The organism is Maribacter arcticus (genome assembly GCF_900167935.1).
In the GTDB taxonomy this organism is placed as follows: Bacteria; Bacteroidota; Bacteroidia; order Flavobacteriales; family Flavobacteriaceae; genus Maribacter; species Maribacter arcticus.
Genome location: NZ_FUYL01000008.1, coordinates 1 through 57,671 on the forward strand (window position 1 = coordinate 1; position 57,671 = coordinate 57,671).

Sequence of the window (57,671 nt, forward strand, 5' to 3'; positions counted from 1 at the left end):
ATACACCGACAGAGACAAGAAGAAATTCATTCTTTTCAAGTTTTAAAAATAGTAAGCGAGTACAATGGGCATCCTCTAGAAACCATACCCATTAATATGGGAATTAAAAAAGGATAAGATTGATGAAATCTTACCCTTTTTTATTTATGCTTTAATCTAAAAAATTATTATTATTTAATCTCTAAGGCTTATTTCTTCTACTTTTCCATTAGGATAAATTACTGTAGCTATATCATCACAAGTGCCATCTCCAAAATCAACAATTATAGATAGGCCATTTTTTGCGACGGTCATAGAACCAACATTTAAATAGCTACAAGCGAAATTACCTTCCAATACTGAGTTCACTGCTACAGTATAAGTACTTCCATCAATATCTACTACCCAATCACCATCAATACTAAAAGTAGTAGTCTCAAGAGAATCGCCGAAGGTTAGCGTAAAGCTTTTTGTTCCATTCTCAGATATAGTTGACCCCTCTTCCATAGTTAGTGTCAAATTACTTGTTGTTTCGAATGAAATTGAGCTATTATTAGAATTGGCTGTTACCACATAAGATTTGGTACCATTAATTTTTATACTACCAACATAAAAATCAGTATACATTGCTGTAAAGGAACTTGCCTCGCTTTCAAGATTATAGCTAACAGTTAAGGTGCCATTTACATTTTCTGTTCCATTCAAAACACAATTATTAAACGTTGCTGTATAACCTGAATCGGAATATATGGCACTATAACACTCATTACTAGAATTAAATTTACCAGTAGCACCGCTATTCATAAATAATTCATAAAGTGCTGTATCTACTACACCTGATACATCCTCAGTTTCTAAAATAGCGTGTAGCTCAGTTTGTGTTAATTCAACATCTTCATCTTTTTCTGCATCATTACTACAACTATATACTAAAAAAAGTCCTGTTGCCAGAAAACAAAGTTTTTTAAATGTGTGTGTTACAATTTTCATGGTGTTTTGTATTTGGGTTTAAAACGTACAAACGTTAAATAACCCCCTTTTAGTATTAAAAATATAAAGAATGGGGTGTATTTTTCGAGAACAAATGAGCTGGACAAATAATATTCTGATATTATTTGGGTTATATCGTATACGATATACTATATTAAAGTATGATTATAAAAATAAATCTTAGGGACCAAGTACGGGATTATCTATTATCTGAAATGATTACCGGGAAATTAAATACCGGTAAAACGATTAATTTGGCAGCTCTTTCAAGGGATTTAAATGTAAGTGTCACCCCTATTCGAGAAGCATTGACACAATTACAACAAGCACACATAATTAAGGCTGTACCCAATAGAGGTTTTATCATTGCTGAATTAGACGTGAAAGAAGCGGAGGATTTATATGGTTTGGTCGCTAATCTTGAAGTCATGGCCATTGAGAACTCTGAATTTAATGATGAAGACATCGTAAAACTTCGAAATCAACAGGAGGTCTTCGAAAATGCCCAAGATGCGATTTCAAGAATTCAGGCTGATTTAGAATTTCATAGATTACTAACCAAAGGCTATGAGAATGATTTGGCATTACAAATATTGAATGATTTAAAAACCCGTATTTTCTTTTACGAAAAAGCCTTTACAAATGATGATTCATTCTATAACAAATCAGACAATCAGCATGATTCAATAATTGCAGCTATTGCAGATGATAATGTACCTACAGCTTCCCTCCTATTAAAAATGAATTGGATGTTAATATTGAACTATATTCAAAAGAAACTGACCGAATAGCACTATCATTATACCAAATCCTTTAATAATTCTTCTGCCGACAGTGTCAATCTTTGATACCCTTTATATGCCCAAACGCAGAAAACAATGGTTATCAATATTGTAAGGGCTAAAAGAACTACTTGTTCTGTTTTTAAGCCTATCTCAAAAATATTTTTATTTGAACTAATTTTTGAAAATACAGGTACAATAAAGAACATACCTAATATACCAACCCCCATACCAATTTGTTGAAGTCTTAAAAGCCTATTTTTTGCTTTTACGTAATGGCTCAGATTGGCTTTATAAGAATTTTTCGATATATCTAATGTCTTTATTTCTTTCAATGCTTTTAAAACTAAAATGGGCAATACAATAAGGTAGCTTAAGGAAAAGATACCGCAAGCTTTTAAATACCACGTGTCTAATTTCCCAAACTTTACTATTAAAAGTAGGGCAATACAAAAACAAATAAATGCACCAACAGTTTCGTAAGTAGTTACATTCCTAAATTTGTTTTGATATTTTTCTTGGGTCATATTCAATATTATATCATTCGTTAATTTCTTTTGCTGGTTCAAATCTTTACTCATTTGTAACCATGCAGCTTGTAATTCTTCTATTTCCATGTTTTAAGAATTAGTCATGTTAGTTTTTAATTTCTTTTTTATTCTTGAAATACGTGTTCCTACATTACTAGCTTGTAATCCTGTTATTTGGGCAATTTCATTATAATTTTTTCCTTCTAGTACCAGAAAAATCAATCCTTTGTCTAAGGTGTTTAAATGCTGTAAATGTTTATAAAGAAGCCGCAGACGTTCTTCATAAACTTCATCTTTAGCATCGCTTTGTTTTATTAGTACCTCTGCAATGGGCTGTACATCAGGTCTTCTCTTTTTCTTTTTCAAGTGGGTTATTGCTGTATTCATCGCCACACGATACATCCAAGTAGTGATTTTTGAATCTTGCCGAAAAGAATCGAAGTATTTCCAGAGTTGATAGACCACTTCTTGAAATAAGTCTTCTTGATCCAGCTTGCTATCAGTATAAACAGAAGTTACTTTGTACAACAGTGCTTGGTGTTCACGAATTAAATCAGTAAAGACTGTTTCTTTTGACATATATAATCTACTCGTTTATCCATTAGTATAAGTCTATTCAATTTTGTCACACTTTTGGCTAATACTTTTTAACTTACAGCAAATAAAACATAACTAGTACAACATGAAGTATTTATATTCGTTTGATTAAAAAATATTTTAATATGCAATTTTTAAATAAAGAGATTGAGGCATTGACTAAAAGAAAAAATACCCCAGCACTTGCTAAAAAACAAGTATCATGCGGTATTTTTCAAGATATTAAAGATATTCCGGTCGTTGAGGAACATGTTGTACTTAGAACAGTATAGTTCTAGCTTTTAAAGAGCGACGTATCTAAACCAGGTATAAGTTTCAAAGCATTTTGATAATATAATTTTTTCAACACGTCGTCAGGCAGATTTAGTCCGTACATAGACCAAAATGCATGATATTTTTTATAGTAAGGAAAATACTCATCATTACTTTCTAAAACTCTAAAATAGGTAGGAAACTCTTCTGGTTTCCAACTATCCTTTCCAAAAAGTACTCTATCTTGATATTTAATAAAGAAAGCCCTAGCATTCTGAGGTTGTCTACCCAATTCTGCTATAACTGCAGATATACCTACATTCATATTAGGCATTTCATCTAATAACTCCCCTAGTTTTTTAAGGTTATTTGCGTGCCATCCCATATGAGCATTTATGAATTTTGTATTAGGATGCTTTTTAAAAACATTGTGCTGCTCTTGTATAATCTGTTCAAATGGTGCTGGGTCTGTAGCAGATCGTTTTCTACGTGGGTGGGTCTTTAGCTCTAACCAACGCTCATTATCAGAATTCATATCATCCCAAAAAGATTTAGGGTCGGCTGCATGAATTAATACTGGCACGCCCATTTCAGCACATTTTGCCCATATAGGGTCTAATCTCGGGTCGTCGATAGCTAATCGTTTTCCATCCGAATCCTTATTTCTAAGGCCTAGACTTTTATAAATCTTTAATCCCTTTGCTCCATTTTTTATATCATCTTCTAATTGCGCAGCAGCTTTTTCACCCCATTCTACATCTTTAGCACCTTCAAAATCTACATTGGCAAACACTGCAAATCTATTTGGATAACTTTTATTTATGTTGCTTATTTTTTCTTTTATACTTTCTCCTGAACCACCACTTAAGTTGACCATTATGGCCTCGTTCATAACATCCATATCAGCAACCAAACCATTTAGGGCTTCGACCGACATATCTCTTTGGTGACTATGAACATCTATAAAAGGAAACTTCGCTTTAGTTATTTCTTTGCCAGGTACTACTAGTGTAGAAGTAGGATTATATTCTTCAAAACCCATTTCTTGTGCCAATACAGGCGTTGCAGTAAAAATTATAAGTACCATCATTATTAGTAACGCCATGTTTTTTGTCATATCAGTTTTCATTTTGGAAGTTGGTTTCTTGAATTAATTGATTGTATTCTAGTTTTGTGTCTATATCTATTGATTGTAAGCCAGGGTCTAACTGAACCATCTCATCGTAACTGACGTTTAAAAGTTCTTTTGCACCTTGATCACCCTCTAACAGTACTAACTTAGGATAAAGTAATTTCGGGAACAATGCTGGTACTCCAAGCCTATTCTTATAGTTAGTAGCAATAATTTTAGATGAATCCTTTTTGAAATTACTAATTAGTGAATCTAAATAAGTTGTACTCAACAAAGGTTGATCAGCAAGACAGATTAAAATACCATCTGGTAAAGAACTGCTTTCTATCAGTTTTTTGACGCCAAAAGCGATACTATTTCCAAGGCCTAGCGACCAATTTGGGTTTAAGAAAACCGTTGTGTCTTTTTCTTGTAAGTTACACTCAGACATAATAGTTTCAGCGTTTGCACCAAGAACTACATAGACACTATCAGCATTACTTTCTTTAACAGTTCTAATGGTTTCTAATAGAAAGTTGGAATTTTTCCAGGGTAGTAATTGTTTGATGCCCTTCATACGTCTAGACGCTCCAGCTGCCATTATAAGCACCACTATATGTAGATTTTCGTTCAATGAGAGATGCTTTTACTTAAATTATTTAATATAATAGTCTCGGTTTGGGCCTACAAATAGTAATTACAATTATCATGTAAACCTACGGAAATATAACGCTTTTGGAAGTTTCAGCACCTGTGAAACATTTGCTTTAACAATCTTTAACATTTATTTTTTTAATCCCTATAATTTAAATAAACTTTGTCCGTTCTGCTAGTTGAACCTATAATTAATGTATATGATAAATTTTTTAAAGACCTTCAGTGTGTTTTTTGTACTGACGCTACTTGTTTCTTGTGGTAATGCAGATGATGATGTAAATCTAGATTTGAACATTGGTGACGGACTAGGAAAAGGTCAGGAAGTAGATGATTGCTTAGGCTTAGAACAAGGTGACCTAGTTTTATCTATACAAGAGCAGTTTACAACTTTACCCGGCAAAGTATCTGTATTCTTTAGAGTTTCTGATACAAGCGGAAATCCCGTACCAGGCTTAACCGCTAATCAATTTACTATTTACGAACAAGGAAGAAATGATGATTGTTTTAAGACAATTTCAACTTCAGAATCTTCGGCTCGTATTTCACCGAATTCGCAAATTTTTTCTAATAACACCCTATTAGTACTAGATTTAAGTAACAGTGTACTTAGTAGTAGCTTAGAAGAATTGAAGCTTGCATCTACCAGTTTTATTAATGCTGTAATGCCAAGCACCTCTCAAGAATCTGTTAAGATGGCTATTTACTGGTTCGATGGTGAAGATAATTTACATTTATTGAATGAATTGACCCCGTCGAAATCAGAATTAGTAGCAGCAATTGACGGTATTACTGATACTATTAGTAATGACCCATCTACCGATTTATATGGCGCAGTTATTAAGTCTACCGATATTGCTTCAGATTTAGTGAAAAAGTCAACAGCTGGCGGAAAAATTGGTGCTGCTTCAGTTGTAATCTTTACAGATGGTACAGATCAAGCTTCACGTTACACTGAAGATGCGGCCTTAAAGAAGGTAAAAGAAGCTAATGCAAATATTTCGTTCTTTAGTATCGGTTTAGGTGCTGAAATTGATACGCAAGTATTAACTGCAATAGGTAAAACAGCCAGTGTATTTGCTCAAAACAAAGATGAATTAGAAAGAACTTTTAGAGATATCTCTGAAAAAGTATCGGAAAGAGCAAACAGTTATTACTTATTCGAATACTGTAGTCCTAAACGTGATGGTAGTGGTGAAAACAACTTGGCTATCGAAGTGAATACAGGTTCTAGACAAGGTGCAGTACAAACCAAGTTTAATGCTAGTGGATTCACAGGTGGATGTGAATAACCAATTCACTTTTAAAATATAGAAAGAAGCGTTTTTACGCTTCTTTTTTTTTGCCTTACTATTTGGTAAATAACTAATTGATTATCATTTTGTTGTGAACTATAATCCTAATTCTTAGGCTCGTTGGTTAATATTTGAAACGTCCGTTTATCGATCTTTCCCGTATATAAAACCGATTACACTAATATTAATTTAAAAAGTATAAAATGAAAAGATTATCCTTAGTTACTTTATTATCAGTAGCAGTTCTTACTTCATGTGTTTCTAAAAAGAAATATGTAGCATTAGAAGATAACTTATCTCAAACACAGAGTTCACTTCAAAAGACACAAGTTGAAAAAGAAGAATTACAAGCTCAAATGACAAAAATTGAAGCTCGTGTTGAAGAATACAATTCTAAAATCAACTCATTAAAAGAAATGAACGATAGTCAGTTCACTAGCGTTGATGATGTTGCCGTAATGAGTAACAACACAAAAGCTAAAATGAGAAATACATTGAAGAATGTTGATCCAACTAAATTAGCCGGAGCTAAAACGTTGCAAGATTCAATGAATTTAGCTGTATCATACAAATTGAAGCAATCTATATCTGAAGAAGGTCAAGATATTGATGTAAGTATTGATAAAACGGTGGTTATGATTAATATTTCTGATGAATTATTATTCAATACAGCTAGCTACAATGTAAGCAGCAAGGCAAATAACATTTTGAAGAAATTATCTGAAGTTATCAAGTCTGAGCCAAGCATGGAAGTTATGGTAGAGGGTCATACAGATTCTAGAACTATCAACACACCTATGGTTACTGATAACTGGGATTTAAGTGTAAAGCGTGCAACTTCTATTGTTCGTAAATTACAGAAAGAATATGGTGTTGATCCTTCTCAATTAATTGCCTCAGGTAGAAGTAGTTATTTACCTTTAGTAGAGAACGACTCTAAAGAGAACATGGCAATGAACAGAAGAACAAAAATTATTATCCTACCGAACTTGGATAAATTCTTTGCACTTTTAGATGCAGAAGATAATTTATAAGAATCTCGATTCTAAAATTAAAAGGGGAAGCAAATGCTTCCCCTTTTTTATGCTCTATATTTTTATAGCTTTTACTTATAAATCATACCGTTTGGCACTTTAATGGATTCTGTTTTCAAATCCACCAAAAAGCCATTAATTACAGCATATTCAACCTTCCCATCCTTTTCTAAAAAGAACGTAGGGTTAAGTCCTGGTTCTAATTTAAACTCTGGTATTTTATATTTAGCTCCTATTAAATGAATAGGAAAGGGAGAGTTAATTACATTACCAGGTATGGTGGTCATTCTCACAAAGCCATAGCCTTGCTGTAATAAATCTTTAAAATTTAATGCTCCTACTTCTGCTAATGTATTTAACGTCTTCGGATACGCTCTAGCTTGTTTAATGGTATATGCCGAAGCATCTAAGATTTCATACCCATAATAGGTAGAAAGGTCACCTTGGTCTAGTATACGACTACTGTACCAAAATGTATTGTGTTCAGGATAGTCTACTTCAACTTGATTTATTCCTAAATCAATAGTGTAATTATTGCCCATTAACTTATAATTGGCACCTATAATCTTTAAATCAAATAATTTTCTGTCGTTCTCAGGAATCTTTTCATATTCGGCAATAGAAATAGTTTCGTAAGACTTTTTGGCGATGGTGTAGATTGCAGATAAAATAGACGTATAATTTAATTTCCTTATTTCTTGTTTTTCAATATCTTCAGGATATCCACCAGATTCAATAAGTATTGTGCTAGTGCCCCATTTTTGAATATTATCTCCGAATGCTCTTGGTTCGAAATCATCATTATATCGACCAACTTGACCTGGAGCATATTTCTGAAGAATATCATTCATAAATACTATGATTTTCATAGCATTACCTCGAGTTTCATTGATATCCTTTTCATAATTATAGGCAGGTGCTAAATACGATATCGTTGCCGGCTTTTCGGTACGTTCTGCGTTATAGTAGGTACTTTGATCATGTAGATTGAATCCGAAATCAGCATCGAGACTATCACGAACTCTTTTTAAGGTTTTAGACTCAGGTGATTGAAGTCGTAAAGCATCTCTATTGATGTCAATTCCTAATAAGTTTCTACGTTGAAATAGCTCTGCCCCATCAGGATTTAACATTGGAAGAACATGTACCGTTAAATTGGCTAAAATCGCCTCTTTTTCAACCTTAAAATCTGAACTATTAAAGAAATTTAGAATATCAAAAATAGCCTGTGTCGCTGTAGGCTCATCTCCATGCATTTGCGACCACAGAAATACATTTGTTCTTCCTGAACCAATACTAATCAAGCTTAAATCTTTTCCTCCTATAGATTTACCAACAGTGGCTACTTTATACTTTTCATTTGAAGCATATTTATCAATTAAAGGTTGTATATCAGCTCTCTTAATACGCCTTTTACCAATCGATGTTTCTTTATAATTCTCGTAGGTGTCATATAATTGTGATGTTAAATCTGTTGATTGACTCATTCCTATCATTGAGAATGAACATACTATAGCAAGCATTATTTGCTTCATGACTTATTCTGTTTTAGTTGTAATTTAATTTTCTGATGGATTTTTAGGTAATTCTTTAAAATCTAAATTATTTACGGCCTTTCTAACTTCTAACATAAAATCTGGTCCTGGATCTGTCTTTTTGGTACGGTAGCCAGCATCTTTCTCTAACCATAAAGGGTGATTTTCAAAAAGAGTATACTCGTAATGACCAATTAAATAATCAATATCATACTTATCCTTAAGATATCTTACCAACCAAATATTCGATTTCAATTGCGCCTTTGTTAATGGTAAATCGGCTGTACCGCCAACATTTTCAACACCAATGGCGCAGTGATTAAGACCAATAACATGACGTGCCATGGTAGTTTCAGGCAAAAGTCTATAAATGGTGCCGTCACGGTCAACTAAAAATTGAGAGGATACATTTAAACCACTAACATCTTTTATATCTGGCCTCCAATTTGGTAAAGAAACAGGATTGAATGCTTCGAAAGATTTTTCAAAAGTAGGTATGACCGTCCAATGCAAAACAATCATTTTAGGAACAATCTGAGGAGTATCTTGATCTAACCCATATCTATTTTCAAGATATTCTAAGGTTAATATTTTCCGCTCATCATTAAAAGTAATAGGATGTTCTATAATTGTTTTTGTAGTAGTACATGAAACAAATAGTATCGTTAACAAAAGATAATATGATATGATTCTCATTTATTAATGTTTATAAACTATCCTTTAAAATAGCGTATTCAATAGTCACTTTTCTTCTGCCCCATTCTTTTGCCTTTTTGACATTTTCTCCCATGTAGATATCAATTCTGTTTTTCCATCTAGAATGCATTTTATCCTTTACGAGATATACCCCCTCGAAAGTATCAATTTTGACCATGGTATTATAACCAAGGCCCTTGTTCAATAAATCTCTAGATACGGCAATCCATTTCAAACCTGGCTTTATCGAATCTCCCCAAGCTGTTATAGCTGGGTGTTCATAAGATGTTTGATAAGGAATTGAATTATAGGCGGTGGCAGTTACTTGTAATGAAACCCAATCATATTTTTCTTCTAAGCCTTTATCTTTACAGCAAATTACTGTAAAGCTTATGAATAGTATGATTATCCTTTTTATCATACCTACTAATGTAGTTTATTTTCTAAAATTAAAAGGTCTGTATAACTTTCACTCCATGCCTCTTCCAATTCTTTGGGTACAGGCGTAAATGAATATGTTAGTGCACTTAAAACAATATCCTCGTCTCCATCGCCATCAATATCTGCTGAATCTATTAAAAACCACCTAGCCATTTTAGTGTCTTCAAAATGTTCTGGGCTAAATGTATAATTCTTACTATCTAAATTTTCTAAATAAACAAAGTTATATTCAGGGTGATTTTCGTAATCAGGAAAAGTAGCCAAAAGAGCAAAATCCAAATCTCCGTCCTGGTCAAAATCTTTAGCGATTACCCGAGTTGCTCCATTTAATGGATAAAAATAAGTTTCTTTAAAGTTATTCTGGCCATCATTTAAATGAATACGCATTCCATGATAAGGCTTGCTTATATATGATTCATCTGCATTGTCACCATTAACTGTAATTATATCATCAAACCCATCACCATTATAATCTAGTAGTTCAAACCAACTTGAACCATATAACGGACTAAACCTAAGTACTTTTTCAACGGTAAATTCCAAATTTTCTTTTTGGTATAAAATATAGACAGCTTCATCACCTTGTGCGGCTAATACGACTAAATCATCTTTACCATCGGCATTCATATCTTTTGGTATAACCCTAAGTGTTCCAGGAATGTTCAAAATAGATTTTTCTTTATAAAAACCATAAGAATCTTTTTGGAGCAATGTCAACCTACCTTGTAAATTCCCAAATTCGCTTACAATTATCTCTTCAGTTCCATTTTTATCTAGATCTATATAAAGGGTGTGAACTGGTAGATGTAGAGAATCCATTATTGATGCAGAGGTATTATTATGCTTTAATATTATTTTTCCATATGGGATTTCCGAAGGCACCAATAAGCCCATACTTGTAACATAAATACTATCACCATCAATTTTGGCATCTGTAATTGCACGATTAAAATACCCTTTAAGTTTATTCTCTTTCGTTTTCAAATTAAAAGATGCTAGTTCCCCTTTTCTTGTCCCTGTTAAAATGGTATTGTTAGCAGTATCGATTTTTAAAAAGGTGTATATACTTCCAACAGCACTATCTAAAGAAATAGGACTACTTTTAAACTGAGATAAAGATGAACTTTTTATTCTAGTATTATTGTTGGCAATACTATCGGGAGCCAAATCAATAATATAATTTTTTAAAAGCTCCCAGTCATCTGCTTCAATAATAGGTTTACTAGGGAATATACCCGTTTTTATTATGGCCATCTGTTCAGGAAAAGATAGATCATGATAGGGGTGATTTTCCGCTGTTAAAATACCCATTCTAGCCGCCATGGCTGGGAGTACACTGTTTTTCCAAATATCTTTCGGTAAATCTTGTATATCAGGCGCTATATGACAACTAGCACAATAATTTTCATACAAAACAACTTCCCTTGGACGATTTTCAGTAGTACATGAAATAAATAGAAACAAAAAATAAATATAAAAAGCTGTTTTCAAATCCATCGAAATTATAATGATTTACTTATTGTGTAATAAGATTGGAAGATACCCATACCATTAAAACCTCGCAAGTGATAAATGAAGGCTTTTCTTTAAATTTGCATTGCTATGAAAAAAGAAAAAAAACCAGATAATGTTGTATTCAATGAAGAAACCCAAGAGTATCATGGGAAGCTTTCACCTTTTGCAACAGGAGTATCTGCACCAAAAATAACTCCGCCAGATGTTACTTCATGGAAAAACACACACATTGTAAGTGCAAACAACCAATTTAAAGCTGAATACGAAGCACTTCAAAAATCGTATAAAAATTTGATGGACAATTTTGAGTACAATAACTTAGTGTATAGTGCCAAATTTAGTTTTGAGCCTATTGTAGGCAAGGAATATCATTTGTACAAAGCTAAAGACGAAAGTACATTTCTGTCCTTGATTTTACCGCAAGAATGTAACTTTAACCATGTAGGCAGTTTTAGACTTACCGCAGATAAAACGTGGGAGAAATTATAGCTCATTACAGGTATTTAATTGACATAACCCGTTCTAAAAACGAATCTCATTACATTTAAAAAAATTAAAGAAAATCACATTACGAATGAGGAAAATTAAATTGTTTCTAGGTATTGCCTTGGTCGGTATTATTGCAGCCGCATATTTCAACTATCCGAAGTTAAATCTTATGTCTGGGTTTGCTTCTAAAAATATGGTATCTAGCGTATTTATTGCAGATAGAGACCCTGTAGATATTACCTTGAATGACAATGATATTCCATTAGTGAATCTGTCTGACTGTACAGTTTCTGAAGCAGATGAATCAGCTACGGCCACAGTATACGGATTCATGCCAAGAACGGCAGTGTACAAAGAAGGTGTAGGCGCTGTGCTTACCAATAAAGAGTTTGCCAAACATAATTTTGAACTAATTCCCAATAGGTTTGTAACAAAAGATAGTTTGCCTTTCCCATATGGTAACAACGGAGTTACGGACACCGTTTTAGAAAACGTAGATTATGATAAGTTAGAAGTCGCTTTCTCAAATGCCTTTAAAGATTCTGAGCAAAAAACTAGGACCCTTCTAGTAGTGCACAAAAATCAGATTATTGGTGAACGCTATTTACGTGGATTTTCAAAAGATACTAAAATACTTGGTTGGTCTATGACTAAAAGCATTTTATCTACCCTTTATGGTATTTTGGAATACCAAGGTAAAATGAAGATAGATTTTAAACCATTTTCAGAAGAAATACGGATGAAAAGCCCTAAACAGAATATAACTATAGACCATCTGCTACGCATGCAAAGCGGCTTAGCCTGGGATGAAAACTATTTTAAAATTTCTGATGTTACCCGTATGCTTTTCTTGGATTCTGACATGACCTTGGCACAACGAAATAAAGACGTCATTGCAGCTCCGACAGAAATTTGGAACTATTCTTCTGGTACTACCAATTTATTGTCGGGTATACTGCGAGAACAATTTAATGCCCATCAAGAATATTTAGATTTTCCTTATAAAACATTGATTGATAAAATAGGAATGCATTCCATGCTTTTAGAAACCGATTTAACGGGTAACTATATATTATCATCTTATGGATGGGCAACTACGCGAGATTGGGCAAAGTTTGGACTTTTATATTTAAACAAAGGAGACTGGAACGGAGAACGAATCTTTTCTGAATCTTGGGCAGACTATGTTTCAAAGCCTACACAAAACTCTGATGGAACCTATGGCGCACATTTTTGGTTAAATGCAGAAGGTAAATACCCAGATATTTCACATGAGCTATACTCCGCAAATGGTTTTCAAGGGCAACGGGTATTTATTATTCCGTCTAAAGAATTAGTAGTTGTTCGCACGGGATTAGAAGAACAGACCGACGAACAATTTAATACCCTATTGAAAGAAATAATCGCAGCTATTCGATAAAAGGGTTGAAATTTTAACCTTTTTTATACAATACCACACTTTTACACCTTTACACAACAGATTTCTCTTGTGTGGCAACATTAGTTTCTAAAAACTAAGGATCATTTCTATATTTACAGTGTTATAAAAAACGAATTAAAAAATTTTCATTTTCATATAGTGTTCTCGTAAAAGAGTCTGTTCTTCACTGATCGGACTCTTTTTAGTTTCGGTAAATTCCAGTTTCCAGTATACGGTTTTCAGTATTCAATTTTATTTAAAAAAAGCCAACAGCTAAAAGCAATTGGCTAAATACTAAATTAAGGCCACTGAGCGGAGGCGAACTGACAACCAAATTATGGTAACCAATTATCCTTACCAAAGTTTGGTTTACGTTTTTCAAGAAAAGCATTTCTACCCTCTTTGGCTTCTTCAGTCATATAAGCTAATCGCGTTGCCTCGCCAGCAAATACCTGCTGCCCTACCATGCCGTCATCTGTTAGGTTCATTGAGAACTTCAACATTTTAATTGAGATAGGCGATTTCTCTAAAACCTCTTGTGCCCACTGAAAGGCAGTATCCTCCAATTCATCATGTGGAATTACAGCATTAACCATTCCCATTTCGAAAGCATCTTGTGCTGAGTAGTTTCTTCCTAAAAAGAAAATTTCACGTGCTTTTTTCTGTCCTACCATTTTAGCCAAATACGCAGAACCATAACCACCATCAAAACTGGTAACATCTGCATCGGTCTGTTTAAAAATAGCGTGTTCTTTGCTGGCCAATGTCATATCACAAACTACATGAAGACTATGTCCGCCACCTACAGCCCATCCTGGTACTACGGCAATAACAACCTTAGGCATAAAACGTATCATACGTTGAACCTCTAAAATATTTAGTCTATGCTGACCATCTTGCCCAACATACCCTTTTTCTCCCCTAGCCTTTTGATCTCCGCCACTACAAAAAGACCATATTCCGTCTTTGGTAGAAGGGCCCTCTGCTGACAGCAACACAACTCCGATAGAAGTATCTTCTTGTGCATCATAAAATGCCTTTATCAATTCACTGGTTGTGTGAGGTCTAAATGCATTACGTACGTTTGGTCTGTTAAATGCAATACGCGCAACTCCATCGCATTTTTTATAGGTTATATCTTCAAATTCAATGGCTGTTTGCCAGTTAGGTGATTTCATAATTTCTAACGATTCAATTGTGGTATAAAGATAAGGGTTCAAAACTCAGCTTACCAAATATGCAGATTAATCAAGCAAAACATAAAACAAAATTCATTAACTCAAACGAGTTATTTATCCATGCATATGAAATAGTGTTTTCATCTAATTTCATATAAGTTTATGCCTTTAATTAGTATCCTTAGTATGAGACAAATTCTTTCTTTTTTTATAAAAACCATTCGCCAATTTTTGGCAGATAAATTAAATCAATACAACACTACATTACCTTATTTAATTACCATGATTATTGCTTTAGTTGTAGTTGTTGGAGGTATAAATTTGTTTATAGAACTTACGGAGACCCTAAAAACAGAGCTTTTGGCTAGTTATGATACGGCTATAACCGATCATATAATTTCGTATCGCTCACCTACGCTAACTTCTTATTTTAAATTTGTCACCAATGTTGGTGACACTTATGGTTATCTAATAGTATTAGCTTTATTTCTTATAGTTTCCCTATTCGTTACAAAACGTTGGAAATATGTTGCCCAAGCAACATTGGTACTCGCATTAGCAACAATTTCAAATATGATGTTAAAACGATTTATTGACCGTGCACGACCAGGTATTGAACACTTAGTTTCTGTTGAAACTCTTAGTTACCCTAGCGGACATGCTATGAGTGCAATGGCTTTCTACGGATTTTTAATATTTCTGGTCACTAAATTTAAGATTCAGAAGGTAGCTAAGTTTATACTCATTATTGTTTTGGTGATTTTGATTTTAAGTATTGGAATTAGTCGAATTTATTTAGGAGTACATTTTCCATCGGATGTTGCTGGCGGATTCATTGCCGGTTTCATATGGGTAGTTTTTTGTAAATTAATTTTCGACTTAATTGAACTTTTTAGGCGAGACTCACAAACCTAAAGTATCCTCCTTAATATTAATTTAATTATAACACAGCCCTGGGCTTAGGACTTAACGTTTTTAATACTTTAGTACTGCGTAAATTTTCTTAATAATTTTTAAAATAAAAATGAGTATGTCAACAAATAAAATTGCATTGGTAACTGGTGGTAGTCGCGGATTAGGAAGAAATATGGCACTACGAATTGCCGAAAAAGGATTAGACGTTATTTTGACTTACCACTCCAATAAAGAAGCCGCAAATGGTGTAGTTCAGGCTATAGAACAACTTGGCCAAAAAGCGGTAGCATTTCAATTAGATACTAGTGACACCAACGGTTTCGAAGTCTTTTTCAAAAAGGTTTCTGATTACCTTTCTAAAGCTTACAATAAAAACACATTTGACTATTTAATAAATAATGCTGGTACAGGAATCTATAAACCATTTTTAGAAACAACTGAAGATGATTTTGATGAAATGATGAACATTCATATTAAAGGTGTTTATTTTCTAAGTCAGCAGGCGGTTCCATTATTATCTGATGGTGGCGGAATCATCAATATTTCCTCTGGATTAGCGCGTTTTACATTGCCAGGTTCGTCAGCTTATGCTAGTATGAAAGGTGCTGTAGAGGTTTTTACTAAGTATCTGGCAAAAGAATTAAGCAATAGAAAAATAAGAGCCAATGTTGTTGCCCCTGGTGCGGTTGCAACCGATTTCGGTGGCGGTGAAAATAAAGAGAATGATAAAAAACGTGCTTTAATTAGTAAAAATACTGCCCTAGGTCGTGTTGGTGAACCCGAAGATATTGGTGGAATTGTAGCCTTTTTATGTACAGAAGACGCTCGCTGGATTAATGGTCAACGTATTGAGGCATCTGGTGGAATTATGTTATAACATTTCTAAACTTCAAGTTAGTGACGTCTTTCAATTGATATTAAACTGTTCTAAATTGTTATATTGGAAACTTGGAATCCTAATGATACACCAGTACTCCTCAGGTTAGTTATAGGTACCATGAAGATTATGTATAGACCATATATGTGTCTGGAATCAGAAAAATCAAATGGAGCGGAAATCGCCGCCATGGAACTGGTTTTATAAAAGCATTATCTTGTTTCAAAAGATGTATTCTGATGACTTTTTAATATAAATTATGTCTTTAAGAAATGAATTAAAAACACTTTAAAAATAAAGAACAACAGGCTTGTATCAAACTGGTGTTAATATCTCTTTTTTAATCCCGTTCACAAAGTACATCTTCACTTTACCCCTATTCTTGGCTTCTATTTCGCCCCGATATTCGCAATGAAAATCTGATTTTATAAGCTCATAAGTACTCTGGGAAATATTAATCTTCCCAGGTTCTGACATGGATTCCATGCGTGAGGCAACATTTACCGTATCACCCCAGATGTCATAAGCGAATTTTTTTGTACCGACCACCCCTGCTACAACCGGACCTGTATTAATGCCGATACGGATATCAAAATTCAAGTCACTGGCCTTGACATCCTGTTTTGTGTCATATACAAATTGTGCTATTTCGGTGGCGGCCAAGACCATCTTCTGTGGGTGGTTTTCTTCCGATCCATGTAGACCGCCTGCACACATATAGGCATCGCCGATAGTCTTTATTTTTTCCAGGCCATGTTTTTCTATAATGGCATCGAACTTAGAAAAGTAGAAGCCTACCGTTTCGACCAAAGCCTCAGGTGAGAGCATTTCCGAATAACTGGTAAAGCCCTTAAAGTCGGTAAACAAGACCGTAACCGCATCGTGTTTTTTAGCTTTCACCGTACCATGTTCCTTTAGTTCCCGAGCAGTTTCCTCGGGTAGAATATTGAGCAATAAATGATCCGAACGATCCCGTTCTTTCTCGATAATCGCTTTTGTTTTGCGAATGAATGCATTTCGTCGAAATAAACCAAAGGCCAATAAGCCAATTAAAAATAGTGATATGGCGGCCGCAATGGCGATAATTCTTTGGTTTTTCTCTCTTTGTTCCGCTAGATCTACCTCTATTTGTTTTTGTGAAACCTCATAATTGGTTCGCTGGTCGGCCATTTGCTTAACACTTTCAATATTAATGAGAGTATCCCTATATGCAATATGCTCTTTATAGTGTTTGTATGATGTTACCAGATCACCTATTGCTTCATATAAAGCAGAAAGTTTTAGATGAGCTTCACTTATTTGCTCCTTAAGGTCATAAATATTTGCCAAATCTAAACTTCTATGTGCATAACCAAATGCGGTTTCATGGTCGTTCTTTCTAAAATAAATATCGGACATGTAGGTGAGGTAGACCGAAATCGGGTAATAATCCTGTAATTCTTCAAGAATTACGATTGCCTCGTTTATATTCTTTTCTGCTAGAACATCATTTCCTCGTTCTGCATAAATCATCCCTAGGTTACCCATTCCATAAGCTTGACCAATTGGATAATTTATTTTTTCGAATATAATTCTTGCCTCTTCTGTATAATTAAGGGCCGAGTCTATTGCACCATTATTAAAATAATCATCACCGGCATTCAATAGTGCGGTGGCAATTTTAATGGAATCGTTTGATTTTCTTAGTAATTGAATCCCTTTATTGAAGTAGTTTTGTGCATTTTTAGAATTCCCCATGACAGTATATGTACCTGCGATTGAAATCATCAGGGAGCCTATTCCTATTTTATCCTTGTTGCGATTTGCAAAATTTAAACTTTTAAAATAAGACTGTAATGCCTCCGCATTGTCACCTTTAAATTTAAGTGCATTGCCTTTTTGTAGGTACCCATGATAGAGATAATGGTGTGACGAATCTCTTAAAGCTTTTGATATTAACAACTCGGAAAATGTAATTATTTGATCCGGATTTGTCTCTTCCTGTACTATCTTCGCTAGAATATCAAGTTCATTATCTCGATTAGTTCCGGATTTATATTCCGCGATTAGGCTATCTGCTAACTTCTGATTTTGACAAACAGCGAAATTTATGGTAAAACAAAAGAAGGCCATAAGTATATAGCCTTTCTCTTTAAGAGAAATCAAATTCATTGTTATATATTATCGCATTTTGAGTTGTGGATCAATGGAATAAACATGTTCCTGTCCACCTACAAATACAGAAAAATTAAGTGTATAAGAAGTTATAGAGCCAGAAGGTGGCTTATTCCCAGTAATAAAGGCATCTATGTGGGTGTCTCCAGAACCATTTTGTTTAGGTCTTTTTTGAATAGGTATCCCACCAGAAATATTGGTTATATCATTGATGAGAACATAATCCAATAGATCTACTGCCATATTCATAACAGCTCCTACCCAGGCAATTTGAGAATTTCCGCTGAGTTTAGTAGTAAATTCTGTTTTATCTGCTGGGTCTATATCCCCTTGATTGTCTGCAAGATAAACACAGCTAAGTACTTGCGGTTTTTGAGAATTAGAGTATTGAATAATATCTGTAGTATTGACATACAATACAATTAGCGCATCTGTTGTTGAAGGCATAACTTAAAATTTTATGGGTTAATACTAGTTTTTCTAATACATCAATCTAATTAAATTAAGGGCACTTGAATCAACACCTAGGACGAAGATGAACAATTATTGTCCGAAAGTATCTATATTATTACCGAAGCTATTTTCGGATTTATAGTTTTTACTCCATTTCCAAAATACATATTCAAGTTACCACGATTCTTGGCATAAATTTCACCGCGATATTCGCAAACAAATTCTGATTTTACAAAGTCATAGGTGCTTTGGGAGGTAATGATTTTTCCTGATTTCGACATATTTTCAATCCGAAAAGCTATTTTAACCCTATTACCCCAGATGTCATAGGCGATTTTTTTTTTACCTACTAACTTGGTTTTAAAAAATTCGATGGCGTTGAACCGAAAATTCCTTTTATCAAGTTATGCTAATAGTTTCCTGCTGAAAATGAAATAAGCGGTGAATTAAAATATGGTTCTACGTTAATAACTTCTTGCAAACTTCGTTGTACGTATTTGCTTTCACTTTTGGAAAAAACGAACTTCGTTATCATCTGCTAAAAGAATCTATTGCTTAGCTTGCCAAAGCATTAAAACTCCTCATAATTCACCATTAACCACAAGCTAATGGTGAATTAGATTTTACTATGCTAAATTGAATTTTATTTAAAACACTTTTATTGCTAATCTCATGAATGTATTACAAGAAGAAATGATTTTGCCAAATGGAGTACTACTAAGTAATAGGATTGCTAAATCAGCAATGAGTGAAAATTTATCAAACAAACATCATGAGCCAACACCTGTTTTAATAAATGCATACAAAGTCTGGTCTAAAAGTGGTGCAGGATTATTGATTACCGGAAACATTATGATTGATTCAAATGCTATTGGTGAGCCAAGAAATGTAGTAGTTGAAAATCGAAAAAATATAGAAACTCTAAAAGAATGGGCTGAAAGTGTAAAAGGTACCAACACGCAATTATGGGCTCAGATAAACCATCCTGGCAGACAAGCTATGGAACAAATTAATAGTAGTTTAAAAGCTCCTTCTGCTGTGCCTCTAAAAACTGGAGGTAGAAAAAATGCTACTAAAAAAGTACCTCAGCTTTTAAATGAAAATGAAATTTTAGAAATCATTGAAGCTTTTGCCCATACAGCCATTATATTAAAGGAAGCTGGCTTTTCAGGAGTACAGATTCATGGTGCACACGGCTATTTGGTTAGTCAATTTTTATCACCTTATACAAATAGTAGAGAAGATAAATGGGGAGGTACCTTAGAGAATAGATCTAGGTTTGTTGTTGAAGTGTATCGGAAAATTAGAGAACGCGTAGGAAGTGATTTTCCTATCGGAATTAAATTAAACTCTACAGACTTTCAAAAAGGCGGATTTTCAGAAGAAGAATCTATGGAAGTGGTCAAAATACTTTCAAAGGAAGGAATAGATTTAATAGAAATATCAGGAGGAACCTATGAAGCCCCTGCAATGATGGGAAAACGCAAAGAGAGCACCATAAAAAGAGAAGCTTATTTTATCGATTATATTGAAAAAGTGAGAAAAATAACAACAACTCCTTTAATGTTAACCGGGGGATTTCGTACTGTTTCGGTGATGCGAGATGCAGTTGCTTCTAATCAATTAGATATTATTGGTATTGCAAGACCTTTTGCCGTATTCCCTAATATAGCGAACGAAATATGTAACGAAAGTCGATTGAATTTTATAACAAACATAAAAAAGACAGGCGTAAAAGCAATTGATAGTGCAATGAATATCATTTGGTATGAAGCACAGATAAAACGAATAGGGCAAGGAAAAAAGCCTAACCCTAATTTAAGTGGGTGGTCTGTCTTTTTAAATTATGCTTGGCTAATACTAGAGCAAAAACTAATGCCTAAAACAAAAAAGCCGGTGAAGAACAAGGCATAAAATTAATAACTTAGTTTTAAGTTTAGCCAAAGGTCGTTGTAAGTTAATAACTTCTAACAAAAGACATTAGAAAGTACTTGACTGAAAATTTTGAAACAACGAACTTCGTTATCATCCGCTAAAAGGAATTGAAACTCCTCTTAGCTCGCCGTTAGGCAACATATGAAAACTATTATTCTTTTATTCATTTCGTCCGTATTCCTAGCTCTGTCTTGTTCTGCCCAAACTGAACGGATTGAAACTAAACTAATGGATTGTACTTTCCAATCTTACGCAGACGGTGGAGCGGAATTAAAAACCTTAATTTCAGATTATCAATCTCTTCTGATAAAAGAAGGAATATTACAGGACAATTCCGCTAGAAGTTATAGAAGTATACTTGAAAAAATATCTAAAAAAAGTGAAATTGAAAAAGAACCTTCTAAATTTTTCATTATTGAAATCAGGAATATCAATCAACCGGACTTAGAAAAAATTGAACGATGTCAGCTAAAAACATTTGCAGATTCAGCATCTTACAACTTATCAAAATTAAGACGATTTGAAAATATTTTTAGTCCTGATAATCCGAATAGTTCTCGAGTATCATCAGTAACAAAACAAATATTAGATGTTTTAACCCTAGAAGATTTCGAACTAGACTACTATAAGTTAAGAACATTTCTAATCTTCAGTTATATTGATACCGATGCTGGTTTAGATGAACAATTATCTGAAAATAGCATTGGTGACAATGAAAATATTGATTTAAAAAATGCTCTTAGAATAGAGATAGATGGCAATGATTTAGTCTATGTTGATAACAAAAAAGTGAATGAAGCAGGACTCAAGAAAAAAGTTAGATCATATGAAGAAAAAAATAAGTCAGAATCAATTATTCTTTTGAAAGCGGACAGAGAAACAAAGTATGGGACTTACATCAAAGTTCAAAATGCTATTGTTTACGAAATACAAAATTTGAGAGAGAATTTCTCAAAGAACAAGTACAACAAAAATTTAGACGAGCTATCCGACCAACAACTTTCTGAAATAAGCAAAATGTATCCTCAAAATTTAGTGGAAAAATAAATACGTTGCCTAACAATACCTATAGCAAATAGGGCGGTAAGTGGTAAATTTTATGGCTTGGGTTTATTTACCAAGTCCGCCAAATCTTTTGGATTTGGCTTTTAAAATGAAAAAGATAAAAACAAAACAAAAAGCTATGGCTAGCAGACCAGACGGAAACGAAAAGTTTCCTTACTTCCGCACTACGCTTAGCCGAACCGATAACGAACCAACTACCCCCTATTTTTTTCTTCAATCCATTTCCCCATGAACTTAGTAGCCGTAATGGTTTGGTGCTGTAATAAAGAACCTATAAAATTTTGTATACGGTGCTTGGGCAACTCCTTTTGAAGCTGTTCCAGTTTTTGCTCTAAAATATGGGCTAAACTAGTTTTAGTATACAAGGTATTAATCAGGGTTTTTCCTTGCTCTTGAGCTTCAGACCAAGTATCTTCAACAGTATATAGTCTAACTGCAGCTTCAACAAATGCAGTATGGTCATTTTCAATATAACCGTTCCAATCTAGAATACCGTGCATACCTTCTGCACCAATGGTTGTAGTAACACTAGGTGTTCCGTTTTGCATCGCAGATAATAATTTACCTTTAATACCGGCACCAAAACGTAAAGGTGCTAAACACACTTTCGCTGATTTCATGACCTCGTCAGCATCTTCTGCCCTGCCCTTTACTAAGAATCCCTCTTTTAGGTTATGCATTTCTAGTACTTGTTGAGGTAAATACGCTCCGTAAATATTCAATTTGGCTTCTGGTACTAGAGAATGAATTAAAGGCCAAATGGTAGTTTTTAACACCTTTATAGCATCTATATTGGGAGCATGTTTTCCGCCACCAATGAATATAAAATCGTTTCGGTTCTCAAATAGTTTCCAATTCGTTTCTTGGGTAATTTCATTTACCATAAAAGGAAGTAACAAAAGTAGACTTTTATCTATTTTTATAACTTCGGTCAATAAATCAAATTCAAAGCTAGAGATAATCAAAGAAAGGTCGCATCGATAAATACTAGCTATTTCCCGCTTGGTTTTATCATCTTGTAACCAAGCATCAGTTGTGAATTCAATCCCCTTTTTAAAACAATGTTCACGTACATGTCGAAGCGAATGTAAATCTTCGGTATCTAAAATTCGTATGGCATCAGAGGAGTGTTCTGCAACACGCCATCCAAATTGTTCTTCGGTCAAAAATCTATCGAACAGCACTACACTAGGATTCAAATCTTTTACAAACACATCAAAAGAACTATCGTTCATTTTAATATCCTCCATCTTATATCCTAAGGAATGAAAATCAAAAGAAAACTCCGATTTAGACGCTGCAGAAGCAATGGTAATAGAATATCCTTGCTTTTGAAATACATCTAATAACTGCAGCATACGTACACCAGCAGCCGTGGAGGCAGGTTCTGGCCACACAAGAGCTATTACGAGGAGAGTTTTGTTGTCAGTCAACGAGATGGTTGTTTGTATTTAGTACAAAGTACGGGAAACAATTTTCAGTTAGCAATTAACAATAAGCAATTATCATGTTTCCGAGAGCGGTTCGTAGATTTAATATTGAACGTCTTTGCAAGAAGTTTTTTACGACTAAGCAATCTGGCGAATTGATGTTATCCTTTTTCAGTTCTCAGTATCAATATCAGTTCACAGTATCAGTTTCCAGTATCAGTTCGCAGTCAAAGACCTTCGCGAGTTCTTTTCCCTTCAACTATGCCTTCCACGGCAAGGCAAGCTCAGGATGACATTTCGTTTAATTTTCAACAACGAATAACGAACAACCATCGACCATCAACGAACAACTATAATCCACTAACCCCAATCTCATCAACTACGACAACCCCATAATCAGTTTGGTCGAATATGAATTTCAGACTCTTTAACTGCTCCATATTAAATTTGCCATTTTTTGTAGTAAATATATGTAAGGGGAAATGGTAGGTCTGTAGTTGTATTTCCCAATCGTCGCCAATCATTTCTTTGTCTAAAAATTTGAATTTTGTAAAGCGTGTTTTTAACGGCTTAGGAATCCCTTTTACATCACTCACTTTTATAGCCACTGTTTGGCCAAGCTTATCGGTCAACTGAATAGTAAAATCTAATTGCGGAACTTCACGTTCTTCATCATCCTTTTTCTTTTCTATTTCTTCTTCCGTCAGGTTTATAGCTAACCACTCATGATTTCCTGCACCCAGAGTAATTTGCAAGCTTGATTTTGCTGCAAATAGAGATGTGGCAGCCGTAGACAAGGTAACCTCATAAACCCCTTTCTTAGCTGAGCTTTTCGAATTTTCATAATCCCAACCTAAGATAACTCCGCTATTCTCTTGACTCTTCTTATCACGAGTTGGTAAAATCTGTTCTTTCCATAATGCTAAATCCGTTGCTTGTAACGTAGTACTATCAGAAGCTGTAGTAATATTTAAATCTTCCTCAAAATCAGCTATCGTTTGTAAGTCAGAAGACTCGAAATGCGTTAAATAATGTTCAATAGGCAACCATTGTTTTGCAACAGCCACATTCTTGAAAATAACATTATACTCTTGCTTATTCTTAAGCGTTGCTTCTGCAAAAGCACTTATAAAGACTTTGGCGGTTTCTTGCTGTTGCTCTTCTTCAAGTAAAGGGTCAAGATTCAACAACCATTTAGATGGAGCGCCGAAATCTGCATTACCCCAAGTGGAGTTAAACTGCCCGTGATTCGCATGGTGAATATATACGCCAGATTTAAAACTAGTAATGGAATCGGTAAATTGCATTCTACGATACGGTCGCATACCCCAAAAGCTGACTTCATCAGAATCATACGAACCTTGAATGCTTAAAAAATTGATATCCTTTAATATGATTTGGCGATTATACCGATAATCGGTTGGCGCAAGTGCCACCACACTTTTTATGTTATAATTAAAATTGAATTTCTCTTTTGCCTCATCAGGAAAATATGGCAACTTATTATATGCTGCAGCAATAGATACGGCTTCTCCACCTCTAGAATGACCCACCAACATGATATTATCCATATCAATTTTACCTGCCAGTTCATGATCTATTTCTGAATTCCAGTTATTCCACTGTTCAAGGTGTTTTAAGAGCAACCAAGCTCTAGCAGGCATTTCCTTACCCATAAAATCACCAGACCAATGTGCATTTAAGAAATTCTCATCTACAGATACAGCAATAATTCCTCTACTGGCCAAAAGATTGCCCAAATAGCCATACCCATCATCAGAATAATCAATCATGCTATGATTACCATGTACGATGAGTGTTAGTGGAAAAGGCCCTTCACCTTCTGGCATATAAACCCGACCATTTAAAGGGAAGTTTTCAGCACCGAATCCCCAATAGCGTTCACGCCATTTTTTCTTTTTATCCTTCCAATCAGGGATAAGCCATTTACCGTTTACAGAATTGGTTGTATAGGTAACACCGGTAGCAAATTCCTTTCGTTGCTCATCGGTACCACTACCATAAGTGAATGTTTTTACTTTGAAAGACCCAATAGCAGCAGGGTTTTCAAATAATACTTCGGATGGTGGAAAATCACCCTCTTCTAAAAAAGCCATAGGAACCTCCTTATCAAAAGGGTCAGAACCAGGTGTAGCCAATACAAATAGAATATAGCCGACACCGATTAGCATTAACCCAAAAAACAGGGTAGATAAAAATGTTTTCTTCCGTTGAAACAAATACAGTGAAATACAAAATAAGATACCCAGCGCAACAACTGCACTATAGAAGAGCGTTGGCCAACCAAATCCAAATATTTTTAAAATGATAAAACCAATAATACCACTGCAAATGGCAGTGATATATTTTAAAGGAATTTTATGAGACCCTTTTACGAGTAGATTTAAGAGTCCGTAAACGGCCAGATTAATTAATACACCTATAATAATACCAATGAACATCATTACCATAGGATGCCACCCTGTTAGAAAATGATAACCTACAATGCCGTAAAAAATAAGTGATAATAAAATGATGAATGAGAGAAGCCGGTTTTTCATTTAAGTTGGTTATTCATGTGGTTTAAGCACATGAATTTAACCATCTTAGTTGAATTTTGATAGCCTTTAAGGTATTTTTAAAAATTCGGTAATAGAATTTAAGTGAGATTATAGAATTGACGTGGTTGTCCCTAAAATTCTAAAATACTTTATCTGAGATAACAAAAATTAAGGTTTGGTTTCTTACTCACCACTTATTGCTAACCAGCATTATAAAATTTACATCTTTGCGGCGAACATCTTGGATATCTTAGAACGTAATTTACGCTCATAATCTTCCTCTAGCCACTCTTTATAGTTCTTCGTATTATTCATAATACAATACGAGTATTGACGAACTCTATACTTTATTTCTTCTTTTAGCTTTTTAGCCAAAATTCTAGCATCAAAAACATCTTCAGAATTCTCAACACATATTTTTGCGTGTTGCTCAATACTTTTTTCTAATACTAATTTAGATTTTTCACCATTGGCGAAACTCTTTTTGTATTCTGCCTTAATATCAAAATCGATTTCGGTAGACTTTTCAAACTCCGCCCTTAAATCTGCAGGCATTTCATAAACAAATTCCCGTTCAATTTCCTCGTCGTTTTTGATATTTTCTAAATAGAAATCTGGAAAATGAAATATCTCTTGCCAATCTATACCTGCATTCCACAATCCGAAACGAGCAACATTGTTACCCATATCTATTACATTGAAGTTCTCTTTATGTGACAAGTATCTAGACCCACGACCAATCATTTGAAAATAGAGCGTAAGTGAACGTGTAGCACGGTTTAGAATTATGGTTTCTACACTTGGTTCGTCAAAACCAGTAGTTAAAATACTTACCGACGTAAGAATAGCATCGGGAGTTTCCTTAAACCATTTTAAAATCTCTTTTCGCTCAGATGCGTTATTCTTATTATCTAGATGGCGAATATTGTAACCAGCCTTTTTAAAAGTTTCGCAGACGTATCTAGACGTGTTTATTCCGTTATTAAAAATAAGAGTCTTCGTGCCTTTTGCTATTTCATTATAAGCCGCTACCAACTTATTAAGCATGCTATGATTACCATACAGCTCATCAGAAGATTTTACCGTGTAATCGCCACTAATACCTAATTTTAAAGTTTGAAGGCTAACATCGTAGTTATACATATTCGCTTTAGCCAAGAACTTTTTCTGAATCAACGATTCGATAGATTCACCCACAATCAACTTTTTATAGTTGTCTTTCATGGGAAGCTTAATATTTGAACTAAGGGGAGTTGCGGTAACCCCAAGAATTACAGAATTCTCAAAAAACTTAAATAGCTTACGGAAAGAGTTATAATGTGCCTCATCAATAATTACAAGACCTATATTATTAATTTCTATTTTTTCTTCTTGCAGTCGGTTATTCAGTGTTTCTACCATAGCGACAAAACACATATACTCGTTTTGGTCTTGCCACTCTTTAACCTCACTATTAATAATCTTATTTTTTACCCCAAACCCCTTTAGCATTTTTGAGGTCTGCTGACTCAATTCTATACGGTGGGTAAGTACGACTACCTTTTTCTTGGTGCGTTCTATGTAACGCTTTGCAATTTCAGAAAACACTACGGTTTTACCACCACCTGTAGGTAGTTGGTATAGTAAGTTAGAATTATCACCATTTTCATCTAAATAATTAAAAATCATATTTAGATCTTCCTCTTGATAATCGTATAAGGTCTTCTCAGTACTATCTTTCTCTAGCTTCAAAAGGTGTGTAGGCGTTAATTATATTAATAATGCAAAAACCTTATAAAATTATGGGATTTTTATGGGTATAGGAAATAAAAATATTTAAATACACAATATTAATATCCCTTGTTCATATCCACCTTATTTTGAAGTTCTTCACCAGATTGTAATCGTTTATAATTCTCTACTAATTGGGGAATAACGGAATTGGTATCTGAAACACTTGCATAATGGGGGGTCATGTGTATTTTATTATGGTTCCAAAATGGATGTGAAGTGGGTAATGGTTCTGTATGATATACATCTAAGCAAGCCCCAGATAAGTGTCCGTTATCTATCAACTCCAGTAAATCTTCATCTACCATATGTCCGCCTCTCGCAACATTAATAACAAACGCATTTTTAGGAAGCTGTGACAATAGTTTCTTATTCAGAATACCTTCTGTAGCGGGAGTTAATGGCAATAAACAAACCAAAACATCGGTAGACTCTAGAAATTTTGACAATGAATCCGGACCTGAAAAAGTGGCAACGTTGTCTATATTTTTAGCACTACGACTCCAACCTTGCACCTTAAATCCGTAGGTAGTAAGATCAGTACCCGTAAGAGCACCTAATTCCCCAAGACCTAAAATACCAATGGTTACATCCTTTATCCTTAAATACTCCATTGGCTCCCAAACATTCGCTATTTGTTTTGCTTTATAGGCATTCAGGTTTTTAAGATGAGCCAAAATCACCGCTAAAACATGTTCAGACATATCACTTGCCAAAAATGGGTCAACAATACGAGTAATAGGAATGTCATTAGGGCGAGTAGCATCTTCAAATAAATAATCGACACCAGCCCCGGCAGATGCAATACATTTTAAATTTGGATACCCTGAAAGTGAACCAGAAGGATGTTTCCAGGTGATGGCCATGGTAATTTCATCTTTTGGATGCTCCTCTAAAAAACTATACACTTCTAGTGAACTGTCAGCTTTTAATAATGCTTTTTTCCAAAGCTCAATTTTGTGGTCTTGTCTAATTATTACAATTGCCATGTTCTAGTCTATAATATCCAAGGCTTTTGAGAACTCATCTTCAAAAAGCCATTTTTGTTTTTGGGTTTCTAAATATATTTTTAAGATACGTTCTTTAAATTCAGGTAATACACCATGAACTGTAGCAAACTGTATTACTTCATTGAATGAATTCAGCATACTTCTAAAGAAAGAATCGGCTACATTTTTCTCCTTTGAAAAGGTCTGGGCAATTTCAAGATTAAAACACATAACGTCTACTATTAAATGTGGATCTACTCCTAACTTAATAAAATGCTTAAAGAATTTTTGTGCTACCGAACGTCGTGCTTTTGGTCGTCTTCTTTTTAAAGGAAAGTATTCATTAGAAATTTTAGCCTTTGCGTCTTGTACCAGTTTATCCTCTTTCGGATTAAACGCAAAATCATAATACGTCTTTACCGTAGGAAATTTTTCATACAACTCTACTATCTGCTCTTCCAATGCTTTTTTTGGTAGTTTAGATAGATATGTTTTTAAGGCCCTTTTACTCATATAAAACGTAAATGTTACTTCAAAAATAAGTTATACTGATTTAACGTCCTAAATGCACAATACTTTGTTAAACCTTATAAATAGTGTAGAAGTATAGTGAGGTTTCTTTGGTAAAGACAATAATTAGTGGTATACTGTAAGTTCGTAGAACTTCTAAATTCCATACACACATATGAGGCAACTAAAGATAATTAAGCAGGTAACGAATCGTGAATCAAAATCACTCGATAAATACTTGCAAGATATCAGTAAGATTGATTTGATTACTGCAAATGAAGAGGTAGAGTTAGCACAAAAAATCAGGGAAGGTAGTCAAGCAGCTTTAGAAAAATTAACTACAGCAAATTTAAGGTTTGTTGTTTCCGTAGCAAAACAATATCAAAATCAAGGTCTTAAATTACCCGATTTAATAAACGAAGGAAATTTAGGTTTAGTTAAAGCAGCAAAAAGGTTTGATGAAACTAGAGGATTTAAATTTATATCCTATGCCGTATGGTGGATCAGACAATCTATTCTACAAGCTTTAGCAGAACAGTCAAGAGTAGTACGTTTGCCATTGAACAAAATTGGTTCAATCAATAAGATTAAAAAGACATTTTCATATTTAGAGCAGGCACATGAACGTCCGCCATCTCCAGAGGAAATTGCTAAAGAATTAGAAATGACCGTTTCTGAGGTAAAGCAGTCTCTTAAGAATTCAGGTAGACACGTATCTATGGATGCGCCATTACGTGAAGGTGAAGATTCTAACTTGTATGATGTATTGCGTTCAGGTGAATCACCTAGACCTGATAATCAATTATTACAACAATCATTGAATACAGAAATCAATAGAGCATTAGATACCTTATCGCCTAGAGAAGCTGATGTTGTTAAGTTATACTACGGAATTGGTGATCAACAATCAATGACTTTGGCTGAAATAGGCCAAACATTCGATTTAACTAGAGAGCGAGTAAGACAAATACGCGAAAAGGCAATACGTAAACTACGTCATGCTTCTAGAAGTAAGTTGTTGAAAACGTATTTAGGATAAAATTAAATACTGTTATAAAAAAAAAGCGCCCGTATATACGGGCGCTTTTTTTTTCTTAATGGTGAACATTAAGAATAGGTCAATTTGTTGATATTGAAATTTACAAGGATTGAATTTAAATCCTGAATAAAATTTTGATAAGATGAAAAATCTTGATTTTGATGTGCCATGAGAATTTAATTTATTGGTTTTTAGTTTGGTTACCATTTACATGTAATCCAACTCAGCTAATTCATTGATACTTAAAATTTCGTTTAAATCTTGAAGAAATACTAAGTATTCTTCACCGTAAGTGTCGTAAAGCATTTTTGTAGGTTTAAAATTTAAAATTGATTTGGGTAAATTAATCTTGAAGTAAATATATAGGGAAGATATAGGTGTGACAATAAAATGTGGTGAACCTTTTTATTTTTGTTGTAAAACGTATGAAAAAGTATGTTAGCGATAAAAATTAGTGAAACCATCCTATTTACAAGGCTTTTAAGGAGTGCAGTTCATCGTATTTTTTTTGATGTATAATCGATTTCTCCCATTAAAAAGACCAAACCTTAGTTAAACCTCAACTTTACATCTATTATGAAGTTGTGGTAAAACTAGTATATGTAAAGGTAATTCTTCCCATACCACAACCAATTTACCAACACCTCTATATGGCATTATAATCATGCTTATCACTACAATATGACCCGCATAATTTCGTTTTCATTTTACAAACATAGTTGACCTTTACAAGTGTTCTATGTTTGATTTACTAAAGATGAAATTAAAATGAACGTACTCTCATATATGCACTCTAATTCCCAAACATTTAAGCTCCTATTATTTTTTATATTTCTAGGAAGTGTTTCAAAAAGTAATGCGATGGAACTGTTACATGCTATTAATGAAAAAATAGTCACAGAAGAATTAGTATTGAACAGTCATAGTTTTAATACGCATCAACGCAGCTCATTTACTTATTTGTCGCAAAAGGAATCTATTGAACGTGGACTAACCATTTTGCATTTCGAAAAAGATAAAAAAATAGAGTATAAAACATTTGACACCTATGGTAGTAAAGAAGAGGTTGTAGAGTTTTTAGCTACGCTTTCTACAATGTTAATGGCAAATTCTAAAATAGCCATATTAGCGCATGACTCTGCTGCAGCCAGTTTGGTAGGGTTTGAAAAGCAGTTATTCGACTTAGGACTTATTCAATTAAGCAGCTTAAAAGGCAGGCAAGCATACATCATGCATAATTTAAATGGTGTTATTACTGAACAAGTTGATGATAATTCGATTACAAAGACTTTAGATGTACCTACTATAACAGGAAGCGAAATCGTTTATTTTCCAAAAGAGACCTTTGAATTTACACCTAACATAAATAGGTTCATTGCTCATGCTGGCGGTGAGGTAAACGGAATTAAATCTACCAACTCTAAGAATGCACTAGATGAGAATTATAAAAAAGGATTCCGCATTTTTGAGTTAGATATTATAGAAACTTCTGATGGAAAATTGGTAGCAGCCCATGATTGGAATATGTGGGCTCGATTTACCGATTACACAGGAACCTTACCTCCCACTCATGCCCAGTTCATGAAACAAAAAATTTATGGAGATTACATAACTATGGATATGGAGGCTATTAATGCTTGGTTTAAAAAACACCCAGATGCAACTTTAGTAACAGATAAAGTAAATGACCCAATTGCCTTTTCCGAGGCTTTCATTGATAATGACCGTCTAATTATGGAATTATTTAGTGTTATGGCCGTTGAAAAAGCTTCTGAGCATGGTATACATGCAATGATGTCTCAAGAACCTTTAATGGCTATTAAGGATGATAAAACCAACTTTTTAAAGGTTAATAATGTAAAATATGTGGCGTTATCAAGAAGAATTATCGCTAGTCAAAAGAAACTCATGTTACAATTGAAAGAAGCCGGAATTAAGGTATACGTCTACAACGTGAATTTTGCCCCAGGTAAAGACGAAAAATATGTTCATGATAATGAATTTGGCCTTATCTATGGAATGTATGCTGATAAATGGATATCAGATATGAATTTTACAAGCGCATCTAAGCTGTAAACAATTCTATTAGAAAACTATATTTAGAGTATAATAAGTTCTTACCAAGTCTAAAAATTGAATTGATAGGTGAGGCCAGCAGAAATTGAATAAAAGAAACTACCTGGATCAAAAGATTGTTCTTGGCGCAAAACACCGATATTCGTTCGATACGAACTTAAATTGTTTTTACTGGTAAACTGATACTCGCAGCTTAAACGTTGCGATTCAATGTAAAGTAAGGTTTCTGCCAATATTTGGTCACCCGAAGAAAACTGTCTTAACTCTGGAGAAAATCCGATTCCGAAATTTACTCCCACGTAGTTTTCTGCATCCTTCAAATATTTCCTAACCAAAATATTTCCTGATGCCTTAGTTAGTTTATCATCAACACCAGGCGTTATAAATGAGCGCAAAGAAAAATAATAATTACCTCTATAATAACCTACAGAGTTAGTTATCGACTTTACATCTCTTGTCGCAAAACTAATATATCGTCCTCCGCTTGAAAATTCAAATCCACTTTTGTGATTGTAATATATATCTCCCCCAACTTTATGGTTAGGGTAAAGCTCTGAATTAGAATAGCCATAATTTACATAAGCATAAAATCCTTTTGCGATTTTCGGATATAGGTCTATATCAAATTGAAGTCCGTTTTTACCTAAACGATTACTATTGTTTAATCTTGGAATTATACTACCGTATTTTGTTTGTCGCTTGTACGATATACTTGAAGAAACGACTGGATCAAAACGTTGGTCAAATACCGTAACGGAACTATTTACCGCTATTCTATTCTTCAATTTTTCTTCAGTTACCGGTGTCTTTCTTAAAAGCAGCGTACTATCGGCTTTAGTCTTTTCGACTAGAGCATTCTTGGCCTTGCTATTTTTTTTTCCTATTCCAAAGTTAGTTTCTACTTTACTCTCTACGTTATACCAACCATCTTTCTCATATGCTAATTCATTTAACCCGGAAGAGGCTAAGGATTTTAATCGCGATAGTTCTTTATCATCTTGAAAATGTACTAATGCCTTATTAGATAGCCCTAAAGCGGTAGCGTAATTTTTAGCATACAACTCATTTTTTATAGCAGATATCCAGATATCTTTATCGGTTTTGTTTTTAGACAGTACTGCATTAAAATCTGCCCGGGCTTTATCATAATCGCCATTCCAAGAATATGTACTCGCTAGTAAAGATTTTGCCTCTTGATTATCTGGACTCTCTTTGGTAAAATTGCCAAGCATAAGATTTGCCTGAGTGTTTTTACCATCATACGCCAATTGATAGGCTGTTTCAAAGGTTGGCGTATCACCACCTTCCAAAGCAGATACATCTTGCCCCTTTACACCGTATACACAGACAAGTAGTATGATGACCACAATATGGAGGTGTTTTTTTATCATTATTTTACAATTCCCGCTTTGCTATTTACACTACTAGTCGCAACCTCATTAATTTTAATATTTGCCTTTCTAGCTTGACTACGGGCACGTGATATTTTAGCAGAAATTTCGTTGGCACTGGCACTATTCGCTTCTACTGCTATTGTAAGTTCTAAAGCTTCCTTTGTTTTATCTGACCAAAAGTAGACATCGAACAAAGCTGCATAAGAATCAATATAATTTGGGTTGATGTTAATACACTCTTTTAGAATTTCAATGGCTTTGTCATGATTCCCTTTCCATGAATTAACTCTTCCCATTAAAATTTTAGTATCAATATGACTTGGGGCTTCAGATAAATTATAGCGACACAACAATAACGCTTTGTCCCACTTTTTATTCCATGCTAATTCCCTCGCCTTAAAATATCCCTTATCAGAATCTTTACCATCATACACACTATTTAACCATACCGTTTCTGAATCGGTGAATTTTTCTTTCTGAATGGTGAAAATGGCAAGACTATCCGGTATTATTTTGTTTTCTGTAGTAACGTAATGGTTAATAGATTTGAATCTTTCAAGAGTTGCTTCGACCGAGCTACCACCAAAAGCAGAACTTATATCCATGTTTTCGTCTATCTCCATAATATCCCCATCCGTATACAGTTTTTCTTCGCTTATATATTCCTTCAATTCATTTTTATTTCTCATTAATGGAATATTCTTAGTAGACCTAAAAGCAGTTTGCATATCTAAAGCACCACCCATCCAAGCTACTTTTTTAGGCATTTTTAATTCGTATTGATTTTCTAATAATGCTAAAATGGAAGGAGTAACATCGAAATGAGAAGAAACCGAACTCATTTTACGAGTAGTTTTTAACATAGGACTATACATAATCAAAGGCACATGAAAACGACTTATATTATTACGTTGAGGTATTGGTATAAGTCTATGATCTCCAGTAATAATAAAAATCGTGTTCTCGTAATTGGGTTGCGATTTATACGCCTGCATAAACCATTTTATAGCCTCATCAGTATATAATAATGTGGCAAATACATTGTCATTTTTCTCAATAACTTTTTCGACCCTTGAATCGAAATTGCCTTTTGAAAGAATAGTTTCAACCTCACGCTCATAATATTCTTGACTAGGTGGAATAAAGGGTTCATGTGTACTAATGGTCATATAAACTTCTAGTCTAGGCTGATTTTCTTCTCGTGGAAGACTAATACTTTTTTTAAATAATTCTTTATCGGGATACCCCCATGATGAACCGGCAGCGTCTTCTGCCTGTTGTTGATAGTTAACCCCGAATCCTGATTTATCAAGTACAAAATCAACATTCTCACTATTGAGAAACCTATCTACCTTATCAAAAGAGCTATTTGTACCCTGATAAAATGATGTGTGATAACCGTTATTTTTTAATACACTAAAAAGGGTAAGTTTATTTGGAAATTCTTCTAATTCCATAAATCCACTTTTCCCGAAAGGAAGTGATCCCAATAAGGATGGTAAGACCCCAAATGTTCGACCAGTGTTGCTTAAAAAATTCTCCCAATATAAGGACTTAGTGGTTAAAGAATCTAAATATGGTGTAAAGCCACCATATTCTGCACCTTCACCTACAAAATCTCTACCAAGACCTTCTACCATTATAAAAACGATATTAGGCTTCTGTTCTTTTAAGGTAAAATACTCCCCCAGTACGTTCTCAATATTTGGCTTTTTAACTAAAGGATATTCTTCGGTAGATGTATATGAATTGTCTTCAGTACTACTGTTATATAGGTTAACCACCAGATACTGTGTTTTGTTTTGATTTATTGGTTTACCATCGGTAAATAAGGATGCTAAAAACAAGCTGAACAATACAATGGTAAAAGGATACATTCTACTGATACGGTGATAGACTTTAGAGGTAACCCTATATAAGCCTAAGAAAAGACTGATTAAGATTACAACACCAATAAATAAGTAAACAGATAACATGAATCCGCCAGAGTTGGCTATTGTTATTTTCATGTCTGAATAACTATAACCTAATAAATCTGAACCTAATGGAACCAAAGTGCTACAATAATACCCAGTTAGCATAGCTTCAATAATCAATATGAAGCTTAGTAAAACAAAAACAATATTAAATCCGTATTTGGATCTTAGGTTCTCCCAAAAATTGAAAGGAAAAACCATAATAATACCTGTGATTGCCGTGAACCCGATATGATGAACAATTGCCTTTAGCAAGCTTATAGAGAAAATACTATCTAACACTCCTTTATAATAAAGAACGCCATATTGAAAAAGCGTCAATACTAGCAAACACCCAAAAAAGGATATCATAAGCCTAGTATATTGCTTTAACGTATATCTATCTATTGTACTTGTATTCATTCTATGATTTAAGTTGCTTTAGCAAAACCTTTTCTTACCTGGGATCCCCATCCAGATTTTACATTAAATAATTTTTTATAATTCCCCCTAACAGCGGCGTAAACAACGATTGGATGAAAAATGAAGGGCTCAAGCAAGGCTAGCCCCATTAATATTAAAATATCTTTTGTACGCCTATATTGATTGTACGAGTATACATCCCATAGAATGGCATAAAACGAAATCATTATAGAAAATAGGTATATCGCCAAGGTTATCATTAAAAAGAATTCCCAATTAAGAATACCTAGGTATGCAAATAATATAACAGTAAAAAAACCAAAAAACTCTAATAAGGGAGAAAGCCATTCATAGAAAAACCAATAAGGATAACTTAACAAGCCTAACCTACCGAATTTTGAATTGAACAACATGTCTTTATGTTTGAACAAAGTCTCTAGATTACCACGTGCCCAACGATCTCTTTGGTTCACAAGAATGTTTAAGTCTTCAGGAACTTCCGTCCAACATAAAGGATCTGGTATATATTCTATGGTATATGGTTCTTTTCGTTCATGCATATATCTACGCATTTTAAAAATAATTTCCATATCCTCCCCTACTGTTTTAGTATCATAGCCACCAACAGCTAAGGCTATTTCACGTTCAAAAAATCCGAATGCGCCAGAAATAATTAATAAGCTATCTATTCTACCCCAAGCCATTCTACCTAAGATAAAAGAGCGGGTATATTCTAATAATTGAAATCGAGCCAACCAATTTGTTGGTAATTTTATTTCTTCTAACTGTCCGCCCGCTATTACACAAGAATTAGCTACTCGTATTACACCCCCTACGGCAATGACACGTTTCTTAGACCTTTGAAAGAATGATTTTACTACATGTAATAACGCGTCTGGTTGCAGTAAACAATCAACATCAATACAGCCAACATATTTACTAGTAGACAAGGAAATACCAGCATTTAAGGCATCCGATTTGCCTCCATTCAATTTATCGACAACCGTCAATTTAGCGAATGCCATGTTTTTAGACTTATATATAGCATTTACGGGTTTTGATTTCCAATCAGGATCCATAACCGTTTCAACTTTGACTAAGTCATAGGCATCTTTTAATTTTTGCAACGTGTCATCTTTACTTCCATCATTAACCACCATAACGTCATAATTCACATACTGCAATGACAATAATGATCGAATATTTTCAACAATAGTAAGGCCTTCATTATAGGCAGGTGCAATTATAGTAATTGTAGGTGCCAAAGGCGAAGCCATGATTTTCGTAATATCTGTAAAACTGTTTTTATTTCTATAATGAATAGAGTTTCTTGTAGAGAAATATGCCATTGCAGAAAACATGATAAATAATATCATAGTAAACAGAAAGAATACAAAATTGATGTATTCTAGTATAATGCCAAATACTTCACTATCCATTTATCTTATTATATAAGGTGTTGGACATGGAGCATAATTGGTCAAATATAGTAGAACCATCCTCGTTCGATTTCATCATTCTTTTAGAAGCCTCACTCAAGCCAAATTCAAAATTTACATCGAATAGCGGGTGATTATTATCAACAGTATTAATTAATTCTGCATTAGTTAATGCTATCTTCGATTTAATATGTTTTAATACCGATTTAGCAGATTTAGCTAAAGTTTTTGTTTCAGTATTTATAATGGTTTCTAATAGTTTAATTTCTTTCTTATCACCTACTAGTTTAATCTCTTTTAACAACATTAGTTTAGTTTCCTTATCTGAATGATTATACACCTCAGTAAAAACACTTTCTGCTAAATCGTTCTTAGATGAGAATAATTCATTAGGACGAGGTGATTGATATGAGAACTTTTGAATCAATTCATTAGTTCGGTCTAAAATAAGTGGTGAGGTATTTATAGTTAATAATTCTTGTAGCATCGGTAATTCTCTACAATCACCCATTTCGGCAATGTTCTCTAACAATACCATAGTATCAAGCTCACCCTGCTCCATAAAATTTGCAAAAAAAGTAACGGTATCGTTTTCAAATGAAATTAAAGGCTCCTTTGCAATTTCAGCATCTTGATTAGAATCATTGTCTGAAACATTGGCCCAATCTATTAACTCAATTACATTTTTTTGAATAGAATCAACTTGATTTTCAATTTCTTTATGCTCTATATCTAAATCTTCATCTAAAGAAAACATTGGAAAAAAATCATCGTCTTCATCATTAGTTATAACCTCTTCAATGCTTGGGTTTGAAATAATCAATGGTAAAAAGTCAAAAGTCAATGCTCTTTCTTCTTCTACAATAATTTTAAAATTAGCGCTAATAGCTTCCTCTTCCTCAACTACATCATTTTCTACTTTTGGTAGGAAGTTTAAATCGATTTCAGAAATTAAATCAACATTAACATTTTGTTCTATGCTTATAATCTCTTCATTAATTTCAGAATCTACCTTTCGATCTACCTCATTTAATTCTTTACCATTATGTTTTAAATGTTCATCAGCGATAAGGTTCACAACCTGTTCATCAATAATTAGTTCATTTGCTTCTTCTACCACCAAATCCTTTTCAATCTCAATTACATTTTGTGGAATGATTTCAGTTGTTTCAGCAGCAATCTCACTTTCTATACTTTCGTGTGCTTCATAAACATCCTCATTATTCTCAACTTCACTTGAGAAATAATCCGAATCAGATATATTCTTGGTGGGTAAGATGCTTTCTGGGTTAAGTTTATTTAACGTTCCTAAAACTTTGCTTCTGATATTAAAATTCTTTTCTTTCTTTTTCAGGCGTTCTAAAAACTCTACATCAGATTTTGAACCTATTTCTCCTATAGCATCTAGAATTGCAATCTTTATGTCAGTGCTTGCTTTGCCATACACCATTTTTAAAGTAGGTAAGGCACGTACAAAAAAGAACTCCTTAATACAATCTATTGCTTCTGACTGAATATCTCTATTTTTGTGTTTTAAGAGCGTAATAATAGATTGTTCAGCATCACTTTGCCTGTAATATTTTATTAGTCTTAAAGAGAAAAGAACAACATGACTATTGGTGGATGTTAGCCACAAACCAAAGGAAGGAGGCTCAAAATTAGGCTTATGCCTAAGAACGTCTAAAAATTTTAATTGCTGCCATTCTGAAATTTTATATTTCGTATTATCAAGAAAATATCCAATACCTTCTTCCTTAAGGTTTACGACTGCAATTTCAGCTTGTTTACGAACTGTACCTTGCCTGTGATTTATGAATTTTATAATCAATCCATAAGATTCCTTTACCTCCATAGAGGTTAATTCTAGGATTCCACTTGATATAATTTGCCATTTTCTGCTCGCTAATTTTTCAAATGCATCGTTATGTAGGCCTAAGTCTTTATAAAGCTCAATAAGTACTGTTTGTGATTGGCCAGATAAATCTTTTCGTAAATCTAACAGTACCTCAGTCAAAACGCTTCTATCAAAGTTGTCTTTGATTAATTCCCTAATCTGAATTTTTAGGTTTAAATAGTTCATTTTTTCCTCTTTACTATTAGAGTCTTCATAGAATAGAAACTCACTGATCATAGGGGAAAATTCTATCTTCTTATCTTTAGTACGACCGCTATTTGAGGTTATTCTATTTCTAATTAAAAAAATCCCAATAAAATACAAAACAGCCAATACTATAAATAAAATGGATAGCCACCAGAGATATTCTAAATTGAATTCTGGGGCAGTAATTAGCGATATTTTGATTTGTCTTAGGGGAATCAACAAATTTTTTTAGTTATATTTTATTTATTTCTCTTGCTACACGAACTAATAATTCGGTTGGACTTACAGGCTTTGTGATAAAATCATTTGCACCAAGTTCAAATGCGCTTAACACATTTTGTTCATTACCAGCAGATGAAATAATGATTATGGGTGTATTCGATTTTAATTCGTTTCTAACAAAATCAATTAGCTCAATACCAGAAAAATATGGCATCATGATATCGCTAACAATAATATCGGGCATTTCAGTTTTTAGATATTCTTTAACCTCTTTACCGTTCGATGAGTGGTGTACATCATAACCACCCTTTTTTAACCTGAAGTTTAACAACGAAGCTAAAAGTTGGTCGTCATCTGCTAATAGTACACGTTTACCCATATTATTTCTTATTCAATATTTCTAAATCAATATTCAAGTTATTCTCTAATAAAGGATAATCATTTAAAAACAATTCGTATAACTCCTTAACCTTGTCTAGCTTATTTGCTTTACAATTAGCTTCTAATTCTAAAATTAAGTTATGCATACCCGTAGCCTTAAGCATAGCAAAACTAGCCTTAAGTTTATGTGCAGAAAAAGCAATCTCTACAAGGTTATCCGTTTTTAAATGAATTCTGACATTACCTATAAATTCAAGAACATTCGTCTTAAAAAGTTTAATCAGTTCATTTAGCATTTCTAGTTCTCCAAAACAATCCTTTAAAAGACTATTTAGGTCAACAATGGTAGTTTCTTTAGGTTCTATCATTTGTTTTTGAAGTATTAGTCCAAACTCTTCGTTTGGATTATTTTCTCTTTTGTTTTTTACAATAATTGACATTAAGTCATTTAAGGTATATGGTTTCAATAAAAAATCATTGATACCAATGGAATCACAATCCTTACCATCTTGTTCAGTAAAATCAGCACTAAAAGCTACAATTGGTATATTTCTTATAAGCGGATTCTCGTTTAACCTTATGGCTTTAGACACTTCAAATCCGTTTAAATTCGGCATCTTTAAATCCATTAAAATCAAGTCTACTTTTTTTGTAGCTAAAATGGCCAACCCTTTTTCTAGGGTTACATTAGTATGTACATTACACCCCCATTTAGTTAACTGCTCTAATATTAAATGTTGATTCATTAAATTATCTTCGAATACCATTATTTCAGTACCCTCTAATAACTTCTTCGCTTCTTTAATATCTAGGTTTTTTGTTTTTTCAACAGATATATTGTTTACATCTCCTTTAGAAAAGGGTAATGTGAAAGAAACCGTTGTTCCTTTACTAACAACACTGTTAATTACTATTTCACCATTTTGTTTTTCAATGATTTCTTTGGTAATAGATAAACCCAATCCGGTACCACCATATTTAAGATAAGTATCATTATCAGCTTGTGAATAGCGTTCGAAAATGGAATTTATCTTTTCTTTTGAAATACCAATTCCTGTATCAGTAACAGAAAACTCTAGCACATAATCATTCTCATTAACTTCTTTAACAAAAACACCCAACTTTATAAACCCTTGATTTACAAATTTGATCGAGTTTCCAACAAGGTTTAAGATTACTTGCGAAAGCTTTGATGGATCACCCTTTATTACCTTAGGCACACTCTTATCGATATCAATTATTAGTTCTACTTGACTATCAACTAACAATGTCTCGCATAAGAACATAACATCATTAAGTAAACCATGCAGTTTAAAATCTATAGATTCAAAGCTTGTATTTCCAGAAGATATTTTTGAATAGTCTAAAACCTCATTAATTAGCTTTAATAAAGTATTGGAGGCAAATTGAATAGCTTCCACTTTTTTCTGCTGACTAGAGGTTAGTTTTTCTTCCTTTAGAAGGTTTGCAAAACCAATGATACTATTTAAAGGGGTTCGTATTTCATGACTTACATGAGTAATGAATTCTTTTTGTGATACTTCTTGTTTATCCAAAACCATAAGTGGCTCTTTTTTAAGAGAATCACTGTTTTGGTTTGGATCAAAAATTTGACATTCTAAACTAGACTTAAAGGTGTTAAATGAATTCTTTAACTCCTTAGCTTCATCAACACTTAATTCCTCAAATGAGAACTCACTTACAGAGCGCTCTAACTGAGATAATTGATCAAGTAAATCTGTAGTTTTTGAAATTGACATAAAATGCTATTCTTTAATTGTTGGTCTAGTCTGTTTTAATAGAATTTAAAAATGCGCCATTAAACACGTGACAACAATAAAATGTTTTCAAGGGTTGGTTATTTGTTGTGAATACCCTTAAATTGTAGGTCTAAAACTATCCTATGAAGCAGTTTCTCTATTTATTTTGTTTTTTATTGGCCCTCTCTTGCGCAGAAAAGAAGGAGAAATTAGCGGAGACCACGCTTGAAAAAGCAAAAAGAATTCATGAAGATGTCATTACAATCGACACCCATAATGATATCAATATCAACAACTTTACAGATAGTATAAATTACACTCAAAACCTAGAAACTCAGGTAAACCTACCGAAAATGAAAGAAGGCGGTTTAGACGTTTCTTGGTTAATTGTTTATACTGGTCAAGATACACTCACTGAGGCTGGTTATGCTAAAGCAAAGGAAAATGCCATGCAGAAATTTGAAGCCATACACAGACTTTGTGAAGAAATTGCACCAGACCAAATTGGACTCGCATTGACTTCTTCTGATGTGAGGGAAATTATAGCGTCTGGTAAGAAAGTGGCAATGATTGGAGTAGAAAATGCGTACCCAATAGGTACCGACATGAGCCAGTTTAAGACCTACTTCGATTTAGGAGCACGATATATCTCGTTAGCGCATAATGGTCATAGTCAGTTTTCTGATTCAAATACTGGTGAAGCAGATGGCCAATGGTTACACAATGGATTAAGTAAACTAGGCGAAGAAGCTGTAAATGAGATGAATAGACTTGGAATTATGATTGATGTTTCACATCCATCAAAAGAAGCGATGAGGCAAATGATTTCACTTTCTAAAGCACCGATAATTGCATCGCACTCTTCAGCTAGAGCATTATGTGGTCATAGTAGAAATCTTGATGACGAACAATTAATGATGATGAAAAAAAATGGCGGTGTTGTTCAAACAGTTGCCTTTAGCTCCTATTTAAATACCGAAAAAAATGATACGAGAGCGGCATATATGAAATCAATATATCAACAAGTAGCAGATTCATTAGACATTGATTGGTATGAGCGTTCTCAATTTTCAAGTTTAACTGATAGCCAAAAAGAGAGCTTTATGGAGAATTATCCTAAAGTACTTAAGGTTGGCAAAGAACTAGTAAAAAATAAGTCAGATGCACCCGCAGAGGTGAATGTTGCCGATTTTGTAGACCATATAGATTACATGGTCAAATTAATTGGTATAGACCATGTAGGTATAAGTTCAGATTTTGATGGCGGTGGAGGAATCGAAGGTTGGAATGATGCATCAGAAACATTTAATGTAACCCTAGAACTCGTTGAACGAGGTTACACCCAAGAAGAAATCGCCAAATTATGGGGTGGTAATCTATTAAGAGTTTTAGATGAAGTACAGGCTGTAGCTAAGAATTTAGGGGAAAGTTAATCTACTTCCCCTAAGGCCGCCAATCGGTCCTTTACAAACTCAATTTTCGTTTTACCATGTGGTGTTGGTTTTCCATTTTCACCCAAGTTCACCATAATGATATTATCAACGGTAACGATGGTTTCATGGTTCATTTTATTACGTACCTCACAGTTCAACGTTAATGATGTTTTGCCAAACTTAACAACCTCAATACCTATCTCAATAACATCACCCTTCTTGGCAGCGCTCATGAAATTAATTTCAGACATATACTTTGTAACAACTTTCCCATTTTCAAGTTGAACAATGGTGTATAAAGCAGCTTCCTCATCTATCCAAGCTAATAGCCTGCCACCAAATAGAGTTCCATTTGAGTTTAAATCTCCAGGCTTAACTAATTTTCTAGTATGAAATCTCATAGTCTTAAATTTTGAAAATATACATTGCCAAGTTATACCGAATATTAAGAATTATACTACTTTCTAGAAGAAGCCATATAGATTTATCAATGCTATTGATAGTATAATCGTTTAATTACATTTTGATAAAACGCCCCCTACGGAATTACTATTTTCTTAATTATACTAGGTATATTTTAAATCTGTACCACCTTTGTTCATAACAGGTTAAAAACTAATTATGTACTTTTCTTATAGACTTCATCTAATATGTATCTTTAAATAAAATAATACAAAAGATGGACAGATCAGAGAAATTACTATCGATACGACCTTTAATTTCTTCCGCCAAAATAATTCAGAACATGACCGAAGAAGAACGTTTTCAAAACCAAACCTTACGTCCTATATTAAAATTACAAAACGATTTATTATTAGCTTCTTTTGAAAATTATATTAAAAAAATGAAGAATACTTTTTATGAGCTCAAACTCGAAAAACGTATGAATTACATTACTAAATCAATTCAAAAAGATATTAAATTTCGTAACTCATTAAAAGGTATGATAACAGGTCAATTTACAATAGAAGAATACGAGCTTTACATTCAAAATTCTTCAGCTTTAAATAAGCGAATGATGAACATGGTAATTAAACGTCTACAAGATCAAATACAATATTTTGGCAAACTTGAATTAGTTTAACAACGATTCTCCATTTAAATTAGTAGTTAAAATATTACTCATCAAATCAAAATAAGGTTTTATCAATTTAAAACTTTCATCTATTTGAGAAGCGAAATCATTTTCTAAAACCTCTTTATCTGAAAATTTTCTTATAAAAATAAATTGCTTTTTTCTAATGAATTGAATGTTTGGATCTTCCTTATCGAAACCTTTAGGGGCTGTTTTTAACTCCTCGCCTACTAATTGCCCCCATACTTTTTTGAAAGTATCATTTTCGATAATAGCTTCCAATTCAGTAGTATCTATCTCCCACTCTTTTCGAATGCGTAACAAATCATCTTTTTCTGGACTCCAAAACCCTGTAGCAATAAAACTATTACCAGGTTCTATTTGTAAGTAATAACCACCGCGACGATGGTTACCAGCTCTAGCAAAGGAAGCCGAAAAATTATTTTTATAAGGAGTTTTATTTTTAGAGAAACGTACATCCCTATAAATTCTAAAAACTTTTAAACGTTCAATTTCATCATGAGACTTAAGTTTTTCAAGTATGTTATTAAAAAAGCATTTAACTTTTTCAGACTCTGTAGTAAAGTCCGTTTTATGTTCGGAAAACCACTCTCTATTATTGTTTTTTTTAAGTGAATTTAAAAATTGGAAGGTACTCTTTGTAATATTCGTTTCTAACATACGACCTAGCTCTTGTGATTTTAAGCTAAAGTTAACCAATAGAAGAGAAGTACTTTTAGTTATTTGGTTAATTTTGACTAACTAATGTAGAACCATGGACCATCGATCAATAATCGACAAAATAAACGCTCACAAAAAACAGCCTAACCTTAGATTTCGGTTAAAAAGGAATGTAGAAAAATTCACTGACCTTCTTTTTTACACCCTCTTTGATATAGAAACCCCTGTTGCAGACAATTTAGGTAAACTTCAAACACAGTTTGATGAACTTGTAGATTTAGCCTGCTGGCAGAGTGAAAAGCCCTGCAAGAAAGTTTGGGAGAATTATGTAGAAAAGCTACCGCAAATTTTAGAAAGCCTAAACCTAGATGCTGAAGCAACTGTAAATTGTGATCCAGCTTCACTATCTATGGAGGAAGTTTATATGGCCTATCCAGGCTTCTATGCAATATCGGTATATCGTTTGGCGCATGAACTATATAAATTCGGTTTCCCACTTGTACCAAGGTTAATGACCGAGTATGCGCATAGACAAACAGGGGTAGATATTAATCCCGGAGCAAAAATTGGTAATTCATTTCACATTGACCACGGTACTGGAGTCGTAATTGGTGAAACTGCAGTGATAAAGAATGACGTGAAAATATATCAAGGGGTAACCTTAGGCGGACTTTTTGTTGCTAAGCATCTTCAAAAGACAAAGCGTCATCCTACTATAGAGAATAACGTTACTATTTATGCAAATGCGACTATTTTAGGAGGTAACACAATAATTGGGGCTAATAGCGTAATCGGTGGAAATGCTTGGATTACAACATCTGTACCTCCTAATTCAACAGTTTTTCATACCCCTGAAATTAAAATTAAAACTTTACCAAATGTCTAATTCTATACTTTCCCTTATTGGTAATACCCCTTTGGTAAAATCAAGAGTTCTTAATACGAACCCTAATGTATCGTTATATTTTAAATTGGAAGGTCACAACCCTGGCGGTAGTGTAAAGGACCGTGCAGCATACAATATGATTAAAACTGGAATTGAACGAGGAGATTTCAGTACAAATGATAAACTTATTGAAGCTACTAGTGGTAACACTGGTATTGCCTTAGCAATGATTGCAGGTATTTACGGATTAGATATTGAACTAGTAATGCCTGAAAACGCTACGATAGAACGCGTACAAACGATGCGCGCCTATGGTGCAAAGGTCACTTTAACTTCTAAGGAAGTCGGTATAGAAGGTGCGCGCGATTATGCAGAAAGTAAAGTTGCTAACGAAGGTTACATTATGATGAACCAATTTGGAAATCCTAATAATTGGAAAGCACATTATAAAACCACCGGCCCTGAAATATGGAAAGATACTGATGGTAAAATAACTCATTTTGTTTCTTCTATGGGCACTACAGGTACAATAATGGGTACTTCAACTTTTTTGAAAGAAAAGAATAATGACATACAGATTGTAGGAGTACAACCATGTGATAATGCAAGTATACCTGGTATACGTAAATGGCCAAAAGAATATTTACCGAAGATTTTTGATGCTAAAAAAGTAGATAGAATAATGGAAGTTAATGAAGAAGAAGCTAAATCTATGGCCAAAAGACTTGCTAAAGAAGAAGGGATTTTTTCTGGGATGAGTAGTGGCGGAGCCGCTACCGTTGCTTTACGCTTAGCTGAAGAATTAGATCACGGTGTAATTGTCTCAATAGTCTGTGATCGAGGTGATCGATACCTTTCATCTAACCTATTCGATTAATTATTCTTTAACATTTTAATATACAAAGAGAGCCTATTTTGGCTCTCTTTGTATTTATAGTCAATTAAAATATTATGATGTTTTAAGAAACAAATATCTACAACCACTTTTTCTTTTTAAAGTAAAACATCATTCCAATAAAGAGAGCAATCATAACTGCCCATACATAGTAGTATCCATTTTTAGAATGCAATTCTGGCATGTGGTCAAAGTTCATTCCATAAATACCTGCAATAAAAGTTAGTGGTATAAAAATAGAGGCCATTATAGTCAAAACCTTCATTACCTCATTCATTTTATTACTCATATTACTCATGTACATCTCCATCAGACTCATAGACATTTCACGGTAAATCTGTAAACTCTCATTAATCTCAACGGTATGATCATGAACATCTCTTAAAAAGAGCTTAGTATCTTTTGTGATTAAATGACTTTCAGAATCGATTAATCTACTAATCAATTCTTTTACAGGGTAAATCCATCGTCTTATCTTAAGTACTTCTTTTTTTAACTGCTGAATATTCTTTGCAACAATCGGCTCAGGGTTGTTATAGACCTCTTCTTCTAAACTTTCAATTCTATTGTTTAAATTCTCGATAGCTAAAAAGTAATTATCAACTATAGCATCTAATAAAGCGAAGAACAAGTAATCAGCCCCTCTTGTTCTAATACGACCTAGTTTACCTGTTATACGCTCTCTTAATCCATTAAAAACATCTGCTTTAACTTCTTGAAATACTAAAACCGTATTTTCGAGCAACACAATAGCAATATGTTCCCCAATTATTTCATCTTCCTCAGAAATATATAACATTCTGAAAACGGCAAAAATATAATCATCGTATTCATCAATTTTCGGGCGTTGTTCTGTGTTTACAATATCCTCTAATACTAAAGGATTTAAATTAAAATGTTTACCCAGTCGTTCTATAAAAGGTTCATCAGAAATACCAACAACATTTACCCATGAAATTTTATCTCCCCTATCTTCTTTAATAAATTCATCGAGCTCATTAAACTCCTTAATTTCAAAATTATCAACATTGTAGGTAGTACAATAAATAACACTGTTGCCAGGTTCCTTATCGCCCATATAACTAATGGTACCAGGGGCTTTCCCCATTTTATTCTGTTGGCGAGATTTTTTCTTCTTTCTCTTAGGGAAGTTTAGCTTTTTATTTGAAGCCATAGATGATTTTTTTTTAAATATAATAAAACTGCTATCTAACCATTAAATTTTAGTTGGTTTAATAGTAGTCCTGATCCTGGTGCAATCGTTTTTAACTTAAACTCAGAGCCAGGTTCTAACGATAATTTAATTTGATTTAAGGTAAGTTCACTTTTACCCAATTGAACCAAAACTCCCATTATCATTCGTATTTGATAACGCATAAACCCTTTTCCCACAATTTTCAATATATAACTACTTTCTGGGAAAAAATTAGCTGTTAAAATATCGTTTTTTTCAATGCAACAAGATTCAATTGTACGAACTGTTTTAGTATTCGGCTTTAGACCTGCGGTATATATTGAAAAATCATGCCTACCAACAAACAATTCGGCACCTTGCTTCATGATTTCTAAATTAAGGTCTTCTATATAATTTGTTATGAAAGGTGCACTGAAAGGATGATTTTTACATCCGAAGGAGAAGAAATAAAAATATTCTTTTGTTTTACTATCCTTAATTATGTTGAAATCTTGACTTACCGGTTCTATGGAGAGTAAGCGAATATCGGAAGGCAGATTTTTATTAAAATCTAGTATGAAGCTATCTAAATCTTTTAACTCCTCTCCTAAAAAAAGCTCGAAAGCACCATCTAAAGAAGATACTTTAGCATCTGTTCTACCAGCACCTAATATCTTATAAGTTCTATCTGGAAATAAAAATTCAAACGTTTTGTTCAACATACTAACTATTGTGCGTTGTTTTGGTTGCAACTGCCAACCACTGAATCTAAATCCCAAATACTGCAAACGCACCAAATAGCAAAAACGGTTAATCTTCATGGTGGTAAAAATAAATACAATACATGTAACCCTGTATATTTTATTAAAAATACTCTTGCGTTTACTCTTCTTTCTAAATTCGAGATATAAGACAAAGCCCGCCAATAACTATGAAAAATTTATGAGTCACGCTGTCATAATAGTTTCATGTCCTTTTATTTTAACCTTATTACAGACTATTAATATAATTTATCACTAGAGATAGTAATACTAAAGTTTGAATTATTTAGATTTAAGGTATTGAACAACAAAGTATACCGTTTATCGAATTGTTTAAAATAAAGGGAAAACATACCCGTTCTTGAAAGAAAACTATTGGTTCCCCAAGACCATGAAACCTATTTAATATGAATTTTATTCAAGGAGTACTAACATGGAAGCGCACTTTAATTTTGTCTATTGGGGTATTGGCGCTTTTAAACATTTTTAGTTTTTACGGGCTTTACACGAATAAGTTTTATTTCTTTAAAATTGACAACTACATATTTCCTTTACTATCAATTGTACATTTTGTTTTTCTCTATGTATTATGGTTTAAGATTAAGGAAGATGAATTGAGCGACCCGCCAATGCGCACACTTGAGTATGTGCTATACATTATCTCCTTAGTTTATGTATACAAACTTGTAGAAACCATTATCATTTTATTAAGTTACAATGACTTCGATAATCACTTAATACCGAGCACGTTTTTACCATTAGGATATTTTATGTTACTGCTTTACACCTTACTACTATTGGTTACTTATTTAGCTATAGCCTACAGAAAAAAAATAGTAGGCACATATCTTTTCGATGATATGAATCAACATGTTGATCATTGGAAATAATCTAATAAACAAAAAGCCCTTTCAAAACTGAAAGGGCTTTTTGTTTATTTAAATATCCTTTAAAAAACTACTGTAGAGGTCTTTGAATTCAAAACCATCAGTGAATCTTTGTTTATTTAATTTTTTGTGAGACACCAAACCCCACAGCAACAATTCTTTTAGAAAATAAACATCCTTTTCACTATAATCTGGTTGATGCTCTTTTATAAGTTGATTCAATGCAGGTATACTATCTAATGCTCGCTTATATTCCTCATCTGTAAAATCATCCATTAATTCAAAACCTTCACCTTGAAAAAACCAGTGCAGTAATTCATCATAAACGGTTGCCTCATCTTTACGTTCCAACTTATTTATTTTAGGGAAATATTTAGGGAAAAGTGATTTTACAGCATCATCTATCAAAATACCTGCAACTCCGTCTGCCCCCTCCTGCTCTCCTTCGTATACTAATTCAATCTTACCTGTAATAGAAGGTATCACTCCTAAAAAATCACTTAAACGAACCATTGTATGGTCACCACCGTTTAATAAAGACCTACGTTCTGCAGTACTTAAAAGATTCTCAAACGCTGTAATACTAGTTCTTGCACTTACTCCGCTTTTCGCGTCTACATATTCGCTTTCACGAGCTTCAAAACTAATCTGCTCTAATAAGTCTTTTGCTAAATCGGGCACATAAATACTTTCTAACTGCCTAGCATCTAATTTAGATTCTTGTTCGGTAATCTTACGCGCAGTTTCAATATCATCTGGGTAATGGGTCAAAATCTGTGAACCAATTCTATCTTTTAATGGAGTAACAATACTTCCTCTATTGGTATAATCTTCGGGGTTAGCGGTAAATATAAACTGTAGGTCTAATGGTAATCTCAATTTAAAACCTCGAATTTGTATATCCCCTTCTTGTAAAATATTAAATAGCGATACTTGAATACGTGCTTGTAAATCGGGCAATTCGTTAATCACGAAAATACAACGGTTGGCACGCGGTATCATACCGAAATGAATAACACGGTCATCAGCATACGACAATTTTAAATTCGCTGCTTTAATAGGGTCTACATCACCAATTAAATCAGCAACGGTAACATCTGGTGTAGCTAATTTTTCAAAGAATCTATCATCTCTATGTAACCACGAAATTGGAGTTTCGTCTCCTTTATCAGCTATAAGTTCAAGAGCGTAACGTGACATTGGTTTAAGTGGGTCATCATTAATTTCAGAACCTTCTACTACCGGAATCCACTCATCTAAAAGGTTAACCATTAATCTTGCCAAACGAGTTTTCGCTTGTCCTCTCAGTCCTAAAAGGTTTATGTTGTGTCTCGATAAAATAGCACGTTCCAATTCTGGAATAACCGAATCTTCATAACCCCAAACCCCTTGAAATGAATCTTTCCCAGCTATAATATTCTCACGAAGATTATCCCTAAGCTCATCTTTAATCTTTTTGGTCTGATATCCAGCTTTTACTAATTGACCTAATGTCTTTATTTCTGTATGCTTCATATATTTGTTGATGGTTAATAGTTATTTGTTGATAGTATCACGTAACAACTTTCAACCTTTATATTTTATACTATTATATATTCCTTTATTTTGCTCAATACTAATTTCTTATTCCGAATTTTAACCAACAACCGACAACTATTTAAGTCGCTTCTTTCTATTCGCTTCATAGTCCTCAAAAATCATTTCACCCAAACCTTTAAGTCCTGTAAAAAATGCTTTGCCTTTATTTGCCTCCGTAAAATGACGAATAAATTGCATTAAATAGGGATCTTGAGCAATCATAAATGTCGTAATGGGAATATGAAGTTTGCGGGCTTGCCGAGCCATATTGTAACATTTCTCTACAATAAAATCATCTAAACCTACACTATTCTTATAATAAGTGCCATCGGGCATTCGTAGGCAACTAGGCTTACCATCGGTAATCATAAAAATCTGTTTGTTGGTATTCCGTTTTCTACGTAACATATCCATCGCTAATTGCAAACCAGCAACCGTATTAGTATGGTAAGGTCCTACCTTTAAATAGGGCAAATCTTTGATAGGAATTGGCCATGCATCATTACCAAAAACCAATATATCAAGCGTATCTTTAGGATAGCGAGTTGTTATAAGTTCTGCCAGTGCCATTGCAACCTTCTTGGCGGGAGTTATACGGTCTTCACCATATAGAATCATACTATGGCTAATGTCAATCATTAGCACGGTACTCATTTGGGCTTTGTGTTGCGTGTCTTCAACAACCAAATCTTCTTCACTTAGTTGAAAACTTCCTATGCCATGATTAATTTGGGCATTTTTAAGACTTTCGGTCATTGAAATGTTCTCCAAACCATCGCCATAACGGTATTCTCTAAAATCGCCGGTGTGTTCATCTCCTTGTCCTGATTTACCGGTTTTATGATTCCCAGAGCCACTTCGTTTTATCTTTCCGAATATTTGGTCTAAAGCACGCTTACGAATAATACGTTCCATTTTAGCGGTGATCGAAATATCTCCACCGCCTGATCCTTCTTCCCCGTCCTCACCATCACCATCGCCATCTTTAAATTCTTCTCGTATATAACCCTTAGCCTTTAAATCTTCTATAAAATCATCAATGGTATATTCTTCTGTGGTAAGTTCATATTCTTTGTCTAACTCACGTAACCAATCAATTGCTTCATCAAAATCGCCAGATGTATGTGTTATAAGCTCTTGAAAAATATCAAAAAGTTTATCAAATATTGACTGCTCGGGTGCCTCGTAGGTTTCGAAACGAAATCCATTTCTTACATTCATTGCCATAGTATAAAATTAACACATTTCGGTTGGATGCCCTTGGCTTTTGGGAAATGTTAACGTTGTTGTTTAATTGTTCGTTGATGGTTTATCGTTGTTCGTTGTTCGTTGTTCGTTTTGTGCTCGACGCTGGGCGCTATTCGCTTTGCGCGTGGCATTTTGCGCATACCGTTACAATGAAGTAACTTCGGCTATTCACATTTATCTATTAGCTATTAACAGTAATAAATAAACGGTTATCAATAAACAGTTACTAATTATCAATAATCACGTTTTAACCTACAACCAACTACGAGGAATAAACAGTTGGCAGTGTTAGTATGCAGTATGCAGTATGCAGTAAAATATATAATATTTTAACAAATACGAACAACGAGCAACTATTAACGAAAAACCAAACACTATCAACAACAAACCAACAATCATCAACCAAGCAATAGGTTTTTTAAACACGCCGCCAATTTGGGAACATACACAGTTTGGAATTGCACAGTTTAATTTTCCTATGGTGGATTTGTCGGACTTCGCTCCTGCTCCAATTCCAGAAAATTTACGATTGGGTCATCAAATAGAATACCTCTGTAAGCAGTTGCTAGAGCATTCTTTACTTTATGAAATACTTGTTTATAATTTACCAATTCGACAAGAAAAACAAACTTTAGGAGAGGTTGATTTTATACTGAAGGATTTAAAAACAGAACAAATTATTCATGTAGAACTAACCTATAAATTCTACATTATAGACCTCGATATTTCAGAACCCTTACACCAATTAATAGGTCCGAACAAAAGGGATGCGTTTTTCATGAAAATGGAAAAAATAAAGAATAAACAGTTTGCTCTACTTCATTCTGAAGCTGGTTCAAAAGCATTGGCCGACAAAAATATTGCTATTTCTAACCTAGTACATCAAACTTGCTTTAAGACTCAACTGTTTAAACCTTTTAAAGTAAAGACCTTACAATTAGAACCATTAAACGAAAATTGTATCGTTGGGTATTGGCTACGATTGTCAGACTTTAATACCGATTCGTTTACACCTTACCAATTCTATATTCCCAGTAAAAAACAATGGGTTTTAAACCCTGATACTACCAATAGTTGGCCTTCGCATGCGGACACGCTATTAAAAATAGAACAACACCTAGTTAAACAAAATTCACCTCTAATTTGGATGAAGAAAAGTGAAACGGAATATGAGAAGTTTTTTGTAGTGTGGTGGTAACTTTTAAGAATACCCCCTGAATAGTAGTTGTTTATAAGTGTTGAAAAGTAGGTTTTTTAGTACTTACTATTTAAATTACTTTTAATATATACATATATATGTAATTGTACACATATACGTACGTTGGCAACAATATGAAAAAAATAGTTTACATAATACTTCTACTTTTAACTTGTTGCAAAACGACTGGTCTTGTAAAAGAAATCAACACCGAAATCACGGAGTTAAAATCTGAAAAAATAGATACGCTGACAACGTACCAGGAAAATGGAGCAAAGAATATGGAAGTGCTACTTATTAATGATAAAAAAGAAGGAAACGGATATATGTACAGTGTACACAATGAAATAATCGGATTCAAACATTTCGAGAATGACACACTAAATGGATTTGGACTATCACTATATAATGACACAAAAAAGCCTAAGTATATTTTTCAGTATAATCAGGGCAAAATGAACGGAACAATCATTTCATTTTATAAAAACGGGAGTATTGAACGATTCAGGAGTTCAGACATTTATTCAGTAAGTCAAAAATTAAAATTTCATGAAAATGGAGTTATCAAATCCATAGGTCAAACTCAAAAGGGAGGAAATGCCTTTGGAACTTGGTTATTTTTTAATGAAAAGGGAATATTGGAGAGAACTGTAGAATATGAAAATGGAGAGCCAAAGAAATAAATACTGTTGCCAACAATGGCTATAGCAAATAGGGCATTAAGTGCTAAATTTAATGGCTTGGGATTATTTACTAAGTCCGCCAAATCTTTTGGATTTGGCATTTGAAATGTAAAAAATAAATACAAAACAAAAAGCTCTGGTTACAAGTACAGGCGGAAACAAAAAGTTTCCTTACCTCCGCACTACGTTTAGCTAAACCGTTACCAGTAATTTAAGAAAATCTGTAAATAAATTCAAAAATCTGTCATATTTCGAAAACTCTTGTCACTAAATAAGTAGAGAGTAATAATGAAAGACATAAATACCAATGACAGAAACATATGAACAGTTACTTGAGAATAATAAAGAGAAAATTTATAGAATTTGTAAAATTTACGCAGTTTCCCCTTTAGAACCTCAAGACCTTTTCCAAGAAGTAATCTTTGCAATTTGGAAATCTCTTCCAACTTTTAAAGGCAATTCGAGTGTTGACACTTGGATTTACAGAATTACACTAAATGTCTGTCTTCGCTCAAAACAAAAATCAGAGAAAACTTGTAACAAGACCCTTCAATTAGAATCAATTCAATTCATTCCTGTAGAAATTCCTATTGAGAATAATCAACAAGAAAAGTATAATGCCTTGACTTCTTGCATCTCAAAACTAAACAAAGAAAATAAATCAATAATCATCCTTTATTTAGAAGAATTGAAGTATACAGAGATTTCAGAAATAACTGGGTTAACAGAAAATCATATTGCAGTAAAAATGAAAAGGATTAAAAAAATCCTATTGGATTGTATAACAAATAAAATATAATATTATGTGGAATAGTGAACAGAAAAATATTTGGAGAGACATAAAAGACACTTGGAATGAACAGCCTCAATCCGAAAAAATTAATATTCAAGTATCACAGCTCATAAATGAGTTTAAAGGTAAGGTAAGTCAATTCGAGAAAGATTCGATTAATTCAGACATAGCTACTTTGAAATTAAACTGGGCTAATACGAAAAGTAATAAAGTCACCCAATTTGAAAAAAATTCAATAAAAAAGGACATTAACATCATTTCGGGATTTATAAGAAAAGTTATTGCCAAATTTCAGCGATAAAAACTACTGGCAACAATACCTATAAGTAATTCGGAGTTTAAGGCTAAATCGAAAGGTCTGTGTATATTTATAAAGCCACTAATCCCGATAGCTATCGGGAATGGATTTAGCTTTGGAAAAGAAAAAATAAAACTAAACAATAAGCTTTTGCTATGTGCGCAGACGGAAACAAAAAGTTTCCTTGCCTCCGCACTGTACTTAGCTCAGACGTTAGGGGCAATTATGACCCGTCCTGAAATATGTATACACGATAGGAAAGAGTATTATCGCAAACATTGGTCTTCTACCCTAATCGATTTCGATATTCACTTGGAGTAACACCCAAAACCTTTTTCACATACCGCGTAAAAAATGACCGACTTGAAAAAATCATTTTATCGGCAATTTCCGCAATGTTGAGATTTTCATTCTGTAGCAATAGTATAATACGCTCCTTGGTGTATCGTTGGATCCATTCAGACGCTGTAACACCAGAGTTTTGTTTGCTAACAAAATTTAAATATTTAGGGGTAACGCTAAGTGTATTGGCATAGTACCGTACTTCCCTTTCGGTCATACAATTTTCTTGCACCAGATGAACGAACCGCTCGTACAATGACCCACTTTGCAGGGTACGTTTTCTGCGCTCGTATTCATTCGCAAATGTATGCCACATTTCAAGAATAAACACCCGCATTTGCAGTTTCAATACCTCTTCATAAAAACGATGTTCCCTATTTTTAAATTTATCGTGCAACCATCTAAAATTTGACAAGACCCTTTGCCTGTCATTCTTATCGTTCAGCTGTTTGATAGGGTATTGACGGGAATGTAGAATGGCATCTATACTCCAGCTTTGATCAGGGATATTATCGTATAAAAAATGCTTCTCTACCAGCAAAATGGTTGCCTTAAAAGTCTTGGAAAATACCAAATCTTTCAATTGACTTTCTGCAAACCAAAACAAAAATTCATTGCCCCTGCATTGCATCTCTACGTTCTTGAACATAAAAGAAATACTTCCTTGATGGCAAAATAAATGGGTGTGGTAGTAGGTATTGAAACCTATCGGAAATCCCATTTCCTCAGATAGTTCCAAAAGAACAATGCACGGCTTATTTATCTCTAGCTCCATTAATTCAACCATTATTTTTTCTAAAATAAGTAATATTTGACATTATGTACGAAAATCGTGTAACAAATATAACTACTTGGTTTTTATTTTTGCATTGTAATACAAACAAGCTATTAATGAAATTGACTACCTCGGCTATTAAAAATCTCATTACGCTACTGCTTATTTTTCTAAGCGGCTTTAATACAATGGCGCAAGAAGAAACAGAATCCTTTCTAGATGACTTTAGAGGAACGGCAAGTGTTACCAATAACGGATTTTCGTTAGTACCCTCTTTTTCTTTGGGCGATCCGGCCCTTTTATTCGATTTAAAATTCACCAAGAAAAAATTAAGTTTTGAACCGGATATGCGCTTTGCGTTGGAGGGTAAACCTTGGTCTTTTGTTTTCTGGTTACGGTATAAGGCGATAGAAAATGAACGGTTTTCGTTGCGTCTTGGGGCGCATCCGGCACTGAACTTCAGGACCGTTAATATAGTTAGAAACGGGGAACCCGAGGAGCTTTTGGAAACACGGCGGTACCTTGCCTACGAGGTGGCGCCCACGTTTAAGGTTTCGGACAATGTGGGGCTTGGTGCATATTATCTATATGGCCACGGTTTTGATGAAGGGGTAAAAAACACCCACTTTATGGTATTGAATTCATACTTCAACAACCTCCATATTTCCGAAGAGTTATACCTTAATATATCTCCCCAAGCCTATTATTTGCTTACGGACGATTTAAAAGGTTTTTACCTTGTAGGCTTTGTTTCCTTAATAAAAAAAAATTTTCCCTTTTCTGTTTCGGCTATCCTCAATAAGGCCATAGATACAGAGATAGTCCCAGAAGATGATTTTACATGGAATATTTCCTTGATCTATAGCTTTGGCGGTGCGCACAGGCGAACGACCAAACGAAAAATTTGATGACCTTTGTAAATAGTGTAATTTGTAAAAATGGATAAATCAGAAAATCAGAAAAATAGTTCCAGTACGGCGGATAGGGACATTTTTGAGCGGTTAAGGAAAGGAGAAA

The 57,671-nt window shown here is 33.7% G+C and carries 54 protein-coding genes (1 of these 54 running past the window's edge); 23 read left to right on the plus strand and 31 right to left on the minus strand.

The window, feature by feature from the left end; all coding sequences use genetic code 11:
- Positions 1-174: 174 nt before the first annotated feature.
- Positions 175-969, minus strand: coding sequence for a hypothetical protein (locus B5X55_RS12615; RefSeq protein ID WP_079512998.1), 795 nt, complete (start codon positions 967-969; stop codon positions 175-177).
- 161 nt (positions 970-1,130) lie between these two features.
- On the opposite strand from B5X55_RS12615, the gene B5X55_RS12620 reads away from it, so the two are divergent.
- The gene (locus tag B5X55_RS12620; RefSeq protein ID WP_079512999.1) at positions 1,131-1,760 is read left to right on the plus strand and encodes a GntR family transcriptional regulator; all 630 of its coding nucleotides are present in this window, start codon (positions 1,131-1,133) and stop codon (positions 1,758-1,760) included.
- Positions 1,761-1,768: 8 nt separating this feature from the next.
- On the opposite strand, the gene B5X55_RS12625 is transcribed toward B5X55_RS12620, so the two are convergent.
- Complete coding sequence (locus tag B5X55_RS12625) at positions 1,769-2,368, minus strand: hypothetical protein (RefSeq protein ID WP_079513000.1); 600 nt, start codon at positions 2,366-2,368, stop codon at positions 1,769-1,771.
- 3 nt (positions 2,369-2,371) lie between these two features.
- Positions 2,372-2,860 carry an RNA polymerase sigma factor gene (locus B5X55_RS12630; RefSeq protein ID WP_079513001.1) on the minus strand — a complete coding sequence of 163 codons (489 nt, stop codon included), beginning with the start codon at positions 2,858-2,860 and terminating at the stop codon, positions 2,372-2,374.
- Positions 2,861-3,003: 143 nt separating this feature from the next.
- Here B5X55_RS12630 and B5X55_RS18880 point away from each other — a divergent pair, with 143 nt between their 5' ends.
- Positions 3,004-3,150 (plus strand): hypothetical protein, encoded by a 147-nt coding sequence (locus B5X55_RS18880; protein ID WP_200811612.1) that lies wholly within the window; start codon positions 3,004-3,006, stop codon positions 3,148-3,150.
- A 2-nt stretch (positions 3,151-3,152) separates the two neighbouring features.
- Here the strand turns inward: B5X55_RS18880 and B5X55_RS12635 are convergent, their stop codons facing one another.
- Positions 3,153-4,235 (minus strand): amidohydrolase family protein, encoded by a 1,083-nt coding sequence (locus B5X55_RS12635; protein WP_143814494.1) that lies wholly within the window; start codon positions 4,233-4,235, stop codon positions 3,153-3,155.
- A 13-nt stretch (positions 4,236-4,248) separates the two neighbouring features.
- Positions 4,249-4,875, minus strand: coding sequence for a nucleotidyltransferase family protein (locus B5X55_RS12640; RefSeq protein WP_143814495.1), 627 nt, complete (start codon positions 4,873-4,875; stop codon positions 4,249-4,251).
- A gap of 220 nt (positions 4,876-5,095) precedes the next feature.
- Between B5X55_RS12640 and B5X55_RS12645 the strand changes: the two genes are divergently transcribed.
- Positions 5,096-6,187 (plus strand): vWA domain-containing protein, encoded by a 1,092-nt coding sequence (locus B5X55_RS12645; RefSeq protein WP_200811613.1) that lies wholly within the window; start codon positions 5,096-5,098, stop codon positions 6,185-6,187.
- A gap of 206 nt (positions 6,188-6,393) precedes the next feature.
- Positions 6,394-7,224 carry an OmpA/MotB family protein gene (locus tag B5X55_RS12650; RefSeq protein WP_079513004.1) on the plus strand — a complete coding sequence of 277 codons (831 nt, stop codon included), beginning with the start codon at positions 6,394-6,396 and terminating at the stop codon, positions 7,222-7,224.
- A gap of 71 nt (positions 7,225-7,295) precedes the next feature.
- Here B5X55_RS12650 and B5X55_RS12655 read toward each other — a convergent pair whose 3' ends face one another.
- From B5X55_RS12655 to B5X55_RS12670, 4 genes are read right to left on the minus strand one after another with little or no spacing between them, the layout of a single operon-like run.
- Positions 7,296-8,759 carry a M14 family metallopeptidase gene (locus tag B5X55_RS12655; protein WP_079513005.1) on the minus strand — a complete coding sequence of 488 codons (1,464 nt, stop codon included), beginning with the start codon at positions 8,757-8,759 and terminating at the stop codon, positions 7,296-7,298.
- 24 nt (positions 8,760-8,783) lie between these two features.
- Positions 8,784-9,455: an N-acetylmuramoyl-L-alanine amidase gene (locus tag B5X55_RS12660; RefSeq protein ID WP_079513006.1), complete on the minus strand. Its 672-nt coding sequence runs from the start codon at positions 9,453-9,455 to the stop codon at positions 8,784-8,786.
- Between the two features lie 10 nt (positions 9,456-9,465).
- A complete protein-coding gene (locus B5X55_RS12665) occupies positions 9,466-9,876 on the minus strand; it encodes a 3D domain-containing protein (RefSeq protein ID WP_200811614.1) in 411 nt (136 codons plus the stop codon).
- A gap of 5 nt (positions 9,877-9,881) precedes the next feature.
- On the minus strand, positions 9,882-11,393 hold the full coding sequence (locus tag B5X55_RS12670; protein ID WP_079513007.1) for an FG-GAP-like repeat-containing protein: 1,512 nt from the start codon (positions 11,391-11,393) through the stop codon (positions 9,882-9,884).
- Between the two features lie 105 nt (positions 11,394-11,498).
- On the opposite strand from B5X55_RS12670, the gene B5X55_RS12675 reads away from it, so the two are divergent.
- Together B5X55_RS12675 and B5X55_RS12680 are read left to right on the plus strand one after the other, a co-directional pair.
- Entirely contained in the window at positions 11,499-11,900 is a 402-nt protein-coding gene (locus B5X55_RS12675; RefSeq protein ID WP_079513008.1) for a DUF2452 domain-containing protein, read from the plus strand.
- Positions 11,901-11,985: 85 nt separating this feature from the next.
- Positions 11,986-13,320 carry a serine hydrolase domain-containing protein gene (locus B5X55_RS12680; RefSeq protein ID WP_079513009.1) on the plus strand — a complete coding sequence of 445 codons (1,335 nt, stop codon included), beginning with the start codon at positions 11,986-11,988 and terminating at the stop codon, positions 13,318-13,320.
- Between the two features lie 335 nt (positions 13,321-13,655).
- Here B5X55_RS12680 and B5X55_RS12685 read toward each other — a convergent pair whose 3' ends face one another.
- Positions 13,656-14,498, minus strand: coding sequence for a 1,4-dihydroxy-2-naphthoyl-CoA synthase (locus B5X55_RS12685; RefSeq protein ID WP_079513208.1), 843 nt, complete (start codon positions 14,496-14,498; stop codon positions 13,656-13,658).
- A 186-nt stretch (positions 14,499-14,684) separates the two neighbouring features.
- On the opposite strand from B5X55_RS12685, the gene B5X55_RS12690 reads away from it, so the two are divergent.
- Together B5X55_RS12690 and B5X55_RS12695 are read left to right on the plus strand one after the other, a co-directional pair.
- Entirely contained in the window at positions 14,685-15,413 is a 729-nt protein-coding gene (locus tag B5X55_RS12690) for a phosphatase PAP2 family protein (RefSeq protein ID WP_079513010.1), read from the plus strand.
- 115 nt (positions 15,414-15,528) lie between these two features.
- Positions 15,529-16,290, plus strand: coding sequence for an SDR family oxidoreductase (locus tag B5X55_RS12695; RefSeq protein ID WP_079513011.1), 762 nt, complete (start codon positions 15,529-15,531; stop codon positions 16,288-16,290).
- Positions 16,291-16,605: 315 nt separating this feature from the next.
- Here the strand turns inward: B5X55_RS12695 and B5X55_RS12700 are convergent, their stop codons facing one another.
- From B5X55_RS12700 to B5X55_RS12710, 3 genes are all read right to left on the minus strand, one after another.
- Positions 16,606-18,441, minus strand: coding sequence for an adenylate/guanylate cyclase domain-containing protein (locus B5X55_RS12700; protein ID WP_079513012.1), 1,836 nt, complete (start codon positions 18,439-18,441; stop codon positions 16,606-16,608).
- Between the two features lie 9 nt (positions 18,442-18,450).
- Positions 18,451-18,891, minus strand: a complete 441-nt coding sequence (locus B5X55_RS12705; RefSeq protein WP_079513013.1) for a hypothetical protein — start codon at positions 18,889-18,891, stop codon at positions 18,451-18,453.
- 113 nt (positions 18,892-19,004) lie between these two features.
- On the minus strand, positions 19,005-19,271 hold the full coding sequence (locus B5X55_RS12710) for an adenylate/guanylate cyclase domain-containing protein (protein WP_079513014.1): 267 nt from the start codon (positions 19,269-19,271) through the stop codon (positions 19,005-19,007).
- A gap of 298 nt (positions 19,272-19,569) precedes the next feature.
- On the opposite strand from B5X55_RS12710, the gene B5X55_RS12715 reads away from it, so the two are divergent.
- Together B5X55_RS12715 and B5X55_RS12720 are read left to right on the plus strand one after the other, a co-directional pair.
- The gene (locus B5X55_RS12715; RefSeq protein WP_079513015.1) at positions 19,570-20,811 is read left to right on the plus strand and encodes an NADH:flavin oxidoreductase/NADH oxidase family protein; all 1,242 of its coding nucleotides are present in this window, start codon (positions 19,570-19,572) and stop codon (positions 20,809-20,811) included.
- Positions 20,812-21,060: 249 nt separating this feature from the next.
- Complete coding sequence (locus B5X55_RS12720; protein ID WP_159447546.1) at positions 21,061-21,879, plus strand: ExbD/TolR family protein; 819 nt, start codon at positions 21,061-21,063, stop codon at positions 21,877-21,879.
- 212 nt (positions 21,880-22,091) lie between these two features.
- Here B5X55_RS12720 and B5X55_RS12725 read toward each other — a convergent pair whose 3' ends face one another.
- From B5X55_RS12725 to B5X55_RS12745, 5 genes are all read right to left on the minus strand, one after another.
- Complete coding sequence (locus tag B5X55_RS12725) at positions 22,092-23,330, minus strand: glycosyltransferase (protein WP_234999732.1); 1,239 nt, start codon at positions 23,328-23,330, stop codon at positions 22,092-22,094.
- A gap of 347 nt (positions 23,331-23,677) precedes the next feature.
- The gene (locus B5X55_RS12730; protein WP_143814496.1) at positions 23,678-25,888 is read right to left on the minus strand and encodes a hypothetical protein; all 2,211 of its coding nucleotides are present in this window, start codon (positions 25,886-25,888) and stop codon (positions 23,678-23,680) included.
- Positions 25,889-26,107: 219 nt separating this feature from the next.
- Positions 26,108-27,619, minus strand: coding sequence for a DEAD/DEAH box helicase (locus tag B5X55_RS12735; protein ID WP_079513018.1), 1,512 nt, complete (start codon positions 27,617-27,619; stop codon positions 26,108-26,110).
- A 98-nt stretch (positions 27,620-27,717) separates the two neighbouring features.
- The gene (locus B5X55_RS12740) at positions 27,718-28,647 is read right to left on the minus strand and encodes a 2-hydroxyacid dehydrogenase (protein ID WP_079513019.1); all 930 of its coding nucleotides are present in this window, start codon (positions 28,645-28,647) and stop codon (positions 27,718-27,720) included.
- Between the two features lie 3 nt (positions 28,648-28,650).
- Positions 28,651-29,160, minus strand: coding sequence for a DUF6155 family protein (locus B5X55_RS12745; RefSeq protein ID WP_079513020.1), 510 nt, complete (start codon positions 29,158-29,160; stop codon positions 28,651-28,653).
- A gap of 172 nt (positions 29,161-29,332) precedes the next feature.
- Between B5X55_RS12745 and B5X55_RS12750 the strand changes: the two genes are divergently transcribed.
- On the plus strand, positions 29,333-30,196 hold the full coding sequence (locus B5X55_RS12750) for a sigma-70 family RNA polymerase sigma factor (protein WP_079513021.1): 864 nt from the start codon (positions 29,333-29,335) through the stop codon (positions 30,194-30,196).
- An 861-nt stretch (positions 30,197-31,057) separates the two neighbouring features.
- Positions 31,058-32,272: a PI-PLC domain-containing protein gene (locus B5X55_RS12760; RefSeq protein ID WP_079513023.1), complete on the plus strand. Its 1,215-nt coding sequence runs from the start codon at positions 31,058-31,060 to the stop codon at positions 32,270-32,272.
- Between the two features lie 50 nt (positions 32,273-32,322).
- Here the strand turns inward: B5X55_RS12760 and B5X55_RS12765 are convergent, their stop codons facing one another.
- Genes B5X55_RS12765 through B5X55_RS12790 form a run of 6 tightly spaced genes read right to left on the minus strand, consistent with a single transcriptional unit; the run spans position 32,323 to position 41,947 of the window.
- Positions 32,323-33,663, minus strand: a complete 1,341-nt coding sequence (locus B5X55_RS12765) for a YaiO family outer membrane beta-barrel protein (RefSeq protein ID WP_079513024.1) — start codon at positions 33,661-33,663, stop codon at positions 32,323-32,325.
- Positions 33,663-36,044 carry a sulfatase-like hydrolase/transferase gene (locus B5X55_RS12770; protein WP_079513025.1) on the minus strand — a complete coding sequence of 794 codons (2,382 nt, stop codon included), beginning with the start codon at positions 36,042-36,044 and terminating at the stop codon, positions 33,663-33,665. The genes B5X55_RS12765 and B5X55_RS12770 overlap by 1 nt, the downstream gene beginning before the upstream one ends.
- Positions 36,045-36,052: 8 nt before the next feature.
- On the minus strand, positions 36,053-37,483 hold the full coding sequence (locus B5X55_RS12775; protein WP_079513026.1) for a glycosyltransferase family 2 protein: 1,431 nt from the start codon (positions 37,481-37,483) through the stop codon (positions 36,053-36,055).
- A complete protein-coding gene (locus B5X55_RS12780) occupies positions 37,476-39,803 on the minus strand; it encodes a HEAT repeat domain-containing protein (protein ID WP_143814497.1) in 2,328 nt (775 codons plus the stop codon). The genes B5X55_RS12775 and B5X55_RS12780 overlap by 8 nt, the downstream gene beginning before the upstream one ends.
- Before the next feature lie 13 nt (positions 39,804-39,816).
- Positions 39,817-40,185, minus strand: a complete 369-nt coding sequence (locus B5X55_RS12785; protein WP_079513028.1) for a response regulator transcription factor — start codon at positions 40,183-40,185, stop codon at positions 39,817-39,819.
- Position 40,186: 1 nt separating this feature from the next.
- A complete protein-coding gene (locus B5X55_RS12790) occupies positions 40,187-41,947 on the minus strand; it encodes an ATP-binding protein (protein ID WP_079513029.1) in 1,761 nt (586 codons plus the stop codon).
- Positions 41,948-42,090: 143 nt separating this feature from the next.
- Between B5X55_RS12790 and B5X55_RS12795 the strand changes: the two genes are divergently transcribed.
- On the plus strand, positions 42,091-43,380 hold the full coding sequence (locus B5X55_RS12795) for a dipeptidase (RefSeq protein WP_079513030.1): 1,290 nt from the start codon (positions 42,091-42,093) through the stop codon (positions 43,378-43,380).
- Here the strand turns inward: B5X55_RS12795 and B5X55_RS12800 are convergent.
- The gene (locus tag B5X55_RS12800; protein ID WP_079513031.1) at positions 43,377-43,781 is read right to left on the minus strand and encodes an acyl-CoA thioesterase; all 405 of its coding nucleotides are present in this window, start codon (positions 43,779-43,781) and stop codon (positions 43,377-43,379) included. The two genes, B5X55_RS12795 and B5X55_RS12800, sit on opposite strands and share 4 nt — an antisense overlap.
- Before the next feature lie 278 nt (positions 43,782-44,059).
- On the opposite strand from B5X55_RS12800, the gene B5X55_RS12805 reads away from it, so the two are divergent.
- Positions 44,060-44,464, plus strand: a complete 405-nt coding sequence (locus B5X55_RS12805) for a glyoxalase (protein WP_079513032.1) — start codon at positions 44,060-44,062, stop codon at positions 44,462-44,464.
- On the opposite strand, the gene B5X55_RS12810 is transcribed toward B5X55_RS12805, so the two are convergent.
- The gene (locus B5X55_RS12810; RefSeq protein WP_079513033.1) at positions 44,456-45,136 is read right to left on the minus strand and encodes a DUF2461 domain-containing protein; all 681 of its coding nucleotides are present in this window, start codon (positions 45,134-45,136) and stop codon (positions 44,456-44,458) included. The genes B5X55_RS12805 and B5X55_RS12810 overlap by 9 nt on opposite strands.
- Before the next feature lie 94 nt (positions 45,137-45,230).
- On the opposite strand from B5X55_RS12810, the gene epsC reads away from it, so the two are divergent.
- Entirely contained in the window at positions 45,231-46,022 is a 792-nt protein-coding gene (epsC, locus tag B5X55_RS12815) for a serine O-acetyltransferase EpsC (RefSeq protein WP_079513034.1), read from the plus strand.
- Positions 46,015-46,899, plus strand: coding sequence for a cysteine synthase CysM (cysM, locus tag B5X55_RS12820; RefSeq protein ID WP_079513035.1), 885 nt, complete (start codon positions 46,015-46,017; stop codon positions 46,897-46,899). The genes epsC and cysM overlap by 8 nt, the downstream gene beginning before the upstream one ends.
- Positions 46,900-46,996: 97 nt before the next feature.
- Here the strand turns inward: cysM and corA are convergent, their stop codons facing one another.
- Both corA and B5X55_RS12830 read right to left on the minus strand, forming a co-directional pair.
- Positions 46,997-48,091, minus strand: coding sequence for a magnesium/cobalt transporter CorA (corA, locus tag B5X55_RS12825; protein ID WP_079513036.1), 1,095 nt, complete (start codon positions 48,089-48,091; stop codon positions 46,997-46,999).
- A 35-nt stretch (positions 48,092-48,126) separates the two neighbouring features.
- Complete coding sequence (locus B5X55_RS12830; RefSeq protein WP_079513037.1) at positions 48,127-48,912, minus strand: tRNA pseudouridine synthase A; 786 nt, start codon at positions 48,910-48,912, stop codon at positions 48,127-48,129.
- 347 nt (positions 48,913-49,259) lie between these two features.
- On the opposite strand from B5X55_RS12830, the gene B5X55_RS12835 reads away from it, so the two are divergent.
- Positions 49,260-49,742, plus strand: a complete 483-nt coding sequence (locus B5X55_RS12835; RefSeq protein WP_079513038.1) for a hypothetical protein — start codon at positions 49,260-49,262, stop codon at positions 49,740-49,742.
- 48 nt (positions 49,743-49,790) lie between these two features.
- Here B5X55_RS12835 and B5X55_RS12840 read toward each other — a convergent pair whose 3' ends face one another.
- A complete protein-coding gene (locus B5X55_RS12840) occupies positions 49,791-51,254 on the minus strand; it encodes an AAA family ATPase (protein ID WP_079513039.1) in 1,464 nt (487 codons plus the stop codon).
- Between the two features lie 138 nt (positions 51,255-51,392).
- Complete coding sequence (locus B5X55_RS12845) at positions 51,393-52,544, minus strand: vWA domain-containing protein (protein ID WP_079513040.1); 1,152 nt, start codon at positions 52,542-52,544, stop codon at positions 51,393-51,395.
- Between the two features lie 499 nt (positions 52,545-53,043).
- Here B5X55_RS12845 and B5X55_RS12850 point away from each other — a divergent pair, with 499 nt between their 5' ends.
- From B5X55_RS12850 to B5X55_RS12865, 4 genes are all read left to right on the plus strand, one after another.
- A complete protein-coding gene (locus B5X55_RS12850) occupies positions 53,044-53,763 on the plus strand; it encodes a DUF1853 family protein (protein ID WP_079513041.1) in 720 nt (239 codons plus the stop codon).
- Between the two features lie 134 nt (positions 53,764-53,897).
- Complete coding sequence (locus B5X55_RS12855) at positions 53,898-54,446, plus strand: toxin-antitoxin system YwqK family antitoxin (protein WP_079513042.1); 549 nt, start codon at positions 53,898-53,900, stop codon at positions 54,444-54,446.
- A gap of 307 nt (positions 54,447-54,753) precedes the next feature.
- Positions 54,754-55,245 (plus strand): sigma-70 family RNA polymerase sigma factor, encoded by a 492-nt coding sequence (locus tag B5X55_RS12860; protein WP_079513043.1) that lies wholly within the window; start codon positions 54,754-54,756, stop codon positions 55,243-55,245.
- 4 nt (positions 55,246-55,249) lie between these two features.
- A complete protein-coding gene (locus tag B5X55_RS12865) occupies positions 55,250-55,540 on the plus strand; it encodes a hypothetical protein (protein ID WP_079513044.1) in 291 nt (96 codons plus the stop codon).
- Positions 55,541-55,823: 283 nt separating this feature from the next.
- On the opposite strand, the gene B5X55_RS12870 is transcribed toward B5X55_RS12865, so the two are convergent.
- Positions 55,824-56,654 carry an AraC family transcriptional regulator gene (locus tag B5X55_RS12870; protein WP_079513210.1) on the minus strand — a complete coding sequence of 277 codons (831 nt, stop codon included), beginning with the start codon at positions 56,652-56,654 and terminating at the stop codon, positions 55,824-55,826.
- A gap of 116 nt (positions 56,655-56,770) precedes the next feature.
- Here B5X55_RS12870 and B5X55_RS12875 point away from each other — a divergent pair, with 116 nt between their 5' ends.
- Both B5X55_RS12875 and B5X55_RS12880 read left to right on the plus strand, forming a co-directional pair.
- Positions 56,771-57,562: a hypothetical protein gene (locus B5X55_RS12875; RefSeq protein WP_079513211.1), complete on the plus strand. Its 792-nt coding sequence runs from the start codon at positions 56,771-56,773 to the stop codon at positions 57,560-57,562.
- Positions 57,563-57,592: 30 nt separating this feature from the next.
- On the plus strand, positions 57,593-57,671 hold the 5' end (the start) of the coding sequence (locus tag B5X55_RS12880; protein ID WP_079513045.1) for a sugar O-acetyltransferase. It continues 518 nt past the right edge of the window; the window shows 79 of its 597 coding nt (coding positions 1-79); its start codon is at positions 57,593-57,595; its stop codon lies beyond the right edge, outside the window.

Excerpts from the sequence above, each read along its gene's own strand:
- B5X55_RS12745 (WP_079513020.1), bottom strand. The coding sequence starts at position 29,160 with ATGAGTAAAAGGGCCTTAAAAACATATCTATCTAAACTACCAAAAAAA.
- B5X55_RS12790 (WP_079513029.1), bottom strand. The coding sequence starts at position 41,947 with ATGTCAATTTCAAAAACTACAGATTTACTTGATCAATTATCTCAGTTA.
- B5X55_RS12775 (WP_079513026.1), bottom strand. The coding sequence starts at position 37,483 with ATGGATAGTGAAGTATTTGGCATTATACTAGAATACATCAATTTTGTA.
- cysM (WP_079513035.1), top strand. The coding sequence starts at position 46,015 with ATGTCTAATTCTATACTTTCCCTTATTGGTAATACCCCTTTGGTAAAA.
- B5X55_RS12700 (WP_079513012.1), bottom strand. The coding sequence starts at position 18,441 with ATGAATTTGATTTCTCTTAAAGAGAAAGGCTATATACTTATGGCCTTC.
- B5X55_RS12770 (WP_079513025.1), bottom strand. The coding sequence starts at position 36,044 with ATGAATACAAGTACAATAGATAGATATACGTTAAAGCAATATACTAGG.
- B5X55_RS12850 (WP_079513041.1), top strand. The coding sequence starts at position 53,044 with ATGGTGGATTTGTCGGACTTCGCTCCTGCTCCAATTCCAGAAAATTTA.
- B5X55_RS12750 (WP_079513021.1), top strand. The coding sequence starts at position 29,333 with ATGAGGCAACTAAAGATAATTAAGCAGGTAACGAATCGTGAATCAAAA.
- B5X55_RS12785 (WP_079513028.1), bottom strand. The coding sequence starts at position 40,185 with ATGGGTAAACGTGTACTATTAGCAGATGACGACCAACTTTTAGCTTCG.
- B5X55_RS12660 (WP_079513006.1), bottom strand. The coding sequence starts at position 9,455 with ATGAGAATCATATCATATTATCTTTTGTTAACGATACTATTTGTTTCA.
- B5X55_RS18880 (WP_200811612.1), top strand. The coding sequence starts at position 3,004 with ATGCAATTTTTAAATAAAGAGATTGAGGCATTGACTAAAAGAAAAAAT.
- B5X55_RS12765 (WP_079513024.1), bottom strand. The coding sequence starts at position 33,663 with ATGATAAAAAAACACCTCCATATTGTGGTCATCATACTACTTGTCTGT.
- B5X55_RS12810 (WP_079513033.1), bottom strand. The coding sequence starts at position 45,136 with ATGTTAGAAACGAATATTACAAAGAGTACCTTCCAATTTTTAAATTCA.
- B5X55_RS12615 (WP_079512998.1), bottom strand. The coding sequence starts at position 969 with ATGAAAATTGTAACACACACATTTAAAAAACTTTGTTTTCTGGCAACA.
- B5X55_RS12695 (WP_079513011.1), top strand. The coding sequence starts at position 15,529 with ATGTCAACAAATAAAATTGCATTGGTAACTGGTGGTAGTCGCGGATTA.
- B5X55_RS12870 (WP_079513210.1), bottom strand. The coding sequence starts at position 56,654 with ATGGAGCTAGAGATAAATAAGCCGTGCATTGTTCTTTTGGAACTATCT.
- B5X55_RS12760 (WP_079513023.1), top strand. The coding sequence starts at position 31,058 with ATGGAACTGTTACATGCTATTAATGAAAAAATAGTCACAGAAGAATTA.
- B5X55_RS12680 (WP_079513009.1), top strand. The coding sequence starts at position 11,986 with ATGAGGAAAATTAAATTGTTTCTAGGTATTGCCTTGGTCGGTATTATT.
- B5X55_RS12740 (WP_079513019.1), bottom strand. The coding sequence starts at position 28,647 with ATGGCAATTGTAATAATTAGACAAGACCACAAAATTGAGCTTTGGAAA.
- B5X55_RS12830 (WP_079513037.1), bottom strand. The coding sequence starts at position 48,912 with ATGAAGATTAACCGTTTTTGCTATTTGGTGCGTTTGCAGTATTTGGGA.
- B5X55_RS12855 (WP_079513042.1), top strand. The coding sequence starts at position 53,898 with ATGAAAAAAATAGTTTACATAATACTTCTACTTTTAACTTGTTGCAAA.
- B5X55_RS12835 (WP_079513038.1), top strand. The coding sequence starts at position 49,260 with ATGAATTTTATTCAAGGAGTACTAACATGGAAGCGCACTTTAATTTTG.
- B5X55_RS12635 (WP_143814494.1), bottom strand. The coding sequence starts at position 4,235 with ATGGCGTTACTAATAATGATGGTACTTATAATTTTTACTGCAACGCCT.
- B5X55_RS12650 (WP_079513004.1), top strand. The coding sequence starts at position 6,394 with ATGAAAAGATTATCCTTAGTTACTTTATTATCAGTAGCAGTTCTTACT.
- B5X55_RS12805 (WP_079513032.1), top strand. The coding sequence starts at position 44,060 with ATGGACAGATCAGAGAAATTACTATCGATACGACCTTTAATTTCTTCC.
- B5X55_RS12730 (WP_143814496.1), bottom strand. The coding sequence starts at position 25,888 with ATGAAAAACCGGCTTCTCTCATTCATCATTTTATTATCACTTATTTTT.
- B5X55_RS12630 (WP_079513001.1), bottom strand. The coding sequence starts at position 2,860 with ATGTCAAAAGAAACAGTCTTTACTGATTTAATTCGTGAACACCAAGCA.
- B5X55_RS12645 (WP_200811613.1), top strand. The coding sequence starts at position 5,096 with ATGATAAATTTTTTAAAGACCTTCAGTGTGTTTTTTGTACTGACGCTA.
- B5X55_RS12860 (WP_079513043.1), top strand. The coding sequence starts at position 54,754 with ATGACAGAAACATATGAACAGTTACTTGAGAATAATAAAGAGAAAATT.
- B5X55_RS12720 (WP_159447546.1), top strand. The coding sequence starts at position 21,061 with ATGGATTGTACTTTCCAATCTTACGCAGACGGTGGAGCGGAATTAAAA.
- B5X55_RS12795 (WP_079513030.1), top strand. The coding sequence starts at position 42,091 with ATGAAGCAGTTTCTCTATTTATTTTGTTTTTTATTGGCCCTCTCTTGC.
- B5X55_RS12670 (WP_079513007.1), bottom strand. The coding sequence starts at position 11,393 with ATGGATTTGAAAACAGCTTTTTATATTTATTTTTTGTTTCTATTTATT.
- B5X55_RS12625 (WP_079513000.1), bottom strand. The coding sequence starts at position 2,368 with ATGGAAATAGAAGAATTACAAGCTGCATGGTTACAAATGAGTAAAGAT.
- B5X55_RS12840 (WP_079513039.1), bottom strand. The coding sequence starts at position 51,254 with ATGAAGCATACAGAAATAAAGACATTAGGTCAATTAGTAAAAGCTGGA.
- B5X55_RS12675 (WP_079513008.1), top strand. The coding sequence starts at position 11,499 with ATGAAAAAAGAAAAAAAACCAGATAATGTTGTATTCAATGAAGAAACC.
- corA (WP_079513036.1), bottom strand. The coding sequence starts at position 48,091 with ATGGCTTCAAATAAAAAGCTAAACTTCCCTAAGAGAAAGAAGAAAAAA.
- B5X55_RS12865 (WP_079513044.1), top strand. The coding sequence starts at position 55,250 with ATGTGGAATAGTGAACAGAAAAATATTTGGAGAGACATAAAAGACACT.
- B5X55_RS12845 (WP_079513040.1), bottom strand. The coding sequence starts at position 52,544 with ATGGCAATGAATGTAAGAAATGGATTTCGTTTCGAAACCTACGAGGCA.
- B5X55_RS12690 (WP_079513010.1), top strand. The coding sequence starts at position 14,685 with ATGAGACAAATTCTTTCTTTTTTTATAAAAACCATTCGCCAATTTTTG.
- B5X55_RS12685 (WP_079513208.1), bottom strand. The coding sequence starts at position 14,498 with ATGAAATCACCTAACTGGCAAACAGCCATTGAATTTGAAGATATAACC.
- B5X55_RS12715 (WP_079513015.1), top strand. The coding sequence starts at position 19,570 with ATGAATGTATTACAAGAAGAAATGATTTTGCCAAATGGAGTACTACTA.
- B5X55_RS12800 (WP_079513031.1), bottom strand. The coding sequence starts at position 43,781 with ATGAGATTTCATACTAGAAAATTAGTTAAGCCTGGAGATTTAAACTCA.
- B5X55_RS12620 (WP_079512999.1), top strand. The coding sequence starts at position 1,131 with ATGATTATAAAAATAAATCTTAGGGACCAAGTACGGGATTATCTATTA.
- epsC (WP_079513034.1), top strand. The coding sequence starts at position 45,231 with ATGGACCATCGATCAATAATCGACAAAATAAACGCTCACAAAAAACAG.
- B5X55_RS12705 (WP_079513013.1), bottom strand. The coding sequence starts at position 18,891 with ATGCCTTCAACAACAGATGCGCTAATTGTATTGTATGTCAATACTACA.
- B5X55_RS12655 (WP_079513005.1), bottom strand. The coding sequence starts at position 8,759 with ATGAAGCAAATAATGCTTGCTATAGTATGTTCATTCTCAATGATAGGA.
- B5X55_RS12665 (WP_200811614.1), bottom strand. The coding sequence starts at position 9,876 with ATGATAAAAAGGATAATCATACTATTCATAAGCTTTACAGTAATTTGC.
- B5X55_RS12875 (WP_079513211.1), top strand. The coding sequence starts at position 56,771 with ATGAAATTGACTACCTCGGCTATTAAAAATCTCATTACGCTACTGCTT.